The sequence below is a fragment of the Fluviispira multicolorata genome, from assembly GCF_009208585.1.
GTDB lineage: Bacteria > Bdellovibrionota_B > Oligoflexia > Silvanigrellales > Silvanigrellaceae > Silvanigrella > Silvanigrella multicolorata.
On record NZ_WFLN01000004.1, the window covers coordinates 752869 to 810539 of the forward strand.

Below are 57671 nucleotides of genomic sequence, written 5' to 3' on the forward strand. Positions count from 1 at the left end.
GTCTGTATGCTGGAATTCATTTACCTGCATCGTAACAGCCGAACTATTTAAAGCGACAGCCCAATAATCAAAACGAGTGGGAGACAATTGATGACTTATTATTGAAGGATTAGATGAAAAACTCTCAAACTTAATTGAAGATGTATTTCCTCCATAGCCAAAACTATTATTTGAAGAAGAACCTGTGTAACCAGCAATACCTCGGTCATTGCCATTTGACGTAGGGCTACGCGCAACTGCAACAATAGTTGAAGCACTGTTACTGAATAAATTTGCAATCGTCGTTAAACCTGAAGAATTAGAAATAACTCCTCCAGTTGTATCCCAAGTTAAACCCGCAGCGATTGTACCATTATGTAAATCACAATAAAGATCATATATTTTTGTACCGGTTCCTGCATTTTGATCTGCAATCAGTGGATAAAATACGTCGGGTATATTAATATTATTTACAATTAATTGATCTAAAAAGTTATTGATTTTAGTTTTACCAGCTGCCGATAAAGTATTTCCTGGCACCAAACTCACTCTGGTTGAAAAATCAGTCATTATTGCACTGGTATTAATTCCAACAGCATTACTTGGCGAACTATTAAATACTTTTTTTGAATTAATGGCATTAGTGCAAGTCACGCTAAAAGAAATAATTTTGCATATGTCAGAACTAGTTGTCAAATATGTTACGTTAGGGGTTGTGTTACTTATACTTCCAGTTGCTGTAGGAATTGCAACCATATTTGCATAAAACTGATATGTGCATGTATTTGAATCTGTCCAAGTTCCAAGGTTTCCAATAAGTGAAACTCCAGAGCCAGAAACAATTCCAGAACCAGAAGCGGGACCATTTGTTATTGTAGGTGCTAAAATATTTTGTGGTGCATCATATTTAATACTTATAGATGGACTCGATGCCGATGAATTACCTGAAGCATTACTTGCAACAATAACAAAATAATAAGTTGTTCCTACAACTAAACTTGTACTTTGTACTAAATTATTTGTACAAGATGTCTGAATTGCATTATTAGGCAACACAGTGCAAAATAAGTTTGCAGATGTTATTGTTACAGAAGAACTTGTAGATGCATAAACTAAATAAGTAATATTCACATTACCAGCACTATAAGCATTCCACTGTGCTTGAATATAACCTATGTTTGCTATTGATAAACTCAAACCAGATGGAATTGTAACCGGAAGAGTGGGCAATGAATGCGTATTTGAACTTATTGTCGAACTCCCACCAGTGGCACTGTTTGTTGCTTGCACTATAAATGAGTAATCAGTATTTTCAGTGAGTCCAGAAATGACACAACTGATTGGAGTTGAAGTTGCTGCCACATTATTTAAGGTACACCCCGAAATATTTCCAGCACTCACAGAACTCCCATTTTGTTGAATATTAAAATTCACCAAACTATTACCAATATTAAATGTCCAATTTAAAGAAATACTTGTTCCTGTTACAGATGATGAAGTAATAACCAATGTTGATGTTGGTGCAAAAAAAGTGGTTGCTATTGCATCGGGTGAAACAATTGTAGTCGATGGAGACGGAGCGTTATTAGAGGCAGTGACTGCAAAATAATAGTCTTTATTTTCAGACAATCCTGTTACGTTACAGGTATTCGTAGCTCCTGGGGCTGTTGGATTTAAAGCAGGAGAACAGACGATTGGTGCTCCTGTTGTCGCAGCATTTGCAGAATCTGATTGAGAGACAGCATAAGAAATATTTTCACTCCCAACACTTAAAGTCCAAGTGAGAGTCAGAGTTGTTGCAGTCACATTTGATACATTCACAACAAAAGAACTCGAAGAATTAAATTGAGTTGTTACATTTACTGAAGTTGAATCTGCAGATGTCATTGTAGCATTGCTTCCCACTGCATCTGTTATAGCAACAGCTTTAAAATAATATTTTGTATTTGCCACTATTCCAGTATTATCGAGGCAACTTAATAAAGTAGGAGTAATGGAATTTGCATAAACAAAACACCCAAAAACAGCTGTATTATCGCTTGTATTAAAACCACTTTGGGTAGAATGATAAATTTTATAAGTTGTACCCACATTTATATAACTGTTACTTAATTGAATTGTTGCACTATTATAACTTAGACTGCTAACACTTAAATTCGTAGGAGCTGTAGGAATTGTTACAGTAGAAACTTCTGCATTTGCAGCTACAGAACCATTTGAATTTTTTGCTTTGACAATAAAGAAATACTGTGTACCAGGGGTTAAAGAATTAATAACACTTGTCTGAGTTGCACCAGCACTCGGTGTTATTGATACTGTAGTTGTGTAAAGCAGCGTTGTCATTCCATAACTAATATCATAAGAATTTGCCCCTGCTGCAGAGTTCCAAGTCACTGTCGCAGAATTTACAGTGGGAATTATTGATATTATAGAGAATGAAGAAATGGGTGTTCCTGTCACTTCAGCACTTTGAAAGTCTCCTCCAACCGATCGTGTCACAAGTAAAGCTAAATAATAAACCTGACCATTTGTTAAACCAGAAACCACGCAAGAGTTTCCTAATAATCCATCACATCCTAAAGAACCAGAAAGAGCCTGACCTGAAGTCGTAGAATAAAAGATTTTATAATCTGTCGCATTTGCCACCGTATTATCCCAAGTTATAGTCAGTTGCGAAGTACCTGCAACCACACTTAATATAGGTGAATTTAGTGGAGTGGCACTTACTTCTGCAGATAAAGTCTGTGCAGTTGAATTAACTCCAGAATTATTTCCAACGATAGTATAATAAACTGTCTGATTTGCTGTGCCCACAAAAGTGCATGGAGAAACTGTACAAGAGGTTAATATTCCGGAGTTATTTGGAGATGACTGGTTTGCAGTTAAAGATTGATAAACTTTAAATCCTGTTGCGCCCGTTCCACCTGCCCACGATAAAGTAATTTGCGTTGGTGTAGTTGCTACGTTTAATGAGGTTATACTGCTAATTGGTATTACGGTTGTTGCGGAACTCGCTGAAAGCGCATTTCCACCCGAATTGCTTGCGCTGATTTTATAATAAAATGGAGCACCATCAGCAGAAATAACATCGTTACACGTTAATGGAGTTGAAATATTTGTACAACCAACTACAGGTGAATATCCACTTGCTATTGAGCGTGATCTATTAATAGTGTAGGTTATGCTTGAATTTCCTGTTGAATTTGTTGACCATGTTAGACTTATATTATTTCCTGTCGCAACAATAGTTGGAGCATTTGGAGTCATGGGTAATGTGACTAATTGTGTATCTGGAGTTGATGTCACCGTATTTTGAGAATTCGTCGCTGTCACAGCATAATAATAAATTTTGCTGTCTGTAACCGTAGTATCAACAAATTGATTGCTTGTTGGATTCGTTGCTAAAAGAGTTCCATTTGCAACAGCCCCCGGAATTGTTGAGCGATATAATTTATAAGTTACAGTGTTGCTACCAAGTACGTTTGTCCACATTAAATTCACTGAATTGTCAGTTTTTGAGACAATTGTTATTCCGGGAGGATTTAAAATATTTGTTACGATAGAATATTGTGTTGAATTTATTTCCATAGCACCAGATGCACCATTTATTGCTGAAACCATATAGTAATATGCTGTATTTTCTGACAACAATGAGTCATTGAAGCTCAATAAGTTACCAGTATAAATTGGAGTTCCCCAATTGCTTGGATTACTTGTTAAAGATCTATATAATTTATAAGTAACAGGGGCTGTACCAGCACTTAAAGACCAATTTATTTTTGCAGAATTGTCTGTAATATTTGTTACTGAATTAATCACAGGTGCAGTTTGCAATGCCGTTATTAAACTAATAGAACTTGAAATTTGTTCAACCGCATTTATTGCATTGTTTTTTGCAGACACTCTATAAAAATATTGAGTGTTTTCTGCTAGTCCTGGATCAGAGGTATAACGATCTATTCCTGTATAAATTGCACTCCCCCAAGATCCTGTGGCACCTGTTGCCGAACGATAAAGACTATAGGTAACAGGCGAATTCCCTACACTAAAACTCCAATTTAAAGTAACAGATGTAACATCTATATTTGATCCATAAAGGCTCGTTGGTGCCGTATTTAATGCCGTAATCCCTTGTAATGAAGGAACTGAAACAGTCGATTCCCCCGCAGAATTTAAGGCAGATATAGCATAATAATATAGTGTATTTTCATTTAATGATGTGGAGTCAGTACATGTGTTTATATTTAAAGTAGATGATACAGCACAAACAGCAGCACTCGGATTTGCAACAAAAGGAGTTAAATTAATATCGGATCGATAAATATTATAGGTTGTCGCTGGATTGCCAGAAAATATATTCCAACTTAAAGTTACAGAATTTTTTGTAACAGTAGTAATATTTAATCCAGTTGGTGTACCAACTTGCATAACCAATTGCATTTCACCCGAGGCATCAACTGCTCCCGAATTGTTTTTTGCCGTCACCATAAAATAATAAGTACTTCCAGCACTCAATCCAGAAATCAAATAAGGTAACGGAGTCGCAGAACTAACGGTAAAAGTTCCTGAAGTATAATTGCCACTGCTCGTACCATATTTAATATCATAATTTGTTGCTCCTACTGCAGTACCCCAAGAAATATTTGCAGATGTTGTGTTTGCTGCTACGAGAGAATTAATGCTAAATGCACCAATCGGTGTAGCGAGAAACTCTGAACTAATAAATGTACCACCAACAGATTTTGTAACTTGTATAACAAAATAGTATTGTGTTCCATCTATTAAACCAGAGACAACGCATGAAAGAGCCAGACCTGCATCACAGCCCAATGTTTTTCCAGTTATTCCAGCAGTTGATGTCGTAGAATAATAAATTTTATAATTCGTTGCATTTAATACACTGCTCCATCCAATTGTGACTTGCGAAGTTTGCGCTACAACTGAAGTTATGGGCGAGTCATTAACAGTGGCAGAAATTTCGCTAGACGTTCGAGTTGCAGTGGCACTAGTACCCACATTACTTCCTACAACAGTATAGTAAAAGACTTGACCAACTGTGGCGGCAATCACACACGGAGAACTTGTACATGCAGTTGGCGAACCCGCCGGGGGAGCAGACTCACCTGGCGTTGTTGAACTGTAAACCAAATAACTTGCTGCCCCTGTTCCTCCCCCCCAAGTCAATGTGATTTGTGCAGAAGGCGAGGAAGTTATTACAGTTGTTGCCATAAATCCTGTAATTTGAGTTATGGGAGTGACTATACTTGGGGAACTGTAGGCTTGAGAACTTCCTCCTGCTGTTATGGCTTTTACAATATAATAGTAAGGCAACCCATCTGCCGTGGACACGACATCTGTGCACGTTCTACCCGTATCATCTATATTTACACACCCAGAAACATCACTTGGAGTGTCTCCGACAAATCTATACTTTTGAACATTATAAGTAATTGCCGCATTGCCTGCCGATGGACTTTGTGGCCAAGTGATTGTGACTACATTATTATTAGCGACTGTTGTAGGGGTTGTAGGGGTGTTTGGTAAAGTAACAACCTGCAAAACCGGTGCAGAAGTTAAAGTATTTTGTCCATTTGTAACAGTCACAGCATAATAGTAAGTAGAACTCGCAGATATGCTTGAGTCCGTGTAAGTTGTTGCAGAAGAACTTGAAAATATTTCACTTCCAACTGTTGTATTTACAGTGCTTGTTGTTGAACGAAATAATCTATACGTTACGTTAGCATCGCCATTAGCCATTGACCATTGAAATGAAGCAGAAGAAACTAATACTGAACTTAAGTTTAATGTTATTGCAGTTCCTAATGCAGTTGTAACTAAAGTTTTTGCAGATTGAAGAGAAATTGCATTGGGACGATCATTTTTCGATATAATGGTATAATAATAATTTGTATTTTCAGATATTAATGTATTATCTCCTGAATTTGGGACTCCAGCAGGCAGCGATCCATTATAAATAATATTACCTAAATCTCCGGCAGTATTATTGAAAGATCTATAAATAGCATATAAAACCATTGCATTTCCAGGTGCCGCTGGCCAATTTAGTTTTAAGCTATTACTTGTAATATTTGAAGATGTTAACGTTGATGTTGTTAGCAATGCAGAAGTTATATTTTGCTGTTGTGATTTTCCTGAAGTCCCACTTACATTACTTGCAGTCAATGCATAGTAATAAATCGTGTTTTCGCTAAAAGGCCCGGTGTCATTATAAGATGTGATCTGGCTGCTTGGAGTAGAAATAAGACTGATTAGTTTATTCGCAATATTTGTCACATCTACCGGATTTACAGTTGATCGATACACATTATAAGTAACAGTTGCGCTTCCTGTAGAAGCCGACCAGCTTAATGTATTGCTCGTATTATTTGGCGCAGATAATTTAACACCTGTTGGTATAGCAGGGAAAGTAACAACATTTGCTTCACTTGAAAATGGAGAATCACCCCCTTCATTTGTTGCATAAACAATATAATAATATGACTCTCCAGAAAGCATTGATGAAGCGTTTTCTGTACAAGTCAAAGCATTAATATTGGTACAAGATGCAATTGCATTGTAAGGACCACCAGAATTTCCACTTTTTGCAAGTGTATAACGAATTGTTCCTGCACCAACTGCTGCATTCCAGTTTAAAGTAACTTGACTTGAACTTATAACTGGAGCTCCTGAAAAGGTAGGAGCTGCTGGAGGATTGATAATAAGAGAAGATCCCATCAGACTTGTGATAGTGCCAGATGAATTAGCTGCAGTAACTGTATAATAATAAGTATTGCCATCAATAAGACCCGTCAATAAATAAGAATTGCTTATTGAAGAAATGCTTTGATTTAAAGATGCTGGATTTATTCCGAATTGTAACGAATATGTTGTATTAGCTAGCCCTCCAGTAATATCAGACCATGAAATAATTGCAGCATTTGATGTTCCTTTAATATTTAATGAATATGGATTAGGGGTACCAACTGCTTGACTTGCAGATGCTGTCTTACCGAATCGATTGCGTGCAAAAACTTTTAAATATAGAGTTTGACCATTGGTTAAACTTGAAATTGTACAATTTGTTACCTTAATATTTGTGCAATTTGATACCTTCGTTGTATAATTTCCAGATGCAGTGCCATATGATACAGTATAATCATCTACCTTTTCAGATGCAGTCCATGCCATTTGTATTTTGCTATCTGAAACTAATACTCCACTAAAATCAAATGAACCTGGAGTATTTAAAAAAAGATTATTTCCCTCATCAAAATGGGAGTGAGATCCTCCCAAGGGATTATAATCACAACTGTTCATAAAAAGATGCAACATAATGTATGGGAGAAGTCGTTTTATGTAATATATAAAGTAACGCATCTCAGACAAACCTTATGCATTTATATTTATCTATAAAGTAAATAATTAATGACAAAGTTTGCATAGAAAAAAATGCTTTAAGTCATTGCAATGACAAAATTAATACATTTGCTTTTTTAAAGCATATTCGAGTTCATTCAACGAAGTGTGAATTAATTTCCTATTGATATAAATAGAGGAGGTGCCATGAAATTGAGGAGATGAAATGAAGTTATTGCGTGAATCCAGTACAAATTCATTTGTCTTATCTGATTTAAGACAATTTAAAAATTTGGGTGTCACTAAATTTAATGATTGAGCAATTTGTACAACAGATGAGTTATAATTCGCTTTTAATTTTTCAATCGACATTAAAATTATTCGGTTATGGTATTCAAAATATTCTTTATTGCCTATTTCTTGAGCACAGAAAGCTCCTTTTGCAAAGGCAGCTCCCATTCCGCTTACAGATTTTGCAATAGGAATATTCACGAATTTAATTTGATTTGAAAACTTCTTTGCTAGACTTTCAATACGCACATTCGATTCAGTACTTTTTGGATCTTCATAATCAAAAACATGTATGAGAGTGATATTAGATTTTAAATTTCCTCGAGTTGGGAACTTTGAAATATCGGATGAAATAACTTCTTGGACTGGGTTTTCAATTAATACTTTAATTCTTTTTTTATTTACATATTCAATTAACTTAGCTGTTGAAATATCAGATATTTTTTTATTTAGCATCTGCAGACTCAACTGATTTTTTAAAACTTCAAATGACTGCCCGGCAAAAACTACATCCCCATATTTTTGTAAAGTCTCATCATAATATTTTTTTACTTCTGCTTCTTCAGGATGGACTATTTTTATTAAATCAGATATATTTCTTACTTCATCATATGAATTTTGCTTACCAAGATCATTAGCAAGTGCCACTTTTAATGCCGCTTGTTCATATAATGATTTTCTTGCGCTGTAAATATTACTCTCTAAATTGTCAAAATCAATCTGGGAATTTAAAGGAAGTGACGTTGTAGTCCAAGTTTTCCCATCTACTTCAAAAATAGGCTTACCCAAATAATGCTCAATAATATAGTTTTTTTTATCATTCATTTTATCAATATAAGCATCAAAATATAAATGACCAAAGAATCCTAGAAAAATTCCAACCACCAAAAACAAGTTATTCATCCTAAAAATAATTTTTTTTAAGATCCTCATAAAATCTCCTGCATTAATTACTCATTATAGTTAGAAATACAAATTATATTTTAGTATAAAAAATAATTATCTTAGACAAATATTTGACATTTAAATTTTTTATCTTATAAAAAAAAGAGAATTTTTTTCCGAGTCAAAAGCCATTTTTTTCTTAAAAAAACAACATAAAAACACCAATATAACATTCCGATATAAATGAGTAAAAACAGTTTTTTAGAAGGAATTATTATTTTGAAAGACGCAAAGCAATATACTTTGCGAATTACAGCTCTAATAAAAGCAATTTTAATACTATTTATTTTAATAGTATCTGATACATCTTTTACAAAAGAAAACAAAAATACACAATACATTATTCAGAATGGTGATAGCATTAGCTTGATTTTAAAAATGCATAAACTACTCCCTGTCTATGGAAAAAATGGATATTTAAATGAATTATTAAAATTAAATCCTAATACAATTCAAGAAGATGGGAATCTAATTTATCCTGGTGATATAATCATCTTGCCAACTAAAAGATTAGATATAAGCATTGAAGATAGCATTAGTTATGGAGAATACTCATCATCTATTTCAAAGTTTAAAAGTAAATTCGATAACTTCAAAGGAAACAGTGAATATGTATATATGGTTTATACTGTTCAAAATGGAGACATTATAAGCATACTATTACAAAATTTAGGAGCAGTTCCAATTTATGGAATACATGGATCCTTAAATTTTACACTTGAATTAAATCCAAATAAAAGAAAAACAAGTGGGGATCTTATATTTCCTAAAGAAAAATTACTTTTATTTATACCCATAAAAGTTGCTTTAAAAATTCTTGAAGATAATAAAAATATTGCTTTTGTTTTAAAAGATAAGCCAAAAAAGTTAAATAGTAATTTGTTTAGAGATAAAAATAATTTTTATACATATGATGAGCTTAATAAAAAGCATCAAGAAATATTAATTAAAAAAGGTTATGAAGACAAATTAGAAATAGATTTAAAAGAAAAAGACAAGATGGATTTTGGAGAACTCAATAAACCGATAAATAGCGAAGAAAGTGATAAATTTAAAAGCGAAATCATTAAAGAAGAAAATCCTTACAATAATGAGAATATAGCAGATATTAAAATAAATCCTATTCTGTTAACAGGAAAAATAGTTGACGACAAAGTAAAGCTCAATTGGAATGAGATGAATAAAGATTATTCAAATATGTATGAAATAAAGCGTTCTCTAAAAAGTAAAAATTCATACTATTCAATAAAAAAATATAGCACTCGAAATGAATTCTATGATTTAAAAACCATACCTGGAAACCAATATTTTTATACGGTAATACTTCACTATGGTAAGGATAGAATTGAAAGATCAAATGAAATATCTATAATTACTCCACCCGAACCACCTAAACTATCAATTTCCCTTAAAAAAGGATATGTGCAACTTAAGTGGAAAACTAAAAATAATTTTAAAGCTTTCAAATATGAAATTTTAAAAGCAAATAATGCTATCAAAAACTTTACTAGCATTCAACAAAATTATACTCAAACGATATTTAATGATAAAGAAATCACACCAGGGAGTTCTTATTTTTATAAAATAAGAATATATTATGAAAATAAAATTATTGTTTACTCAAATATAGTAAAAACAGAAACTCCACAATTAAAACCAAAATTGTTCGGGAGTTTACTTAAAAATTCAATAAAATTATCTTGGACAAGTAGTCAAGGAAATAAATCACTTAAATATGAAATAAAACGCTCATTTGAAAAAGGTAATAACTATACACAAATTGCAAAAGATATCGTTGATAATTATTATTTTGATTCATCAATTCAAAAAGGATTTACTTATTACTACATTGTGTCTGTATATGATGAAGAAAATTCAATGATCCAAACAAATGAAGTAAAAGTTTCAGCCCTACCGGCTACACCAAATAATTTTATTGCAGAATTTGATTTAAATAATAATTTAAAATTATCATGGTCCATTGAAGAAGGAAATAATTCATTAAAATACATTTTAAGCAGATCCTTAAAAAGCAAACAAGAATATGAAATAATTCAAGATAATTTAAAAGAAAAGTCTGTAATAGATTATAGTGCTCAAAAAGGTCAAAAGTATTTTTATATTATTACGGCAATTGATAAAAATGGAAATCTTCAAGATTCCTCTGAAATTTCAATCATTACTCCACCTCAAACTCCTGCAAACTTTAAAGCTGAGTTGGTCGGCAATGTCATAAACTTACAATGGGATGAATATAAAAGTAATATTGAAAAACATTATATCATTAAGAGAACTTCAATTAAAGATGAAGATTATTTGATATTAGATGATAACATCAATGGAAATAGCTTTGTTGACAATTCAATTCTTCCTCAAGAAACTTATACATATATTTTAATTGCAGAAAATGAAAGTGGTCAGTCTTTAGAATCCAATAAAGTAACAGTTAACTCTCACTTCGGTGAGCACACAGCAAATTCACTGGGAGTAGAATTTGCTGTCTCTTACTTTACATTTAAGGAGAATAATAAATCTATTGGAAGTCATGATACTTTTTACTCATCTGCAAGCCCTTTACTGAATATTGAACACATACATAATTGGACAGATCATGCAATTTCATATTTTGATTTAGGTTTCATATTTTTGGATGTTTCAAAATCCCCTATCTACGAATTTCCACAAAGACAATTTTATTTATTTCATACAAGTGCTGGGGCACGTTTCGATTTAAATAATCAATGGTATTTGCACCCAGAGTATTCATTAAGTGAAAAAGTTCTTTTCCAAACAGATGGCTATAATCAATTGACAAATCTTATTAAGAATTTTCAAAGTATAAAACTATTAAATGGCTACACATTTTATAAATACGACTCGCTCAAAGCACAAGTTGAAATAGGTCCTACTCTCACGGTGCCTCTACAATTTTCAATTAATAATTTAGCTTTTGGCTATGAGGCATCATTGAAACTCACACAACAAAATAAAAACTTTGGGTTAGAAGGCAAGTTATTTTATAGATCCACTCAATTTATTACAAATGAAGTCAAGTCACAAGAAAGTGAAATTGGACTGAGTGGTGAATTCATATTTGATATTGGTTTTCAATAACTATTTATACTCTTAGAATTTACAATTTCCTGGGGTGCGTGGAAATGGAATAACATCACGAATATTACTCATTCCCGTAATCCACATAATAAGTCTTTCAAGTCCAACACCAAAGCCTGAATGCGGAACAGAACCAAAACGACGAATTGAAATGTACCAATCCATTGCATTGGTATCAATTCCTAATTTTTTCATTCGCGCTATTAAAATATCTTCTCTGTCTTCACGTTGGCTTCCGCCAATAACTTCACCAATACCAGGCATTAAAATATCCATAGCACGAACAGTTTTTCCATCATCATTTAAATACATGTAAAATGCTTTTAATTCTTCTGGATAATCAAATACAATTGTTGGAGATTTAAAATGCTCTTCGCAGAGATAACGCTCATGTTCACTTTTTAAATCACATCCCCAGAAGACAGGATTTTCAAAATCTGTTTTACACTTGCTCAATATATCAACAGCTTCGGTATAGCTCACACGGACAAAGGGGCGTTCAAGAGCCATTTTTAAATATTCACGTGTGTCATTTTGTGTTTTTTGAATACAAACATCTATATCATCAGAACAATGTTTAAGTACATCAGAAACAACAAAGCGAATCATGTCTTGAGCAAGTTGCATATTGTCATTGAGATCAGCAAAAGCAAATTCAGGCTCAACCATCCAAAACTCAGCTAAATGTCTAGAAGTATTTGAGTTTTCTGCTCTAAAGGTAGGTCCAAAAGTATAAACTCTGTTAAGCCCCATGGTCATTAGCTCACCTTCAAGCTGACCTGTTACACAGAGCATTGTTGGTTCTGCAAAAAAATCTTGAGAAAAATCTGTTTTACCCTCTTTTGTCTTAGGAAGTTTATCAAAATCAAAATTTGTTACCTTAAATGACTCTCCCGCTCCTTCTCCATCCGCTGTTGTAACAACGGGCGTATGCGCATAGAAAAAGCCTTGCTCTTCAAAAAAACGATGAATTGCCGTGCTCACTCGACTTCTTATGCGAAAAACACTTGAAAAAGTTGATGTTCTTGGACGAACATGCGCAACCTCTCGTAAATATTCAAATGTCATTTCTTTTTTTTGTAAAGGAAAAGTTTCAGGGTCAGCATAACCAAAAACATGTACATTTTTGGCCTGCATTTCATATTTCTGCCCTTTAGCTGGACTCAAAACAAGATTGCCTTCAATTTTAACTGAGCAGCCTGTGGTTAATTTTTCAACGTCAGCATAATTTGATAAAGATGCATCTACAATAACTTGCAAAGATTTTGCACAAGTTCCATCATTGATTTCAATAAAAGATAACTTTTTGGATCCACGCTTGGTTCTAACCCACCCTGCAATTGTAATATGAGAAGGGGGGATTTTATCCGCATGAATTTCAGAAAGCTGAGTCAATTGGGAAAGTAGAGTTGTCATTTCTGCACCTTAGTTAAGCTTAATATTTCTCAAAAGCAATGGGGAACATTTTGCATTAAAACAATTAATTCACCCATTCAAAGCGGAAAGTATGTCACAATTTAAGTAATTGCGCAATAATCCATTTCATAAGAAAATGCATTGAAACTATTCGAAAGCATAGCTCGTTTCATTCTTAAGAAAGGATATAATTTATAATTATGTCATTTAAAAACAAATGGATTTTCTTTATAAAAATAATTCTATTTATTATGACACTTTTATATATTAATAAAGGATATTGTCAAGGATATGGATCAAGCGGTGGAGGAGGGTCTTCAATTACTTTAAAACGTCAATCAGATCGAAATAACGAACGCTGGTCATTAAGCACCTTCATTTTTGAACGCAATAAATTAAAAGAATCTGATCTGCTAATACGATTTTATACCAGTGGCAAAGATTCCAAAAACACGCCTCGGTTAGAACCATTTGTAAATGGAATTTGGTACAACGGTTTTGAAACCAATGGAGACACTTGGGAAGGGGCTGGCTATGGAGGAAGTCTTTATTTCAACAATTTTATTTCTGGAACATTTAAAATTCCAACTCCCAACATTGTTCTTGGAATAATCGGAGAACATCGAGAAGAGGTTTCTCACGGTATATCGCACTTTGATACTTATGGTCCATCATTAAGATTTTTTGGTCGAAATCAACAGGATTCAGCAATATATCTCAACTTAAAAAACACTCAAAGACAACTGGAAAATCAGTATTATGAAGAATGGAATTGGGAAGCAGCAGCTGTCATATACCTTGCTCAGGGATTGCGCGTTGAAGGATCGTGGCTTTTTCCAAATAGCGATTGGATGGCTTTTCCTTCAAATTATGCTGCTCAAAAAGGTTTTAAAATTGGAGGAGGAATCGAAATTGGAATTTTAAGGATCAGCGGTTTTTATGAAAACACCAATTTCGAGATTAAAAACCCTGCTGCAAATGCAAGACAGTTTTTTAACGAAACCCGTAGAATTATTCAAATTGGTTTATCTATATAAAAAACAAACCGATAACTGACTATTAATATCATCCTTTTATAAATGAGATTAGTATGTCTACTCCCCAAAATGAAGATATAAGCACACCTATTACATTAATTGAACAATTTCCATTAAATGACATTATTTTAAAAACGATTGCAAATGCAATTGATGAACCTGGCATGATATTAGATTTTCAAGGCAATATTGAATTACTCTTTAATATTAATAACTATTATTTAAATGAGAATTTAAATAGAAAAAATATTTTTGAAATAAATGAAAATAATGAATTTTTAAAGAACATAAAAATTATTTATGATTATCTTATTTCCAATCAAAAAAGTATGCAAGTTGAATATACTTCTGAAAAAAACAATGAATATTTTCAAATTTGTGGAACTCTCATTGAAAATGAATTACTTAATAAGAAATTTATTATAATTAAGATTAAAGACATAACTTCTATAAAAAAATATGAAAAGCAACTACAGTCTGCTGTGCATTTCTATGAAAAACAAAGTTTTGCACTAAATGAAGCAGCAAGCATAAGTATAACTGACAGAAATGGTAATATTATTTTTGTAAATGATAAGTTTACTAAACTAACAGGCTACAATGTAATTGAATTAATAGGTAAAAATCATAAAATTTTAAATTCAAATACACATTCAAAAACATTTTTTGCGGATCTTTGGAAAACTCTTTTAAGAGGAGAAATTTGGAAAGGAGAAATACAAAATAAAAACAAAAATGGAAATCTTTATTGGATTGAAAGCACAATTGTACCGATCAAAAATGAAGACAATGAGATAATACAATTTGTATCTATTCGCTTTGATATTACCGAGAAAAAAAATAAAGAATCTTTAATCATTCATGCAACAAATATGTCCTACTTAGGTGAAATGGCAGGAAATTTAGCCCACGAAATAAATAATCCTCTGACAATTATTTCTGGAAAAATATTTCAACTGGAACGAGACCTCTCCTTAAATAACTTGATTCCAGAAAAATTAAATGAACAGTTTAATATAATAGATTTGTCACTTGCAAGAATTTCAAAAATAGTGAATGAATTTTTAAAATTCTCCAGGCACTCAGATTACGAACCTTTGCAAAGTATATGTGTTGATCACTTGATCAATAATGCTCTCGATTTTTGTAAAGAAAAATTTAGAACCCATGGAATTGAACTCTATTTAAGTGATTTTATCTCAACTCAAATTCGCTGCAAACCAACAAAAATTTTACAAGTTATTTTAAACTTATTAAATAACTCTTTTGACGCAATCTTAAATTTACCTGATAAATGGATAGAAATTTCTGTGTGTGAAAATGAAAATAATTTTGTCTCTATTATTATTACAGACAGTGGACTTGGAATTGCTGAAGAAATACAATCTAAAATCTTTATGCCTTTCTTTTCAAATAAAAGTAACACCCACGGTTTAGGATTGTGTATTTCAAAAAATATTATTGATGATCACAAAGGCATCATTCAATACGATGTTAACTCTAAAAACACCCGTTTTATTATTTCTTTAAATAAAAATTAGGCTCTCAACTTATCAAAATTTATTTTTGCAGATGCTAATATTGCAAACATATCTACCAGTATAACATTTTTTTCTTGTATTTTTCCAATTCCTGTAACAATCCCTAAATTTGAAACACTACATATTTCAGGTGTTAAATCAATTTGTTTGCAATTGAAATCCAAAACATCCTGAACTGCATCAACAATAATTCCAACCTTATTCGTACTGGTATCAACTATAATTATACAAGTTTGCTTTGAATACTGCGTTTCTATCAAATGTAATTTAAGACGAAGATCCATAATTGGGATTATATTTCCTCTTAAATTAATAACACCTTTTACATATGTTTCCGTATCAGGGAGAGCCGTGATTTTGTCCATACCAATAATTTCGGAAACACATTGAATTTCAACCGCAAAAATCTCGTGTCCAAGTTGAAAACTCAAATATCTTCCCTCAGAAGCAACTTTATTTGATTTTGCCGTCATTTCAAACATGCTCCCATTTTAAACATGCTCCCATTTTAAAACCCCTGAATTGTACCGATATTTGGCTTTGGCTCATCATCAAAACCTTCACTATCTGAATCAAAAGGGATTACTTGTTTTGCTGATTTTTTTATCGCCTGAGTCTCATGAATAGGTGCATTTGCTAGATTTTTTACTTGATTGAGTGAATGCGAAAATGAATGATCACCTGCAAATTTTTTATTTAAATGTGTTGATGCTTCTGTATTATTTTTATTCAATTTCTGCACAGCATGACTCTTATTAATTATTTTTGAGTTAAGTGAATTTGCTTTTGAATTTTTAAATTTTAAATTTTTACTTTCAGAATCAAACATATACCTTTTTCCGAGTTTTCCCTCTATCGTCAGTTGTAAATCATAAACAACCTTTGTAACTTCTTTTGAACAGGCAGTGACTTCTTGACTCATCTCTAATGATTGTTCAGCTATTCCAGCATTCACTTGTGTGACTTGATCAAGTTGATTCATTGCTTTGCTTATTTGCGAAATTCCTTGCGCCTGCTCATTGCTTGCATTAGCAATATCAGTGATTAAATTTGAAACTTTTTTTGCATTTACTACAATTTCTTTTAAAGCTTCAGCACTGTGAATAGCTATTAATACACCTTTATCACTTTTTTCCACACTGTCCTTAATTAGATTTGAAATGTCCTTCGCCGAAGAAGCACTTCTTTGTGCTAAATTACGAACAGCTTCGGCCACAACAGCAAAGCCTTTTCCATGCTCTCCTGCACGGGCAGCTTCGACAGCTGCATTTAAAGCAAGTAAATTTGTTTGAAATGCTATGGAATCAATTACAGTGATAATTTCATTTACTTTTTTGCTTGAGTCTGCAACTTCGTTCATAGCAGTACAAAGTCCAACTATTTCTTTTTCACCTTCTTCAGCTGACTTTTTTGCAATCTGAGCAAGACTGTTTACTTCTCTTGCATTATTGGCATTTTGCTTAACCATGCTCGATAATTGCTCAAGTGAACTCACAGTTTCTTCAAGCGAAGCTGCGCTTTCAGTTGCTCCCCGCGCAATGTTCTCACTTGCATCTTTCATCCTGTCACTTGCTCGCAAAGCCTCTTCACTTGAATTAAGTAACTGTTTAGTATTTTCAAGAAGTTTATTACTTAATTTACTGACCACATAAAATCCAAATCCAAGTAATAGAAAAGTGAATATAAATCCGCCAGATATAAGCAGAACTTGAAACATATTCATTTCTGCTTCACTCTTTTTTCCAAGCTCATTAGTAATTGAAACTCGAAAATCTTGCATTTTTTTTATTTGAGATTCTAGCTCAAGAGCTGTAGGATAAAGGCGTTCATGTAATAAAATTTTGGTCTCAAGACTCATATTATATTCATTTTTTCGCATAATACTGATAAATTCATTACCATATTTATTAAATTCATATAGTTTTGGTTCTACTACTTTATATATCTCTGCTATTTTTCCAGAGTGGGGCAATTGATCAAATTCACTTTTTAGTTTCTGTAAATACAAAAGACTTTCTTGAGTTTTTCTAAAGTTCTCTAATATTTCGTCTTGAGAACTTGAAATAAAAATTGCTTGCGCATAACGCAAAGTAGCATGTACTTGAGCCATCATTCTTTCTGTATTGATTGTTGAAGGTATTCTTACTAACGTCATATATGAAAGTGAACCAGAAGATTCAGAAAGTTTTTGAATTGAAAAAATACTAAAAGTTATTAAAATAATAACTGGTAGAAAAATGAGACTGAGCATCTTTCCTCGAATTCCATGTATCCATATTGAAAAAGACATTTTTTTACCCTTTAAAATCAAGAAAAATAAAGATTAATTTTTGTCTTAGGGAAGTTTTCGGAGAGATAAACTCTTAAATAAAGAATAATTTAATTTTCTATTATTTGATTCAAAAATTTGACATAGGTTCAAATCTTCATCTTTAAAAAATGACGCTTGCAATCAATAAATATCAAGAAATATAAGTGAAATACGAAATAAGCATATCAAATTTAGGAGAAACTAAAGTTAGGTAAAGAATTATGAAACTAAGTATTACAAGTAAAATTATTAGTGCAAAAGTATTTTCAACGCTAATTTTTAGCACAATTAATTTTTCATTTACCAATGAGGAATTATGGAATATATAAATAATGACACAATAAAAGGTAGATACCTCAGCTTTTTTCTAGGAAAAGAAATGTATGCTGCGCCCATAGAAAATATATGGGAAGTCAATGCAATGATCGACTACACCGAAGTTCCTCAAACAGCACCATTTGTAAAAGGAGTTTTAAATTTAAGAGGAAAGGTTATTCCTGTTATTGACCTCTGCTGTAAATTAAATTTAGCTCCAACGTCATTTAATCGCTACACATGTATTGTGGTAATGCAAGCTCATACAAGACAAATTGGCGTTATAATTGACTCGGTTGATTCGGTTATAGAACTAGCGAAGGACCATATAAAATCTAATAATTCACTGGGTGAAGAGAAAGAAATGAAATTTATTTCTGGTATGGGAAATATTGAAGGTAAAAGTTTAATTATACTTAATATTGAAAATATTCTTTCCGATGAAGAGCTACTCATTAAATAGGCACTGCAGCCAATAACTTCTTTTCCCGATAAAGACACTCGTCCATTATACATTTTGAAATCTTTTGTAAAGGTAACACTGTATGAGTTGCACCAATAGCAATAGCTTCTTTGGGCATTCCAAAAACAATACTTGTATTTTCATCTTGAGCAATATTAAAACTTCCTGCATTTTTCATTTCTAAAAGACCTTGTGCACCATCATAACCCATCCCAGTTAACACAACACCTATGGCATTTTTTCCCACTAATTGAGCCACTGAAGAAAAAAGTGGGTCTGCGGCAGGTCTCACACCATGCACAAGAGGACCATCTTTTAAGCGGACACAAAATTGTGATCCATGTTTTGCCAATATCATATGCAAATTTCCTGGGGCAAGAAGAACCCGCCCTGGATGAACAATATCATTAGATTCCGCTTCTTTTACTTCAAAAGGACAAATACTATTTAATGAATCAGCAAATCTCGCAGTAAATTCTTTTGGCATATGCTGAACAATCACTGTCCCAGGTATTTCTGCAGGAAGATTAGAAAGAAGATGTTTAAGAGCTTCTGTTCCCCCAGTAGATGCAGCAATGGCTAAAATCGTTTTTTGTGTCTTAGAAAAATTACCTGGAATTACTTTTTTTACATTTGTATTTAAAGGATGATTCATATTCATAGAACGAATATTTGAAACCTTAGCTCCTGCAGCCGCTTTTACCTTTCCAATCAGTTCAAGCCCAATGGATTCTAAAAGTGTATTTTTATCAAGAACAGGCTTTGCAAAGATATCCACAGCACCAATTGCCAATGCTCTCAATGCAGTTTCTGATTTCTCTTTTACATAACTGCTAATCACGATTGTTGGGACTGGAAAATGTTCCATAACTTTTTCAAGAAAAGTAAGACCATCCATTTTAGGCATTTGGATATCGAGCGTCATGACATCGGGTTTTAATTCAACCAGTTTTTCACGTGCAACATAAGGATCAGGAGCGAAACCAACAACCTCAATATCAGGATCAGAAGAAAGCATATGAGCAACAAGTTGGCGGATAATATTTGAATCGTCAACTATTAGAACTCTAATTTTTTTATCAGTTTGACTTATCAAAAGCTTCTCCTTTCCGTCTTTAATGAAACATTAACCAACAAATTCATGAAAAACTTCAAAAGTATGCGTAGTAAATTTAATTCTTCTGCTTAAACTCCCGCCTACATTATATTCTACCACAGGAATTTTTAATTTTTCCAATTCTAAAAATGCTAAATCAATATTCTGTTTTCCAACACAATCTGGAAATATTGTAGTTCCTAAAATATTTCCTCCTCCATATAACTTGGCTTGAATATGCTCAAATTTACCATTCAATAAGTCATGTAATTCACTATATAAAAAAGCAATTGCATTAGTTCCATACTTTAAACTTAAATTATTTTCTTCAATTGGATAAGGTAATAAAAAGTGATTTAATCCACCCATTTTTCTTTCAGGACAGTAAAGAGCGACAGCTATACATGATCCTAAGACTGTTGATATTTGTGTCGGTTCTTTTGTGACAAGAGCATGACCTGGGTAGAGAAAAACAGAATTCATTAGATTTTCTCCAAAGTTTTTCCTTTTTTATACACCGAAGGAGCGATTGATTTCAATGATTCAGGTCCATTTAAAATTGATTCTGAATGACCTAAAAATAAATACCCATCTTCATTTAAACAAGCTTCAAATTTTTTGATGGTTTTTTCAATTTGCTCTTTTTCAAAGTAAATAAGAACATTTCGACAAAAAATAATGTCAAATTTGTGCTGAAATGGATAATATTCCTCCACTAAATTAAATAAAGCAAAATTTATTTTATCACGGAGATCCTTAATCACTCGATGATAACCCAAATGCCGCCCCTTTCCTTTTTCAAAAAAGCGTAGATTATATGATTCGGGAACATTCGACATTTCTTTCTCACCATAAATACCAATGCTGGCTTTTGTCAGAACTGCTTTATCGATGTCAGTAGAAAGAAAATGAAGTTGCCAACCCTCATTTTTGGGTATATTTTCGTTAAGCACCATAGCAATTGTATAGGGCTCTTCACCCGTACTTGAAGCTGAACACCAAATACGTAGATCATATTGACATAAACTTCTTTTTCTAATTAATAATTTTTCAATTAAACTTGGCAGTAAATCAAAATGATTTGCTTCACGAAAAAAACTTGTCATATTCGTTGTCATTGCCAAAATAAATTCATCAATTAATTTTTTCTCACCTTCAATAAGTTTATTATAAAATTCTTTATGATTTTTTAATTGATATTGCTTTAAAACACGTGCCACTCGACTGGATAAAAGTGTTTGATTTTTATCGGAGTATGGTAGATTTATTCCAGTGTGATTTTTTAAAAAACAAGATAATTTATTAAATATATTTTCTTCAATTGTATAATCAAAATTTACATTATTAGTATGAGTATCTAGTATTAAATTTTCATGATCATTTTCATTCATTTTGAAATTCCTAAATTTATTTCAGAATGAGCCTGCGGAATAATATTATGTTCATTATGAATATTTTGCCCTTTATGGGCAGATGCTATCAAGCCTTCTAAGTCAAGAATAAGACCAACTTTTCCATCACCCAGAATTGCTCCTCCGCCAATTCCTTGTACATGCTTAAATACATCTCCAAGACCTTTAATTACAACTTGACTTTGTCCGAGAACTTCATCAACCAACAATGCAACTTGATTTCCTCTTTCTTCAACTACGACAACTGTTTGAGTCCCCTCAATAACTTCTAATTCTGTAGATAAAACTTCTCCTTTAACCCATTTTCTTAAACGTATAAGGGGAAGAAAATTACCTCTTACTTGAATAACTTCATTTTTGTTACTTAATCGGGTAATTGATTGAATATCAGGTTGCAAAAGTTCACAAATATTTTCCATTGGAAGAGCATACACATCATTGTGAACTCTCACTTTCATTGCATCTGCAATTGCTGTGGTTAAAGGAATCCACAAACGAAAACGAGTTCCTTCACCTGGTTTACTTTTGATTTCAATATTTCCTTTTACTTGCTCTATATGAGATTTAACAACATCAAGTCCAACTCCACGCCCCGATATTTCACTAACAATCTCTGCAGTGGAAAACCCAGGTGCAAATAATAAATCATAAACTTGTGCGTCACTCATTTGATTGTGACTATCATTATTTGGGATAAGACTTTTTTGCAAAGCTCTTTTAATAATTTTCTCTCTAATTATTCCTCCCCCATCATCTTCTATATCAATAAAGACTCTCCCAGACTGATATCCAGCAGCTAAATTTATTTTTCCAACTTCTATTTTTCCTTTAAGAACTCTTTCATTGGGAGACTCAATACCATGATCAAGCGCATTTCGACAGAGATGCATAAGAGGATCTCCAAGAGATTCAAAAACAGCTCTATCAATCTCAGTTTCTTCACCAGACATTGTAAATTCAACGGGTTTACTCAATTTAATAGAAAGGTCTCTTACAGCTCTATTCACTTTAAGAAATAATGGGCGAATTGATGTCATGCGCATTGATAATGCTTTTTCCTGTAACTCCCGTACTATTTTATCTAGTAAAACAAGAAGTGAACTTAAATGCTGATCTTGATTAATACATAAAATTTCATTACAAATTAATTGGCTTTTTACAACAACAAGCTCTCCAACTAAATCCAATACAGAATCTATTCTGTCCGCACTTAATTTTACAATTGCAGACTTATTTTGTGTCTGAGGGTTATCATTATTTACTTTAGCAATGATATTATTTTTTATTTCATAATTAAGATTTTGAGTTTGTGAATTTGTTTCTTCTGATTTTACTTTTGTTTCATAAGTGGAAAACTTCTCATCAAAATTCATTTCGCTTTGATCATCTTGCTTTTTCTGAACATCTTTTTTTGGTAAATTTTCATCAAAAAACCCAAACCCTAGGTTTGCTGATTCTGATTTATTTTGTACAGTAGAGTCTTCAGGCAGATGATTCACAAGCACAAAACTATTAATTTTTTCGACCAAATCAATGCAATTCGGCTCAGCATTTAAATCTTGTTTTAAAGCAAGTACATAATTTTTTAGTCTGTCATTTATTGCAAGCAAGAGAGAAATAATTTCTGTTGAACACAATTCTTCTTTAACCCTTAAAATACATAATAATTCTTCAGCAGCATGGGCAAAATGACTAAAATGCACAAATCCAATTGAACCAGAAGAGCCTTTCATTGAATGAACAAGTCTAAAAATTCGATTCAGCTCCTCTTGTTTACTTTCTACAGATTCAAGATTCATAAACGCTTCTTCACATTCCTCAAGCATAAACGTGCATTCAATAAGAAAAGATTTTTTTAATTCTGTTAAAAATTCTTCTTCTGTTTTAATTATATTCGCCATTATTATTTCCCTTAATCAAAAAAATTAATTTTATTTATTTATTTTTTTTACATTTGAATTAGAAAAAACAACTCGAATATTTTGCATTGCGAGCAATTTTTGTGCTGCAAGTTTCACTCTTGGAGATATATATTGTTCCATTTGGACAGTTTCGGTAAAGTTTTGAATATCTTTTTTTGCCTGTTTTATTGCTAATGAATAACTTAACGCATCTTGTACACGATTGACTAAAACATGTGGCGCAAATGGTTTATTTAAAAAATCAAACGCCCCTAATTTTAAAGCTGTAATCGTAGCATCCTGATCGCCATATGCTGTTAAAATAATAAAAGGAGTTTCTAAATCAAACTCGCGTAATTGTTTTAATAAATCGAGTCCACCCAGTATGGGCATACGCAAATCAGAAAGAATCACATTAAATGGATCTTTTTTATGTTTATCAATTGCTTCTTGTCCATTGTGAGCAGTTTCAACCCAATCAAATGATTCACTTAAAAGATCTTCAATAGCACTTGCCAATCCATCTTCATCATCAACAACTAAAATTCTTCCTGAAACTTCAATTTGAGTTGTGTCCATGGAAGCTCCCTCCACATTTAAAATAAAACTTTCTCTTTTTATTTTACCGCATAAAAAATAGGGGAGAATAATCAAATTTGTTAGAGTGCTAAGAGAATGACGTTGATTTTTTTATTAACATGGAACGAGGTGCTGTGCTTTTTTTTCAGACGCACAAATTATTTCTTCTTTATCATAATAAACATTCATTAAAGTAAGCGGCCATGCAGGAGCACACATCCCTGTTTGTGTTCTGTCTTTATGAATAAATGCTTCGGTTATGGTATTCATTGAGCGCTTTCCAGTCGCCATTTCTACTCCTGTGCCAACCATATTGCGAATCATATTTTTTAAAAATCCTTCTCCCCAAATATCAATTACAATCATTTCTGAATGGATTGGGTGTATCCAAGCATCCGCACTCATAACCTTGCGCACCGTTGTCTTTGCCGAACAATCCGAAGAACGAAATGCGGCAAAATCATGTTCACCCTCAAACTCTTTTAGAACCTCTATAATTTTTTCTGGGGAAAACTTACTTCGAACATGCCATGCTCTTTTTGTTAAAAAAGCATGTTCTGAAAACCCATACCATATAAGGTAACGATAGTGTTTACCAGTCGCGTGAAACCGTGCATGAAAGTCAGATGCAACAAATTCTGCCGAAGTAACACAAATATCAAGTGCTAAATGTGAATGCAATATACCATTCATTCCACGCACAATTCGTTCACAATCTGATGTTGTTTTTGTATGAAAATTTAATACATAATACTGGGCATGCACACCAGCATCCAGTCGACTGCAACCACATAACGTTACCTTTTCAGAACTAAACACATTCCAAGCATTGGTAATTGCTTCCTGCACAGTAAAAGCATGTGGCTGATACTGATATCCACTAAATTTTTCTCCATTCCAAGAAAGAATAAGTTTCAAATTTCGATATTCATTTATTTCCATTTTAATCACCTGAAAGCATAAATAACTGCTCTTTTAAAATATTTATTTTATCTCTTAACTCAGCCGCCAACTCAAATTCCATTTTTTGCGAAGCTTTTTGCATTTCTTTAACGAGCTTTTGTATATGTTTTTCAAGTTTTTTAGGATTATTTATAATATTAAGATCTTCTAAATGCGAAACCGCTTGGAGCAGTTTCTCTTGATAATCATCACCATAATCTAAATTATAAAGTTTTCGCAAATTTTCTGGTATTTTCTTTGAAATAGTTTGGGGTGTGATATCATTTTCTTTGTTATATTGTAGCTGTTTATTTCGTCTTCGTTCTGTTTCAGTTAAACAAAATTTAATACTTTCTGTTTCTTTATCTGCATATAAAATGACTCTTCCATGCGCATTTCTCGCTGCTCTACCAACAGTTTGAATGAGACTTGTTCTACTTCGTAAAAAACCTTCTTTATCAGCATCTAAAATAGCAACCAACTCAACTTCAGGAAGATCGAGTCCTTCTCTTAATAAATTAATTCCAACTAAAACATCAAAAATTCCAAGACGTAGATCTCTTAATATTTCAACTCGCTCCATGCTTTGAATTTCTGAATGTAAATATTTAACTTTAATTTTAAAATCCGAAAAATAACTTGTAATTTCTTCAGACATTTTTTTTGTTAAAGTTGTTACTAAAACACGACATTTTCTAGCAATTGTTTTTTGAATTTCAAACAATAGATCATCAATTTGCCCTTGGGCAGGTTTCACAACAATTATAGGATCAATTAAACCTGTGGGACGAATGACTTGTTCAATAATTTCATTGCCAGCTTTTTGCAATTCGTATTGCGATGGAGTTGCTGATACGTATATTGTTTGTCCCATTCTAGCCTGAAATTCTTCAAAATTGAGAGGACGATTATCAAGCGCAGAGGGTAAACGAAAACCAAAATGAACCAGTGTTTCTTTACGAGCTCTATCTCCTCTATACATTCCACCAATTTGCGGAACTGTCACATGACTTTCATCAATTACTAAAAGATAATCCTTTGGAAAATAATCTAATAAAGTGGATGGTGGTTCACCTTCAGTCCGACCATCAAGGTAACGAGAATAATTTTCGACTCCTTGACAATAACCAATTTCTCGAAACATTTCTATATCATGAAGAGTTCTTTGTTCAATTCTTTGCGCTTCTAAAAATTTTCCATTTTCTTTAAAAAGTTTTAATCTTTCAAGAAGATCTTTTGTAATTTCAACAATAATACCTTCAATTTTTTCTTCTTCAAGAACGTAATGAGTTGCGGGATAAATACTTACTTTTTTAATATTTTCTATAACAGTGCCACGCAATGCATCGATAATAGAAATTTTTTCAATTTCATCTGCCCAAAACTGAATGCGAATAGCCTTTTCTTTTTCATAAGTTGGGACAAGCTCAATAATATCTCCACGCACTCTAAACTTTCCACGTTCTAAAGAGATATCATTTCGAGAAAATTGAATAGAAATTAGATGTCGAATAAAATCATCTCGAGCAAGCTGCATTCCCTGTTCAAGTAAAACACGCGCATTTAAATAGGATTCGGGTTCTCCTAAGCCATATATACAACTTACAGAGCTAACAATAATCACATCACGTCTTTCAAATAAAGCACGCGTAGCGCTGTGGCGCATTTTATCAATATCATCATTTATTGTTGCCGTTTTATCAATAAATGTGTCGGTACTTGGTACATACGCCTCTGGTTGATAATAGTCATAATAACTTACAAAATATTCAACTGCGTTATTTGGAAAAAGTTCTTTAAATTCTTGAAAAAGCTGTGCTGCAAGAGTTTTATTATGTGCAATAACAAGAGTTGGTTTTTGAGTTTGCGCAATCACATTAGCAATCGTAAATGTCTTTCCTGACCCCGTAACACCTAACAAAACCTGATCTGTTAAGCCATTTCGCACTCCACTCACCAATTTTTCGATAGCTTGAGGTTGATCGCCCATAGGCTTGAGAGACCAAGTGGCTTGAAATTTCTCTTCGCTCATAGACTTTCCCTTTTATTATGCTTCTCGAATTATATCTGCAACTGTTTCAGACCACTTCGCATGGGAATTCAAGGAGGTGACAAGCACGAGATCTTCTCCTCCCAATGAAAGCCATTGCTCTTTTGCACGCATTTGAATTTCCTCAAGAGTTTCAAGACAATCAGCGACAAAAGCGGGGCACATAACAGCAATACGTTTTGCTCCCTTGCTCACTAAATCTGGCAATATGAGATCTGTATAAGGTTTAATCCAGGGATCTCTGCCAAGCCTCGATTGAAAAGAAGTCATATGATTGTCATCAGTCAATTGCAATAATTTAACCAACGATCGCGTTGTCTCATAGCATTGTGCTCGATAGCAATATTTATTTTCAACTTGTATAGATTCACAGCAGTTATTTTTTGTTAAACAATGATTTTGCAAGCTCGAAGTATCTGATTTTTTCACATGCCTTTCTGGCAACCCATGATAACTAAACAAAACAAAATCAGCACGAAAATGATTTATTTGTGGCTTAGCAATTTCATAAAAGCTTTCTAAAAATCTCTTATCATTATAAAAATATGTAATGTATTTTAATTTTGGTATATTCCATTTCGAATTACATATTTTACCAACTTTTTCAAACACACTCCCAGTTGCGGCAGATGAATACTGAGGAAAGAGTGGAAAAACAATAATTTCATCTATATTCTTTTGGATCAATTTTTGTATTGCAAATTCTATTGAAGGATTTTGATATCTCATACAGAATTCAACTTCGTATTGATCTCCTAAAATTTTTCCAACATTTTCAGCTAATATTTTCCCATGTATGAGTAAGGGAGATCCTTCTTTTTTCCAAATCATTTTATATGCATGTGATGATTTCTTAGTGCGAAATGGTAAAATTATAAAATTTAATAATAAAAAACGCCCTACGGCAGAGATATCTATGACTCTTGGATCGGAAAGGAACTCACGCAAATATTTTCTTACATCAGGAACTTCAGGGGAATCTGGCGTACCAACATTAACAAGCAAGACTCCAGTGCGTTTTTTTAAATTCATTGTTCAATCCATTTACCTTATAAGTTCTGTTTAAAAATGAAAATTTGAGGTATTATATTATCTTATAAGGTATAAGTTAATATAAGCCCCTTCAAATGGGACAGTTATCACTATTGTTTAAAGAAAACAAACTTCATTTTTACTACACCTGCAGTTCTAAGAGCATTCAACAATATAAAATCGCAAACAATATATCTCTGTCATGCAACAACCTTGACAGATAGGACAACATGTCACTTTTTGCATAAAAACAATACATTTATACTTAATATTGAATTCACTGACTCGGCAATAAATCCTAGACAACTGAATCTTTGATTTTTTATAAAATTACAAAAGACAAGGAGGTGGAGAGTGCATTCAATTCGAATACGCTTTCTTATCTCTATGTGTATTCTTGTCAGCATAACATCATTTATTTGCCTCTTTTTTGGTGGCTGGCTCTTTTTTGAACAACTCCGTAACTCTTCAATAAATAGATTAGGTACAGGGAGAGAAATACTAAATGCTGTCATAAATTATGAATTTATTAAATTAAAAAGTGATTCAAAAATACTATCAAATTTATCTGATTTTATTAAAAAAGTAGAAGCTCGGCAAAGCCAAGCCGTTTTAAAAGTAGCTAAAAAATTTCAAGAACAAATGCTCATAGATGATTTTTCGAGTTATGATAACGATGGAAATCCCATTGCTCTTGCAGATGAAACAAATAAAGAAAATATTCTTAATTTTTTTTCATTACCAAAAAACAAAGACATTGAATTGTCATTTAAAGAAGCCTTAAAAGGCAACTCAAGCATTCGCTTTCACGTTGAAAGTGAAAAGGTCAATTTTACTTCAATATCACCCGTTATTTCAGATAAAAAATCAATTTGCGGAATATTAACTACTTCCTTAAAACTCGATAACAAATTTACTGATAGAATAAAGGAACTTTCAAAATCAGATGTGAGTATTTTTGCTAATGATCGACTTATTGCAAGCTCAATAGTCAACACAGAAGAAAAAAAACGCTTACTCGACGAGTTTTTAAAAATTCCTAAGAATAAAAGAGAAAATAAAAATATTTGGAATATAGAGACAGAATATTATTTACTAACAAACTTTGATAGCAAATATGATGGAAATCACATTTATGCTCTATTTTCAGTTTCAAATAAAGAAAATATGTATATATTTGAATATATCAAGAAATTTATTATTTCATTCGGAATTCTAACCATCGCTGTTAGCATTATTTTAGCAAGCTTAATTGCATCAGGAATTACAAAGGGACTTAAAAAGTTAGAGAAAAATGCTCTTGCTCTTTCCTCTGGCAATTTAGACATTACAATTGATACAAAAGAAAAAGATGAAGTCGGAAAACTTGCAAGAAGTTTTGATAAGATGCGCAATTCAATAGCGACCCTTATCGCTGACTTAAAAGAAACAAATGAATCTTATCAAAGATTTGTTCCAAGTCAGTTTCTTGAAATTTTAAATAAACATGGAATTCTAAATGTTAACTTAGGCGACTGTCGTCAAATGAAAATGACAATTCTTTTTTCAGATATTCGAGATTTTACAACTCTTTCAGATAGCATGACTCCAAAAGAGAGTTTTGAATTTATCAATCAATATTTAAAATTAATTGCACCCATTATTAAAGAAAAAGGTGGGTTTATCGACAAATATATTGGTGATGCTGTAATGGCTTTATTTCCAAGCAAAGCTTCACAAGCTCTGGACACTGCAATTGAAATGTGTAATTGCCTAGAAAGAATAAATGAAGAAAGAGTAAGGCATAACAAGAATCCACTTCAAATAGGAATAGGTCTCAATACGGGTATGGTTATGATTGGAATTGTAGGTGAGGAGCAACGCCTTGATGCAACCGTTATTGGTGACTCTGTAAATGTTGCTTCAAGAATTGAAAGTATGACAAAACATGTTAAAAATAAAATATTAATTTCACATGAAACTTTTTTAGAATTAAATGAAGAGCAAAAAAAGTATATTAAATGCATTGGAAAACATCATATAAAAGGCAAAGAAGAAGAAATCTCTTTATATGAAGTACAACTAGATAAAATTAAAAATAGTTAATCAAAATAATTATGATTTATTTTCAAATAATTCATCTAAATAGGTGATAATAAACTTAGGTCGTAATTTTTCATCGGCAATAGAAATTAATTCTGGATTTTCAGGATAATAGCTAAGTAAAGGGATCAATGATGACTGTCCAATTATAGATCGATATGAATTATCGGCAGGTTTAAAGCCCCAAATATTATTATGCACCCAAGGCTCATTATTATAATTCCCAATATAGAGCATAATATGACCTTGAATATATACTAAGGTTACAAATTTACGGCCTAATTTTGAAAGCGAATTTAATCTTTCTTTAGTACTAAGAGCACTTAAATCAAGCGTTATTCCTTCTTGGTATTGTGCTGCAGAATTACGTGGAAGCCATACTCCAAATGCTGAGAATATTGCTTTTAGTTCTTGAGAACAGTCATTAAAATAATACAGTCCTCCCCATCCATAGGGCCTGCCAAGCAATGGATTTATTACTTTAACAAAATTTTTGGGAGTTGATTCTAAAGGAAAAATGGCAATTTTATCGGAATGAATTCTACCTAATTGAAGTTTTGCAAATCCATTTTTAAGTGCAATAGGATAAAATATTTTATTTTTTCTCTCAATATGTTGCCCAGGAAAAACGCTTCCTGTGTATCCAATTTGCACTATTTTACCTGAATTATTTATTATAGAGGTATCTGGTTGAATAATAACACGCAATCCATTTTCATTTACACTTTCTAAATATTGAGAAATAAACTGTTCTGAGGCAAGTGCAATTTTATTGCTTGGTACCCAAGTTACAAAACCAGAGTTTGTTAAAACAAGTGACCATTTTTTATCTTGTGATTTCCCTACAATATACAATGGAGTGCCAGTCCAAATCGAGGTCACTTGCAACATATCAAAGGGATAACCTTCTCCTGCTTGTCTATAGCTATAAAAAAGTGGAGAATTTGTTGGCAAAGTTCTTGCGCTTATATTATTTATTGCTATTGCTCTGTTATTAAAATCAAATTCTATATATTTATTATATTTAGTTAAATTCATATTTGACAAAATTTTATTGTCAAACCATGAGCATGTATAGGGTTTAAAATTAAGAGAAAAGCTCTTAGGATTTTTCGTATCACAGTTTTCTCTAAATTTCTGAAATAAAAAATTCTCAATGCTAAAAATATCATCTGGGGTTTTCTTATTTATTGAATTTATAACAAACTCTTTTGACCAAGGAGATTGATTGCCAAACAAACGCTCTTTATAAATATTTGCTTTTTCTAATTGCACCCATTTTTTAATAAGTGGAGTGTCATAGTCATTACTTTCTGAATTGATGTAAGTATTTAAATTTTGACTATAATTATTCAAAGGAAAAACTTGAACTCTATTTTTTTCATTTTGTGTTGAAGAACATGACTGCATTAGTAACATTATAATGAGCAAAGATATTTTTTTCATTTTTATCCAAATTATATATAAATATTAAGGTTTATATTTGAAAATCTCTGAAAAAGAGATATAAAATCGATTTCGAAGAAGTATTAATAATAAGAATCATATTTGTCAACCCTTATTTTTAATCTTAACTAATTAGATAAAATAACACTTTAATTAAGTTATTCTTAATATATTTTAATATCAATTGAAAATAAAAAAAATTTAATAAATACTTTCAAAAAAATATAATATAAGATTTCATAATAAATTTAAATTACTTAAATTATATTATACAATTTTAAGCAACAGAAATATTATCTTCTACCGAAATATTTCTTTCGTGAGTATTTTTACTCTCATCTAATTTTTGAGATAGATTTTCTTCATTTATAAAATACTCTTTTATCACATCTTCTAGAGTCGAGACAAACGAAACATTCACACGCCGCCGTATAGTTAAAGGTAATTCTGCAAATGAGCCTTTATTTTTTTCTGGTAGACATACTTTACGGATTCCTGCTCTAAGTGCCGCTAAAATTTTTTCTCGAACCCCCCCTATGGGCAAAATTCGACCATGTAATGTGATTTCACCAGTGACAGCTATATCTTGACTAATTGGTTTATTTTTAAAAGCAGAAATTAAAGCAATAGCAATGGCAACACCTGCGCTGGGCCCATCTTTTGGAATACCCCCCGCAGGAACATGTAAATGGACATCAAAGTTTGTAAATTGACTGCTCTCAATTTCAAGCTCTTTAGCAAAACTGCGCACACAACTTAATGCCGTTTGCGCAGATTCTTTCATTACCTCACCCAATTGGCCGGTTAGTGTTAATTTGCCTGTCCCATTTAAAAGTTTTACTTCAAGCTCAAGTATTTCTCCACCCGTTTGCGTGTAAGCAAGACCTACTCCAACCCCTATTTTTTTATTAAAAATATCATGATCATCACTAAAGTAACGCTCTTCGCCAAGCAGTTCTTTAGCAATTTTAGCAGTTACTTTAACAAGTTTACGCTCTTTTCCTTTTTCATCATTTTCAGCAATATATCGAGCTAATTTTCGAGTTATAGTTGCAATATGTTTTTCTAAGCTGCGCAAACCCGATTCTCTTGTATAAGCATTAATAACTAAATTAACTGCAGTATCTTGAAATTGCACAAGCTCAGAATTAAGTCCATTTTGGACAATCACTTTAGGAATAATATATTGTCTCGTAATTTCAGATTTTTCTTCTTCACTGTAACCAGAAACTTCTATTATTTCTAATCTATCTCTCAATGCGGCTGGTATTGTATCCAATCGATTTGCATTCGCTAAAAAAATGATTTGGCTTAAATCAAATGGGACAGAGATATAGTGATCAGAAAATGTATGATTTTGTTCAGGATCGAGTACTTCAAGAAGAGCGCTAGCGGGATCTCCTTTGTAATCTGCACCTAATTTATCAATTTCATCTAGCATGAGAATAGGATTTCTTGTTCCCACAGTTTTTAATGTTTGAATAATTCTACCAGGCATGGCACCTACGTAAGTTCTGCGATGACCTCTAATTTCCGCTTCATCACGCACACCACCAAGACTGATTCTTACAAATTTACGGCCCAAGGCTCTTGCAATACTTCTACCAAGACTTGTCTTTCCAACCCCAGGTGGGCCAACAAAACAAAGAATGGGTCCTTTTAATTCTGGGTTTAATTTTTTGACTGCAATATATTCAAGTATTCTATCTTTTATCTTTTCTAAGCCATAATGATCTTCATCTAAAATTCTTTTACAATGTGCCATTTCAATTTTACTGTCACTCATTTTTGCCCATGGAATATCAACCATCCATTCAAGATACGTTCTTGTTAATGTCGCTTCACTTGAATCTTGATTCATTCTTTCAAGACGCCTGAGTTGTTTTAAACATTCAGCTTGCCCTTCAACGCTCATACCTGCTTTTAATACTTTATCTCTCAGATCTTCAATTTCATCTTTTCCATCAAGCTCACCTAACTCATGCTTTAGAGCTTTCAACTGTTCCCTTAAATATTGTTCTCTTTGATTTTTAATTGCATCTTCTCGCCCTTGGGTAAAGCCTTTTGAATTTGCTGTGTACGATTCAAGTTCACGCAGGAGCAGAGTGTGCACTCTTCTAAGGCGTTCAAAGGGTTCAATAGTTGCTAATACTTTTTGAGCTTCTACAATTTTTAGACCCAAATTACTAGCAACTAAATCTGCTAGCTTACCTACTTCTGTAACATCTTCAAGAAGCATAAGAAGATCTGGAGAAATTGTTCTTCCAAATGTAACAATTTTTTCTAACTGCTCTTTAACGGCACGGCACAACGCTTCGCTCTCTTGAGTGCTTTCTTTATCAGGCAACAATCTAAGGTTAACAATAGGAAAAGGTTCAGTTTGTTTCAAATTTAGAATAAGTCCCTTTGAAACCCCTTGAATAAGAACCTTAGTTCGACCATCTGGAAGTTTTCGAGTTCGCATAACAGTAGCTATCGTTCCAACATCATACACATCAAATGGAGGCGGAGTTGACACTCTCAATTCAGAATACGAATCATGCTCACGATTTACTTCGGAACGAAAGGCAGATAAAAAAATAAACCTATCTTTTGCACATGCAGCCTCAACAGCTTTCATACAAATGTCCTCTGCTACAAAAACAGGTAAGATCATTTGAGGGAAAACCACTATATCTTTTAATGGCAAAAGGGGTAAACTTTCCGCAACTTTATCAATTCCTTGCAGCATGGAATGCATTCCTCTTAAGCAACTGTTTTTATTTTTTTCATATTCTCTTATTTATTTTTACAGATTATTTATAAACTCAGTGAGTCGCAAAAATGGCAGGAACAGACAAGATCTTCTCAGTCGATAAAATTACAATGCAAAAATGTCTGCAAAAAAATAACTTATTTCTTTGCAGATGTTTTTGCTTTAGCCGCAGTAGTGGAAGCTGTTTGAGTGACAGAAGTTTGAGCACGTGCGCGTTGTTCTTGTCTTTGCTGAATTTCTTCTTCAGTTAAGAGAACTCTATCTGGAGCTTTTCCATCACGAATACATTCAGGTGTTAAGGTAATTTGTTTAACATTTTTTTGTCCTGGAATATCAAACATGGTTTCAAGCATAACATCTTCGAGAATAGCTCTTAAACCGCGAGCACCCGTCTTTCTTTTAATAGCTTCTTGTGAAATAGCGACAAGTGCTTCTTGAGTGAATTCTAGAAGCACTCGTTCATAACTAAACAACTTCTGATATTGCTTAATAATAGAATTTTTGGGTTGAGTTAAAACCTGCACAAGTGCGGATTCATCTAACTCAGCTAAAGTAACAATTACAGGCAATCTTCCCATAAATTCAGGAATCATTCCAAATTTAAGGAGATCTTCAACTCTCACTTTTGCAAAAAGATCAGTAACAGTCATTTTAGATTTATTCTTTATGTCTGCGCCAAATCCCATTGCAGTTTGTTCCATACGATTGCGAATAATTTCTTCGAGTCCTGCGAATGCACCACCGCAAATAAAGAGGATATTTGTTGTATCAACCTGTAAAAATTCTTGTTGTGGGTGCTTGCGACCTCCACGAGGTGGAACATTTGCAACAGTCCCTTCAAGAAGTTTTAACAATGCCTGTTGTACACCTTCACCAGAAACATCGCGCGTGATTGAAGTATTTTCGCCTTTTCTTGCAATTTTATCGATTTCGTCTACGTATGCAATTCCTTTTTGCGCTTGTTCAACGTCAAATTCAGCTGCTTGAAGAAGATTTAAAATAATATTTTCAACATCTTCACCAACATAACCTGCTTCTGTTAAGTTAGTTGCATCGGCTATTGTAAAAGGGACTTGTAAAATACGTGCCATACTCTGCGCAAGCAATGTTTTACCTGAGCCTGTAGGTCCAATCAGTAAAATGTTACTTTTTGCAAGTTCAACGTCTTCTTTTCCTGCATTTGAACCATGTTCAATGCGCTTGTAGTGGTTATGAACAGCGACCGAAAGAACTTTTTTTGCTCTTTCTTGGCCAATAACATATTCATCAAGAACTTTTTTAATTTCACTTGGACTGGGAACGCCTTCTGCTATTTGAGCAGCATCGTCTTTTTCCATTTCCTCAGCGATAATTTCATTACAAAGCTCAATACATTCATCACAAATATAAACATTAGGTCCTGCAATGAGCTTTTTTACTTCTCTTTGGCTTTTTCCGCAAAAACTACAATGAAGTCCATGAGAGCTGTTTGAACCACCACGTCCTGATGAAAATTTTATTCCATTTTGTATCATAACAATTCACTACCTTTTATCAGAGACCCGTAAAAGCTACTCTATCAGATCTCGGCATTAAAATATCGTCAACCAAGCCATAATCCTTAGCTTCAGATGCAGACATGAAGAAATCCCTATCCGCATCAGCTTCAATTTCTGCAATTTTTTTGCCGGTATGAGCAGCTAAAATTTCATTTAAACGCTTTTTAAGGGAGATGATTTCTTTCGCTTGGATAGCAATGTCTGTTGCTTGTCCACCCGCACCTCCACTGGGTTGGTGAATCATAACACGGCTATTTGGCAATGCATATCGTTTTCCTTTAGCTCCAGCAGCTAAAAGTAACGCACCCATACTCGCGCATTGTCCTACACAAAAAGTACGAACTTGCGGACGAATGACTTGCATTGCATCATAAATTGCAAGTCCAGCAGTAACACTTCCCCCAGGACTATTTATATAGAAACTTATATCTTTTTCAGGATCTTGAGATTCGAGAAAGAGAAGTTGTGCAACAATAAGATTGGCAACTTCATCATAAACGGGTGTCCCAAGAAACACGATTCGATCTTTTAGAAGGCGAGACCACACATCGTAAGAACGCTCTCCTCGATTGGTTTGCTCAACAACTATAGGAACAAGTGGCATAGGTCTTCTCCAAACAATGTGCAGTGGCAAAAATTGCAAATCACTGATTACAAAATAAATATAACCTAGAGTGTCACTTCCTGCAAAGATGACACTGAAAAACTTCAGAGCTAAAGTCTTAAAACACTTGCTTCAAAATCTTCAAATGACCATACTCTGCGAAGCCGAATTCAGCAAACTATGAAAAAAGGCTTTTAAATGCAATAAAAAGGAGCGAATAAATGAACCGTTTTCAAGTTTTTCCTGCACTCAATATTGGCAATGCTCATATACGCCCACGTCGATTGAGAATTAATAAAAACATTCGTTCTCTTGTACAAGAAAATAAATTGCAAAAATCAGATCTTATTTTCCCACTTTTTATTTCAGAAAAAGGAACTAAACGCTATGAGATTCCAAGTCTTTCTGGAATTTTCCGCATACCTTACGATGAATTGCTAACTGAAGTTGAAGAAATTCAAAAACTTGGAATCAAAGCAATCATGTTATTTCCTGTAATTGAAGGCACAAAAAAAGATGATTATGGAACAGAAGCTTATAACCCAGAAGGACTTATGCAAAATTGCATAAGAAAGATTAAAGAAACATTTCCAAATATGATTTTGTTTGTTGATGTTGCTTTAGATCCTTACACATTGCACGGCCATGATGGAATCATCGATGAAAAAGGTTATGTTTTAAACGATGAAACCGTTGAAGCTCTTTGCAAACAATCCCTCTCATACGCAGCCTGTGGTGTTGATTTTGTATGTCCAAGTGACATGATGGACGGAAGAATTGCTGCTATTCGCACAATTTTAGATAAAGATGGTTATATTGGTACAAGTATTCTCGCCTACAGCGCAAAATTTGCCTCTGCTTTTTATGGACCGTTTCGGGAAGCCATTGCCTCGGGCGCAAGAGGGCTTGATAAAAAAACATATCAACTCAATCCTGCTAATTCACGTGAAGCAATTCGTGAAGCAATTCTTGACATCCAAGAAGGTGCAGATATGGTTATGGTTAAACCGGGATTACCTTATTTAGACATTTTGAGTAAAATCAAAAGTCAAAGTGAAGTTCCAGTTGTTATTTACCAAGTCAGTGGTGAGTATGCTATGCTAAAATGCGCTGCTCAAAACAATCTAATAGACGAAAAAGCAGCAGTTTATGAAAGCTTAATCTCTATGAAAAGAGCGGGAGCAGACTTAATTGTCACATACTATGCTAAATGGCTTTGTGAAAATTTATTATAATAATTTCATATGCTGGAGTTAAAGAAAATTCGATGGAAAATAAAATAAACAATACGCGTGTACGTTTTGAAAATGCTTTAGAATACATTATTTTTGCAAGCCGCTGGCTACAAGCTCCTATGTATTTTGGTCTCATAGTAGTGCAGGTTATTTACACTTATAAATTCATCGTCGAATTAATTCATATAGTGGCTTCAACAAATGTTAGCACAGAACTTCAAATATTACTTGGAATTTTAAGCCTAGTAGATGTTACAATGGTTGCAAATCTTGTCGCAATGGTCATTATTGGAGGTTATGCTACTTTTGTAAGTAAACTGAATTTAGACCATCACGACGACAAACCTGACTGGCTTGATCATATTGACCCTGGTGCTATTAAAGTTAAATTAGCAAGTTCTCTTATTGGTATTTCAAGTATTCATCTTCTCAGATCTTTTATTGATATCGACAAAATGGATATCGATAAAATAAAGTGGCAAATTATTATTCATATGACATTTATTGCTTCAACTGTCTTTTTAGCCTTAAGTGAATATATTATGTCTAAAAAGCAAGCCCATTCAAATAATAATCATTAAGATAATGCTATATTCAGAGAATCTAAAAATATCAAAAATAATTTCACTTTTAAAATTTTAAATTAAGCAGATAACTCTCTTTTTGATGGATTTGTTTTTAAAGAAGACTGTGGAATAATAAGCTGTATTTTAGAAGGAGAGATCTTTTGTTACAAACTGAAATCAAATATCTTAATGATGAACTTATAAATCAAATAAAAGCGGGAGAAGTTGTTGAGCGCCCATATAATGTTGTTAAAGAACTTGTAGAAAATGCTATTGATGCTGGTTCTAAACATATTTATATTGAGTTGCTCGATGGCGGTAAACAATTAATTCGTATTACGGACAATGGCTTTGGTATGTCTAAAAACAATCTTTCTCTTGCTCTAGAAAGACATGCAACGAGTAAAATTAGACTGTTTAAAGATTTAAATACTTTAACAAGCTTTGGTTTTCGAGGAGAAGCTCTACCAAGTATTGCTTCTGTTTCCCAGTTCTCAATTAAATCAAGAGCAACTGAACAAGAGTTAGGGAACGAAATTATTTTAAATTGTGGTAAAAAAATCTCTGAAAAAGAGGTTTCAACTCCATTTGGCACTACAGTTCAAGTGAAAGATCTTTTTTCAGGGGTACCGGTAAGACTTAAATTTTTAAAATCAACCGCAACAGAGTTTTCTCATATTCATGACTTTTTAACCGCTGTTTCGTTAGCATTTCATAATATTTCATTTCGACTTTCTCATAATGGAAGAGAAATTTTTTATTATAAAGAAAAAAAATCCTCTAAAGATCGATTTACCGAAATCTTTAACTTTAACAACAATGATTATACAGAAATAAATTTTACGAGAGGTTCCTTTAAATTAACAGGCTTTGTTGGCCTTCCCCATACGGCAAGATCAACTCCCAGCCATTTTATAACGTTTGTAAATGGCCGCTACGTTAAAGATAAAATTGTGCGCTCAGGTATTATTCAAGCCTACCAAGGTTTACTCTTAAAAGGTATGATAGCCCCTGCCATTGTATTTGTTGAGGTCGATCCATCCTGGGTAGATGTAAACGCACATCCATCAAAAGTTGAAGTCAGATTTTACGACAATGCAGTTATTCAAGATCTAATCTGTATGGGAATTCAGGATAGAGTAAAAGAAGTTATCCATAACAAAACCAATCACCTAATTACAAAAAACATCCCAAAAACAGAAATATTAGATGAGTTAAAAAGCACGGTATTTAAAGAAAATTTAAAGTCACCTGAAAAATCAATTGAACTAAAAAATGAATATATCAAACAAGAATCTTTAAAAATTTTTAATACATCCGAAAAAAATATTTATCCAAGACAAAGTCAATTCAACCTTAATAAAGAATTTTCTGCTTCTCAAAAAGGCAGCTATGTTGGAAAATTAAAAATGGATGATAATGCTTTTGAAAAAAAGACTTTCATCAATGAGATTTCCCAAGAAAAAAGTAAATTAACCAACGAAAATGTTTTTGAAAAAAGTAATCTTGTAAAAGAAATTTTTCAGGAGGAAACAAAATTTAAAGAAACACTTAATAATGCAAAATTATTTCAAGAAATTAAAACTTCAATATTTGATAAAGCAAATTATTTAGGTCAATTTGCAAACTGCTTTTTATTACTTGAAATTTGCAAAGAGCTTTGGATTATTGATCAACACGCATTCCATGAAAGAATTCTATTTGAAGAATTAATTCACTCGTACAAAAAAAATGTAACAGCAAAGCAACAACTTTTAGCTCCTCTTATTATACCTTCAACCCAAATTATCACTGATATTATCATTGAAGAAAAAGAGAAAGTTAAGAATTTAGGTTTTGATATTGAAGCATTAAAAAATGGACATATAGCCATACATTCTTACCCTAGTTTTATAAATCATCAGAAAATTCCTGAAATATTTGATGAAATTATTGCAAGGATTATTTCATTCAATGGTATTCCACAAACTGAAATTCACCCACTCATTGATAAAGCAAAAAAAGCGAATAGCGAATTAAATGAACTTAATTTACAAGCACAGACATTGGAAAGTGAAAAAGTTTATCATCTTTTATTTGCAACTATGGCATGTCATAGTGCCATTCGTGCAGGCGACCCTTTAAACGAAGAACTGGTTAAAAGACTTCTTGCACGTGCAAAAGATGTAGATTTTTATGCCCATTGCCCGCATGGACGACCTGTAATTAGAAAATTCTCTGAAAAGGATATTTCCTCGTGGTTTCAACGAACTTAAACTCCCAACATCATTTATTTGCATTTATTTTTATTGGTCCCACCGCAAGCGGAAAATCGGGATTAGCGCATTCATTAGTAGAACAATTTCAAAAAGAATCTATAACCTGTGAAATTGTAAACCTAGATGCATTTCAAATTTATAAAGAACTTTCTGCGGGCACTGCAAAACCAACGGAAAATGAGAAAAATAAATATAATTATCACTGCATTGATCTCATAAATATCCATGAAAATATGGATGCAAATACATTCGCAAAAAAAGTAACAGAGTGTTGTCAAGAAATTATTGCCAGAGGAAATATCCCATTTTGTGTAGGTGGAAGTGGTCTCTATTTAAGATCTTTTCTGCATGGCCTCGACAACTTCCCTGCTCGTGATGACGAATTTAGAAAACATTTAAGAAGTCTTGCAGAAGTAAATGGATGGCCATGGTGCCACAAATGGCTCAGCGATGTTGATCCCATTCGGGCGCAAGAACTCCATCCAAACGATAAAACTCGGATTGAACGGGCATTAGAAATTTACACATTATCAGGAACACCTATGAGTGTTCTTCGCTCCAAAACAGGTCAATTAAATGAGCAAGAAACTTTATTTCCTTGTTACGTAATTCATATGGAACCCAATGACGAAATTCTGAAAGAGAGAATTAAACAAAGGATTCCAATATTATTTAATCAAGGATGGCTTAAAGAAGTTCAACAACTTTACAAGAAATATTCGATTAAATTAAATACATTTCATGGGTTTCAAGCCATTGGCTATAAAGAAGTTTTAAATTATATAATCAATTCAGAAAATCAAACAGAATTAGCAAATAAAAATTTAAATATCAGCGAATTACAAGAGAGAATTTCTACTCTCACATGGCAATATGCAAAGAGACAAGGCACTTGGAATGCAAAAGAGAAAAAAGATTTCGTCATAACTTCTCTAAATGATTCAGAGTGCAATAGACTCTTTTCCGAGATTTTAGATAAAATTAAGAAATTTCGTTCCATTCAAATAAATTAAGTTACATTAGCTCCTTGATAGAACTGAAAAAAGAGATTACCATATCTTCGTATGGTAATCTCTTTTTTCTTAAATTCAAGAGGCTTTCAATGCTCGAGCTAACAAATGCACAACGTAAAGTAATAGAATTTATTTTAAATCATTTGGATGCGACAGGGACACCTCCAACTATTCGAGAAATAGCTAATTACTTTCAATGGAAATCTGTGGGCAGCGCTCAAGATGTCATTGCAGCTCTGCGTAAAAAAGGTTTGTTACTTTCTCCCATGCCCGGAAAATCTCGACAGCTCGTCCCTTCCGCAGCAGTGCTTGATGGATTATTTACTCAAAATTTGGCCGATAATATTTCAAGCAAAAAACCTAAAATCTCACATAGCAAAAGAAAATATTTTGATAAACTAAATAATTCAAGTGTTTTACCTGGATTTGAAGATCTTTTGAGAGTTCCCATGCTTGGAATTGTACAAGCAGGCGACCCACATGAAGCCATTGAAAATGCGGGAGAATTCATTACTTTTCCAAGTGTTGCTCGCAATTCATTGCGAGGCGGTAAAGTCTTTGCTTTAAATATTGAGGGTTACAGTATGCTCAATGTGGGTTTTCTACCTAAAGATATTATTTTAGTTGAAACAATCAATACAGCCCAAGATCGTGATATTGTAGTTGCTTCTCTAAATAACGGAGAAGTTACAGTCAAAAGATTCGCTCAAAAGGGTTCAGCACTCTATAAACTCGCTCTAAAAAATTTACAAAATAAAAACCCCCTCCCTCCAGCTCTTTTAGTACCAGAAAATCCAGATTTTGAGTCCATTCCCTTTGGCCTTGAAGAGTCTGATAAACTTATTGGAATTGTTCGATCTCTATACCGAAAATCAGTTTTCTGAGCCTTATTTTAAAAGTTTTAAATTCTTACTTGCCATTGTATTGAAAAATATATAAGCTTGTTGCTGTCATCGTACATGATAATGTTATGCTGGTCATAAACATTTCTCATATAAAATGAGTGACTCAAGCAATCGATACGGAGCAGAGCAATGCAAACGAAAATAAGATCTAAAGTAATTCAGCGAAATACTCAGCTTTCTTCACCTTTATCATCTTCTTGCACGACTTCTTATTTTACCTATCGATTTTATTTCTTCTTTTAAAAATTCCTTTTTCTAAAAATTAAATATATTTTTTAATTTACATATTTTTGTATTCAAACTACATTTTGTGGAGTTAACTTTCATGAGTAAAAAAATCCTTGCTCTTCTTTTAGGTTTGGTCGCTGTATTAGCAGCTGTTATTTTATTAAAAAGAAATAAACCGTCCACTGATCACATTACTATTGGAATTTTACAAACAGCATCTTTTCCTCCCCTTGATGAATCTAAACAAGGATTCATTTCTGAAATTAAAAAAGAATTAGGCGATAAAGTAATTATTATTGAACAAAATGCTCAAGGCTCAATGACTCAAGCCCAAGCAATTGCATCAAGTTTTAAAGCAAATAAAAGCATTTCTGGCTTCTATGCTATTGCCACTCCTGCTGTTCAGGCTCTTAAATCTGAAATTAAAACAAGACCTATCGCCTTTGCTGCCGTTACAGATCCCATTGGATTACATCTTAGAGAAGAGGGCTTAAATATCACGGGTGCCACTGACAAGGCAGATATTGAAAAACAAATTTCTATTTTAAAAATACTTTTACCCAACGTTAAAAAAGTTGCGCTTTTATATAACCCAGGAGAAACCAACTCTGTTATTCTAGTTAAACAAATGAAAATTGCTCTCGAAAAATATGGAATCACATACCAAGATAACGGTGCAAATAGCCAAGCAGATGTTGCTGCTGCCGCTCAACATGCTGTACAAAATGCACAGGCCGTTCTCATCCCTACTGACAATACGATTGCTTCTGCATTTCCAATCGTGAGACAAATTGCTGATAAAGCAAATATTCCTGTTATAACAACTTGGACGGGCGAAAGCGAAGGACCTCTCATGCAATTTGGAGTAAATTATGAAAACTCTGGCGTCCAAGCTGCACAGTTGATGAAAAAAATGCTCGTCGATGGAATTAAACCTATGGACCTTCCCATTGTTGCTCCCACAAGCAGCATTATTATCAGTAAAAAAGCTCTTGAAAAATATGGACTCGAAATTCCTGACTCTCTAAAAGACAGTGTTTCTTTAATGTGATTTTATTTGTTAAGTTAGGATAAATGTACATGCTTTCGTTTTTGCCTGTTGTCGTCGGAATTCTTGAACGTGGTTTTATTGGTGCTTTTATTGTCATGGCCATTTATCTTGCTTCACGTGTCATGAAGTTTGATGACTTTAGTATTGAAGGTACTTTCGGACTCGGCGGCGCTGTTGTCGCTTGGTCCCTTTTACACAATACAAACCCTTGGCTCGCTTTACTCCTCGGCTGTATTGCTGGAGGAATTTCTGGCTGCATCACAGGTCTCCTTCACACAAAACTTGGGTTAAATAAATTAATCGCTGGAATTGTTGTCACCACAATGCTTTTCTCCGTTAGCATTAATATCGGGGGTGCAAATGTCGCTCTCGGAAACGCTCCCACTGTCTTCTCCGCTTTGCACAATTCCTCTTTTGCTTCTCTCATTTTATTAGCCTCAATGGCTCTTGCTGTCGCATTTATCTTTATTTGGTACATGAAAACGGAAAGTGGATTTATTTTAAAATCAACAGGTATAAATGAACAATTTGTTACTTCTTTAGGAAAAAGTGTTCCTTTATACATCACTCTCTCTTTAATTATGGCAAATGCTCTCAGCGCTCTCGCAGGAGGTATTTTTGTTCAATACAGTGGATTCTTTTCTGCTTTTGGAAATGTCGGTATTTTAATTGCAGCTCTCGCAGGATGCATGATCGCTGAACTTATCGCAATCAATATGTTTATCATGGCTTTATTCGGCTCCATTATTTATCAATTGATCATTGCTATCACCATCGAACTACAAGTTGAACCCTCTTGGCAAAAACTAATAACAGGACTCCTTATTGTTGTTATTCTAGTTGTCAAAAAATTAGAAAATAAAAAAATTAAAGGATCTGTCGCAGCATGATTAATTTAGAAAATGTTAATGTCGAATTCGGTGAGTTTAAAGCTCTACATAATATCAATTGCTCTATCAATGCAAAAGACTTTATTCTTATTCTCGGACACAATGGTGCAGGAAAAAGCACTCTACTCGATGTTATCTCCGGAAGACTCACTCCCTCAAGCGGGAAAATACTTCGCAATAATGAAGATATTTCTCTACTCTCCGAAGCTAAAAGAGCTCGATTTATCAGTCGTGTTTTTCAAAACACGAATATGGGCTCAGTGGCTACAATGACTGTTGCTGAAAACTTAGCTATGGCTACATTAAAATGCAAAACTGCTGGATTTAACTTTGCTATTAAAAATTTCCCGCAACAAATTGTCGAAGAAACACTCAAACCTCTCGGTCTCAGACTCGAAGAATTATTAAACACCCCTATCGGTAAACTCTCAGGCGGACAAAGACAAATCATCACAATTATTATGGCTACCCTTTGTGAACCTGATATCCTTTTACTCGACGAACCCACTGCAGCTCTCGACCCCGTTTCTACTGAAAACCTTCTTCAATTCGTCCATAACTTTACTAAAAATAGAAATATGGCCACCATGATGATCACACACGCTGAACAACAAGCTAAATTCCTTGCAAATAGAACTTGGGTTCTACAAAAAGGTCTTTTGAACACAGGTTTATCATAATATGAGCCTAAATCTATTTCTTTTTTTTAAAAATTCCTTTAGGTTAGTGACTAAATTTTTTTGTATTTCGACTACATTTTATGGAGTTAGCTTTCATGAGTAAAAAAATCCTTGCTCTTCTTTTAGGCTTAATCGCCATTTTAGCCGCAATTGTTTTATTAAAAAGAAATAAACCATCTGCAGATCACATTACTATCGGAATTCTACAAACAGCATCTTTTCCTGCTTTAGATGATTCTATGCAAGGTTTTATTTCTGAAATTAAAAAAGAATTGGGCGATAAAGTAATTATTATTGAACAAAATGCTCAAGGCTCTATAATGCAAGCTCAAGCAATTGCATCAAGTTTTAAAGCAAATAAAAGCATCTCTGGCTTCTATGCTATTGCCACTCCTGCTGTTCAGGCTCTTAAATCTGAAATTAAAACAAGACCTATCACCTTTGCTGCCGTTACAGATCCCATTGGATTACATCTTAGAGAAGAGGGCTCAAATATCACGGGTGCCACTGACATGGCAGATATTGAAAAACAAATTTCTATTTTAAAAATACTTTTACCCAATGTTAAAAAAGTTGCGCTTTTATATAACCCAGGAGAAACCAACTCTGTTATTCTAGTTAAACAAATGAAAATTGCTCTCGAAAAATATGGAATCACATACCAAGATAACGGTGCAAATAGCCAAGCAGATGTTGCTGCTGCCGCTCAACATGCTGTACAAAATGCACAGGCCGTTCTCATCCCTACTGACAATACTATTGCTTCTGCATTTCCAATCGTGAGACAAATTGCTGATAAAGCAAATATTCCAATTATAGCAACAGGAACAGCAGAAAAAGAAGGACCTCTCATGCAATTTGGTGTGGATTATTTTCAATCTGGCGTCCAAGCTGCACAGTTGATGAAAAAAATGCTCGTCGATGGAATTAAACCTATGGACCTTCCCATTGTTGCTCCCACAAGCAGCATTATTATCAGTAAAAAAGCTCTTGAAAAATATGGACTCGAAATTCCTGACTCTCTAAAAGACAGTGTTTCTTTAATGTGATTTTATTTGTTAAGTTAGGATAAATGTACATGCTTTCGTTTTTGCCTGTTGTCGTCGGAATTCTTGAACGTGGTTTTATTGGTGCTTTTATTGTCATGGCCATTTATCTTGCTTCACGTGTCATGAAGTTTGATGACTTTAGTATTGAAGGAACTTTTGGTCTCGGCGGCGCTGTTGTCGCTTGGTCCCTTTTACACAATACAAACCCTTGGCTCGCTTTACTCCTCGGCTGTATTGCTGGAGGAATTTCTGGCTGCATCACAGGTCTCCTTCACACAAAACTTGGGTTAAATAAATTAATCGCTGGAATTGTTGTCACCACAATGCTTTTCTCCGTTAGCATTAATATCGGAGGTGCAAATGTCGCTCTCGGAAACGCTCCCACTGTCTTCTCCGCTTTGCACAATTCCTCTTTTGCTTCTCTCATTTTATTAGCCTCAATGGCTCTTGCTGTCGCATTTATCTTTATTTGGTACATGAAAACGGAAAGTGGATTTATTTTAAAATCAACAGGTATAAATGAACAATTTGTTACTTCTTTAGGAAAAAGTGTTCCTTTATACATCACTCTCTCTTTAATTATGGCAAATGCTCTCAGCGCTCTCGCAGGAGGTATTTTTGTTCAATACAGTGGATTCTTTTCTGCATTTGGAAATGTCGGTATTTTAATTGCAGCTCTCGCAGGATGCATGATCGCTGAACTTATCGCAATCAATATGTTTATCATGGCTTTATTCGGCTCCATTATTTATCAATTGATCATTGCTATCACCATCGAACTACAAGTTGAACCCTCTTGGCAAAAACTAATAACAGGACTCCTTATTGTTGTTATTCTAGTTGTCAAAAAATTAGAAAATAAAAAAATTAAAGGATCTGTCGCAGCATGATTAATTTAGAAAATGTTAATGTCGAATTCGGTGAGTTTAAAGCTCTACATAATATCAATTGCTCTATCAATGCAAAAGACTTTATTCTTATTCTCGGACACAATGGTGCAGGAAAAAGCACTCTACTCGATGTTATCTCCGGAAGACTCACTCCCTCAAGCGGGAAAATACTTCGCAATAATGTAGATATTTCTCTACTCTCCGAAGCTAAAAGAGCTCGATTTATCAGTCGTGTTTTTCAAAACACGAATATGGGCTCAGTGGCTACAATGACTGTTGCTGAAAACTTAGCTATGGCTACATTAAAATGTAAAACTGCTGGATTTAACTTTGCTATTAAAAATTTCCCGCAACAAATTGTCGAAGAAACACTCAAACCTCTCGGTCTCAGACTCGAAGAATTATTAAACACCCCTATCGGTAAACTCTCAGGCGGACAAAGACAAATCATCACAATTATTATGGCTACCCTTTGTGAACCTGATATCCTTTTACTCGACGAACCCACTGCAGCTCTCGACCCCGTTTCTACTGAAAACCTTCTTCAATTCGTCCATAACTTTACTAAAAATAGAAATATGGCCACCATGATGATCACACACGCTGAACAACAAGCTAAATTCCTTGCAAATAGAACTTGGGTTCTACAAAAAGGAAAATTGGAATCAAATTAAAAAAATTCTTTCTATGTATTAAAATATTGTTTGCCCATATTCAAACGCCACTCGTAATAATATTCTTGTTAAATTAACGACCGCTGTTTAAAAACATAATAGTATTTAATTTAAATATTATTTTTCATTTTCATGCAGCATAATTTTCTTTCTTATACTATAAAAAATTTTTTCTAAAGAATTTCATTTTTAAAAATATTTAATTTATTGATATCAAATAAACTTATTTAAAATATAATTTTGTTCCATAATCAGTCGATTGGCAATCCGAATTATTTGCTTTAATATCATATCTATCCATTTGTCCAGGACCATAAGGAGCAACGATAAATATGCAAGAAACTCTCCCTTTACTTAGCATCGGATTTGGTTGAGGATCATTCCTGACTCCCATAAAGGCATAAGTTGAATTAAAACCTTTTGCCATATTGACAACCATACCTAATTTTTTCAATTCATTTGCTTGTAAACTTAATTTTTGATTGATATCGATTGGCTGACAATTTGCATCCACAAATGAAATATTATTTTCATAAAGACGTGAGAGCTGAACAAACCACTCTGATTGTGAATCATTTTTAAGTGAATACCAGACATGGACTTTTGGCTGACAGCTTGGATTCTGCGCAAAAGCACTCATTGAAAATAATGCAGAACTCAATAACAATAAACTTTTTTTCATTATAGGCTCCTTACAAATTGAAATAATATTGAGAATGATTATTAATATCAATAAATAAATCTGTCAAGGAATTTAAAATAAAAAATTGCATAAGTCTTTAATATAATTGCTTATTATTTCATTAAACAAATTAATAAGCAATTATATTTTTTTATTAAATATTAAAATTTAAATATATATTTTAAATTGAAATTCTTTATAAATAAGGAAACTTTTCTTGGATATAACCTTTAGCGTGATTTATTCCTTGCATAGCTTCTGCAGTTCCAGTTCCAATTAATTTCATTTTACCTGGATAAGTAACTATATCTCCAGCAGCATAAATACCAGGAATAGAAGTTTGACGATTGTGATCAACAATTATTGAATTGCCCTCCATTGCAATTCCCCACTGTTGAACAACTTCTAAATTAAAAAGGAGTCCAACAGCAATTATAACTTCATCAATCTCGACTTTTGTTACTTCACCTGTTTTTGTATTTTTAATCATTGCACTAGTGAGATGATTTTCATTTCCTTCTATAGCAGCAAGCTCAGAAAACGTTCTAATTTCTGCATCAGATGCATACAATTTTTTAGTGGTTTCTTCGTGTGCATTAAAGCGATCTGAGCGATGCAATACATAAAGATCTTTACAATCATTTACAATTGTTAAAGCTAGATCGAGGGCACTGTCTCCCCCACCTACAACAGCCACTCTTTTATTTCTAAATGTTTCAAGAGAGTGCACGCCATAGTGAACCCCCTTTCCTTCAAATTCACGCAAATTTTGAATATCAAGTCGACGTGGAATATGAGCACCCATGCCTAAACACAAAATTGCAGTTTTTGAATGCATCACTGTTCCCTTACGGGTTTCAATACACAAAATATTATTTCTATTTTTACGAATAAGCACAACTTCTTCATTTAAACTGTTTGGAATATTATATGGAGCTGTTTGTTCCACTAAATTTTTATATAATTCTTTTCCACGAATTGCTGGAATACCAGTCATATCGTATACCCATTTTTCTGGATAAATAGCTGTTAACTGCCCGCCGAGTTCATGCCGTCTGTCAACAAGACGTACAGACATATCACGCAATCCAGCATAATAAGCACCAAATAATCCTACTGGGCCACCACCGATAATTATGGTGTCATAACAATCTAAAAGTCCGGCATTCACAACGATTCCTCCTCAAACACAATAACCATTTTCATCTCTCTAATTTCTCATTCTTGGTTTAAAACCAGCTTCTTCGAGCTTTTCAAGAAGAGAATATTGATGCTCCGAGTTACGAGTCTCTAATGAGAGTTCCACATCAACATCGCCCACACTCACTTCGCTATAAGTCCGATCGTGGATAAGATCGAGAACATTTCCTTCAAGCGCTGAAACACACTCTAAAAGTCTCTTCAATCCTCCAGGTCGATCGCTCACACACACACTCACCCGTAAAACTCGGCCTGTGATATTTAAACCTCGTGTTACGACTCGAGTCAGGAGTTGGGGATCTATATTTCCACCACTCACGCATGCAATAACTCGTTTCCCTTTATAAAAATCAGGACGCTTAAGAATGTCTGCCACAGCTGCGGCTCCAGCACCTTCGGAAAGAATTCGTTCTTGTTCACAGAGTCCAAGAATCGCCTTCACGATAGAGTCATCGGACACAGTGCTTAAATTCTCAACAAAGCGCGTCATATAATTATAATTTAAATTGCCTATCATCCCGACTGCAATCCCATCCGCAATTGTTGCATGGGGGGCTATTGAACTTGCAGTTTGACTTTTATATTTAAAACTTTTTATAGCAGAGTCATAATATTCTTGTTCTATTCCAACAATATTTGCACTTGTCAAAGCTTTTAGAACCAATGCAGCCCCAGCCGCTAAACCACCTCCACCTACGCTGCAGGTGAAGAAATCAAGTTCGCCAAAAGGTGTTTTAGATAAGTCAGATAATTGTAAAAGAGCCTCGTAAGCGCAGGTTGCTTGTCCAATAATAATATCGTAATTATTAAAAGCATGAATAAAGTGTGCATTTTCTTTTTCTGAAAATGCGAGGGCTGCCTCAAAAGCTTCCTCTAAATTATTACCAATAAGGTAAATTTTGGCACCCAATTTTTCAGTTGCATCTCTTTTTACGAGAGGAGCAAATTTTGGTAAAAAAATATGTGCTTCACATCCTAAATTTTTTGCCGCAAAGGCAACTCCTTGAGCATGATTTCCGGCAGAAGCAGCGCATACATTTATAATTTTTGAATTGTTACTTTGATTATTTTTTATAATGTTAGAAACCGCATTTAAAGCGCCCCGAACCTTAAAAGATCCATTTGGATTTAAAGATTCAAGTTTAAGCCAAACTTCACCACCCGTGATTTCGCTTAACCAATCTGATTTACGTAAAGGACTTGGTTGCATATACTTACAAATAATATTTTTATGAGCATCACGAATTTCTTCAATAACCTCACTTGGATTTTCAAACTTTTTGCCCTCAACAAAATTCAAACGCTTTAAAAGCTCAGGATTCATTGGCTTTCACCTTTCTTAGTCCTAACATGAAAAGACAAAATAGAAATCTATTTTGTAAAATTGCCCATTTCATAAATTCTCTGTTATCATAATATTTGTAGGAGAGATAATAAATTTGTCTTTAAGCCAAAGAAAAAAACAAAGACAAGAGGAAAAATGAATTTTGAAAATATTTGCAGCGTTTTTCCCAGTGAAGAGAAATATTGGCCCTGCCAACATCCTTCTCGCGCACTTCCTTTTTATATTAGAGCTCATTTACGTAATTTATTTGGCGGTGTTTTTTCAGCAAACGATCTCAATAAAAGAAATTTACCCTCTCGTTTAGGTATCACTATAAAGCCCTTTGAAAAAGGTGATCCTATTTCATCCATATCTAAAAATCATTTTATTAAAACACAAAATTTATTAACTCGTGTTGACTACGGTCATGGTAGACAGCGTGTTGTTGTTCTTTTTCATTGTTATGAAAACATGCTTTATCATTCAGAAAAAACAACAATAAATAAGGGACAATTGGCTATAGGCATTACTGCAATTCTTGAAGAAGCACATAGAAGTCTTGCGCATTCTTATGACATATTTGCGGTCAAAGAAAAAGATCTTTTTGCCGGAGCACTCTTACATAATAAAAGTTTACGTGTTGCAGATCATATTTATATCGTAACAGATCTTTTATATGATTCCACTGAACCATTTGCAGCTGCTGAAAATTCATTAAAACTCATAAATTATTTACATCTTAAACAGTGTGTTTTTTTTATCACTCGAGATCCTCTGGAGTACCCAATTATCAATAATGATAGTTCTCAAATTGAAGAACTTATTCCATGGGAAAACAAAGATATATCAAAAAATTCACACTATTTTAGTGGAAATACCTATCAAATTAATTCACAAAATCAAATTAAATACTTTCAAGACAAAGCATTAGAAAGTAAAAGTATTGTTAATGTTGTTAGTCCACACGATAATTTAAGCAATTTTATTCAGTTTATTATAAAAAATAATCTTAGGAATAAATAAGTATGTTTCTTATTTTATTATCATCTTGTGTTTCATTAATAACTCTTTTAATTCTTTTCTTTAGAGTAAAGAACTCAAAAAAAAGAACTATTCCATCTTGGTTTTTAGGAAAAAAAAATAAAATAATTATTAATAATAATATCATATTTAAAAAACCACCGTTTATCCCTTTTATTCTAATACTAATAGTAACCACATGTTTTGCCTATCTTTATCACCCAAAAGAGTCACCTAAAAGTTCCGATCTACAAAGCAGCTCAAGTTTAATTTGGCTTGATCCATCTTTTTCTTCAAAAATTTCGAGATCAGCAGACAATTTTGATGCTAATGAAGAAGCAGAAAAAATACTATCGTTTGGTTTTAACAATTTCGGACTTGAAACTAATTTCATAATTAAAAATGGTATACCAGAAGTTAATTACAAAATTATTTCCTTAAAATCTAAAACAGACATTAAAGATTTTTTAGAAAAAGAAAACAACAAACCAACCTCACCTTTTCATCAATCCATTCACACTGAAAAAATCAATAAGCTTTTAAAAGAAAGTCCATTCTTTTCTGAACACAAAAGCAGAATTATTATTCTTTCAGACGGAAAATTTGAAAGTTTACAAGGAGTGTTATCATTAAAAAAATTCTTTAATTTTGGCTCTCTTAAAAAATCGTCACCTTTCCAAATGAGCAAAGAAAATGAAATTGAAATCATCCCTAAAGAATTGTCTTTATTATGGAATGAACAGAGTGAGAGCAGTGGACAATTTATAGAATTCAACTCCAAGTTATCAAATATTCCTGAAGAAGCTCGCCCACATTTTTTTATAAATACAATTCATTCAGGTGATAACGCATATAAATTTTTGACCTCTAAAAAAACAAAAAATGAACTCCCATTATTTATTGTTTGTACCGATCGCTTTCCTGGCACTATTGAACTTGACCCGTTTTCTAGTTTAAGAAGTCTCGTAAATTTCTTTAACAATGAATTTATTGAAAAAAGCTGTATTGATAATCAACTCGAAAATATTGAGACAAGCAATGCTTGGAAATTTCGCAATCCAGCATTATGGGTTGTTCCTTTAACAGAGCAAATTATTTCATTGATGAATAATGATTTTAAATTTTGGACGCCAATAGGATTTGATTCGAATTATGACACACTTATTTATGTAGGAAGTGCAAATTTAAATAATGAGACTTTTGAGATTAAGAAATCCCCTGTTCAACTCGACACTGGCACCTATCCCATTCCCATTTATTTATTGCCCCCTCCTCCTTCAGCAGAAATAGGTCATAAAATTTATGGAGAAAATTTAGAGTATAAAGGAAAATTCAAAACCTTTTTTAATGCGCCTGATGGCACGCCCTTAGCTTGGAAAACCTCTTCTCTTCCATTTTTTTATCTACGGACAACCACTGCGACCCCCAATGGAGAACTTGGTCGATCACGTAGGTGGACAGATTTTTGGTTTGAAGTTGCCCGTACTGTTAAAAAATCAAATTTAGCATTTACGAAAATGACGCTCGATGATGTAAATAAATTACAGGATAGTTTTGAGGAAGCAGGTATAAGTAACATAAATAAATTTTCAGAAATACTCGATCTTAAAACGCTAAATTTTAAGATTTCTGATAACTTTACATCAGGTCTTTATAAAATAGAAAATGGAAAGAATTGGATTTTAGTAAATACAGTAGAAAACGAATCTAATCAAATTTATATGACTCCTGAAGAATTCTCTCAAAAATTTTCAGGAGTTACATCTATAGTTAAAGATAAGAAAGAGCAGAAAAACACATCGCAATTATTAAATATGAGTATTGCCATTCTTTGCACAATCCTTTTATTTTGGCTATGGAAAAAACCTATAAAATCATCACTTTTTTTCATAATATTCTTCATTAGTTTTTCTACAATGAATAAAATATGGGCTGAAAATTTTGAGGAAAGAGAGCAAAATAGTTTTTCTATGCCAATGTTTTATAATGGAAAAATGCCAGTCCATAATGTAGATCCAGAAAATATTCCATTTAAAATCGCATGGTGCGCAAAAGATATTCCAAAAAATGTTGAAGAAAATTATGCAAAATTTAGAAATGTTCTTATCCGGAGAGGAACAATAAATCTGCCTAAAAATCTAAAAGCAGACAGTTGTAAATCAGGAGAAGCAGAAATATGGTGGACCGATAATCTATCAATTCTTTCCAGAAAAAGCTTGATAGAACATATATCTAACGGAGGAATTTTTATTATTGAAGGAGCAAAAAGTTTTCCACCTATGCTCTCTGAACTGACTGATTTAGGAACTGGAATAGATTGGGAATCACCACCAAAACGTGGAATGTTTTATAGAAGTTTTTACCTATTACAAACATTAAATGGATGTCTCAATGATTCAACGAAAGTTCTTATGCTCAAAAAAAAGATTAATGCGCAGGCTCCATTTGCCCTCATAACAGATGCTCGTTTTTTTTCCTCGGGGGAAGATTGTTTTAAGAATAACTCTGATTATAAGATCAGAAGTTTTATTAATATTATGTATTCATTTTTGACTACAGATTATAAAGAAGATCAACTTCAGCTACCTGAAATTCTAAATAGAATTCGTAATCTTGGGTTAGAACCATGAAAAAAAAAGCAATATATGTAATTCGCCTTATCATTATTCTCTTTCTATTTTTACCAGTTCTATTACCATTTATAAATCAAAAAGAAAATAATTTATCTCAATTACAATTACAGATATTAATTCCTGCTGACATCAATTTAAAATACGAACAAAAGAACAATTTAAAAAAATTGATGACAGATTATTTTTCACCTGATATTGATATTCACTACAATTCATATGGAAAAAAAAATAATACTCCTATTCAAGATTACGAAGATTTATTACAACTCATCGATAAGTCTCGAGGACAAATTATTATTATATCAGATGCTATTCTTTTTGGAGAAAATTCTTTACGCTTTAATAAAAAATTGAAAGAATCATCCGCTTTTAAAGAAAAAAGAATCTTTTTCTTACCTCTTGAAAAAGTGGTTCAACGAGAAAAAAGAGATGAAGAGTATATTGTAATATCTGATATTTTTATACCAAAAATTAGTTTCTTAGGAGAAGAAAGCATTGCCACAGTTTCATTAATTGGAAAGGCAAAATCCAATAGCAAATTTAAAATTGAAGTCACTTTGCACACTGGTAATTCTTTTTTAAATTCAAAAACTGTAGAGTTGATCGTTCCTGAAAATTCACTCATAAGACAATCAGTGGATATACCAATTAATTTTGCAAAAACGGGCACCCAAGTTATTACAGCGGATATAAATTCAACATTCGCACATGCTCCGCTAAATTCAGCAAGCACTTCAGTACAAGTTGTATATTCAAAAACAACTGTTTTACATATTAGTGTAGGTCCTGACTGGAGTTTAAGAAGCATCCGACAAAAATTAAAATTTTGGCCAAATCTTGATTTGCTGAGCTACTATATATTAAGAGAAATTAATAGCGATCAAAGTATTCCAAGCTCTCAACTCTCACTAATCGAATTTCCTGCAGAAAAATTATTTGGCAATGAACTACAAAATTTTCATGGAATAGTCGCACAAAATTTTTTATTTGATACTTATTTAGGAGAAAAAGAATCAGAAAACCTAGTAAATTATGTTTATAATGGGGGTCGTTTACTTATTCAAGCTGGTCCCTTAACTTTTTTAAGTGAAAATCAATCCATAAAATCTTTGTTTCCTTGTGAAAATGAACCAAAATGGGATATGGTAAATACTTATCACTGGACAACAAATGAAACAGATTTTATAAGCAATTCCAGTTTTTCAAAGGGTCTTGAACATATTGTCACTCATGCCACAGCATTACAATGTAAACCTAAAAAAGAAGCGGTTGTTTTAGCAAAAACAGCAGAAGGAAACCATCCTATCTTACTTGCTATGCCAGCACAAAAAGGAATTGTTTTAAGCTTTCTTGCAGGTGATTGGCTAAATGGATATACACAGGAAAGTTTAAATAAAAGCAATGAAAATACTTTAAGAATGCGCAATGCAGATAGCAGCGAAGCTATTTTTAATTGGATGATTGAATTCTTGCAGAGACGACAAGACAGTGGAATCCGCGCACCAGATATTTTAGGGCCTAGACTTTATGCTCAAGAAAAATTTATTGATATTCGCAATCGAGGAGGAATTCAGCTGGGTAAACCTGTTTCTTTATCAACAAGTAATAATAAATCAATCAAAGGTATTCCTTTTAATTTAAAAAAACTAGAAAAAGAAATGATCGAATTCTCCTCACCTTTAAGTTCAATTATAAGTTTACAAAATTCAAATAAAGGGTCGAGCACAATTATAGAACTTGCGCTGGGCCAAATAAATGCAGACAAAAGTATATTAAAATTTGGTAATTGGCCTGTTTTTCCACAAACTGCAAAAGAAATGGAAAAAAATGAAAATCCATTTCTATTTGAAAATATACCTTTACTTACAAAAGCAGAAGAAGCCACTAAAGAGAACACAACAATTGTCGAAAAAACCCCGCTTTTAAATGCTTTTCCTTGGCTTTTAGCATTGGCACTTGCTTTGTTATGTTTTGAACAATTTTTGACACGCATCCTTTGGAAAGAAGAGATATAAATTTATATATGTTATTAGTAAAATTCTTGAAAATTTAAGCAAAGGTGAAAACGATGGCTGAAGACACTCCAAAGCGCAAAGAACCTCGATATGGCACAGCTATTGTTGTCGATGTGCAAATGACAAAATGGAATCCCTTAAAAAAGGTAAAAGCCATATTGCTTGATTTATCTTGGCATGGATTTAAAATTGAATTTGTAAAAAAAGTGCAATTAAAAAATGGCAATCCCCTTCACCTTAAAATTCCTATAGAACAATTTCAAATTGACAGCGCAAAGTTTTTAAATCTAAAAGTGATCGTAAAATGGTTTGATGAAGAATTACAAAGAACCGGAGGAGTGTATATCCATCCTAAAGGCGAAAATGGTATGACTCTCGAAAAACTCATTCAAAAGCTTGCAAAATTGAAACAAACAGAAGATGAATTAAATCAAGGAAGCGAAACAAACCTTTCTCATGACAAAGAAAAAGCTTCCTAATTGGGAGACTTTTGAATGTCATTTTTTAGTTCTTGTAAGAATTTTATTATCGAAATCAACTATCAATTCAGCAAACCTTCTGTGGATGCATCCGTCTTTCAAGTCTATGATTTCTCACAGTGGAAGCTGCAATCAGACTCCGTAACAACAAAAAATTTATTAGAAGCAAATATTGATTGGCTTAAAAAAGCGCGAGCTGAAAGCATCCATCCTTTTGGAGTGATCGTAAGTTCTCCGAAAGAAATCGAATTGGCAGCAAAATATGCTCATTTTATATATATTCCTGGAGAATTATGTAGACAGAGCGATATCCTAGAAGCAGCATCTCAGACAAAATTACCGCTTATTGTAGAACGTGGATGTTTTTTAGCGCCTATTGATGTTATACGAGTCCTTGAAAAGTTAAAAGATGCTGATGTTGCCCTGGTCGATTGTGGCACAGCAAATGGCTATTCTGACACTCTTTTAGACCCTCGTGTGCTCTTTCTTATCAAAAAAACGGGTAAAAAATTCGGGCTCCATTTAAGTGATCTCCTTGCTCCAGAAGGAATATCCTATACCCATAGACCCAACTGGTTGTCAGACTCTTCTTTTATAGAAGCTTTTGTTGCGACAGGACAAGCTTTGGGAGCTTCATTTTATGTTATAAAATCTTATGGTAAAGCTGCAATTTC

Annotated in this window: 41 protein-coding genes (2 of these 41 only partly in view); 21 read left to right on the plus strand and 20 right to left on the minus strand. The window is 33.1% G+C overall.

The features are described 5' to 3' along the window. Together GCL57_RS03220 and GCL57_RS03225 are read right to left on the minus strand one after the other, a co-directional pair. A protein-coding gene (locus GCL57_RS03220; RefSeq protein WP_152211818.1) for a fibronectin type III domain-containing protein crosses the window boundary here: on the minus strand, positions 1 to 7356 show its 5' portion. Its footprint begins 1044 nt before the window's first position; 7356 of the gene's 8400 nt are visible here — the first part of the coding sequence; the start codon lies at positions 7354 to 7356; the stop codon falls past the left edge of the window. 99 nt (positions 7357 to 7455) lie between these two features. Continuing rightward, a complete protein-coding gene (locus GCL57_RS03225; protein WP_152211819.1) occupies positions 7456 to 8559 on the minus strand; it encodes a thioredoxin domain-containing protein in 1104 nt (367 codons plus the stop codon). Positions 8560 to 8790: 231 nt separating this feature from the next. On the opposite strand from GCL57_RS03225, the gene GCL57_RS03230 reads away from it, so the two are divergent. Next, complete coding sequence (locus GCL57_RS03230) at positions 8791 to 11685, plus strand: fibronectin type III domain-containing protein (RefSeq protein WP_152211820.1); 2895 nt, start codon at positions 8791 to 8793, stop codon at positions 11683 to 11685. 12 nt (positions 11686 to 11697) lie between these two features. Here the strand turns inward: GCL57_RS03230 and asnS are convergent, their stop codons facing one another. Beyond that, positions 11698 to 13101, minus strand: a complete 1404-nt coding sequence (gene asnS / locus GCL57_RS03235) for an asparagine--tRNA ligase (protein WP_152211821.1) — start codon at positions 13099 to 13101, stop codon at positions 11698 to 11700. Positions 13102 to 13301: 200 nt separating this feature from the next. On the opposite strand from asnS, the gene GCL57_RS03240 reads away from it, so the two are divergent. Both GCL57_RS03240 and GCL57_RS03245 read left to right on the plus strand, forming a co-directional pair. Continuing rightward, positions 13302 to 14138, plus strand: coding sequence for a hypothetical protein (locus GCL57_RS03240; RefSeq protein WP_152211822.1), 837 nt, complete (start codon positions 13302 to 13304; stop codon positions 14136 to 14138). 53 nt (positions 14139 to 14191) lie between these two features. Continuing rightward, a complete protein-coding gene (locus GCL57_RS03245; protein ID WP_152211823.1) occupies positions 14192 to 15679 on the plus strand; it encodes a two-component system sensor histidine kinase NtrB in 1488 nt (495 codons plus the stop codon). Here GCL57_RS03245 and GCL57_RS03250 read toward each other — a convergent pair. Both GCL57_RS03250 and GCL57_RS03255 read right to left on the minus strand, forming a co-directional pair. Continuing rightward, positions 15676 to 16152: a chemotaxis protein CheW gene (locus tag GCL57_RS03250; protein WP_161597573.1), complete on the minus strand. Its 477-nt coding sequence runs from the start codon at positions 16150 to 16152 to the stop codon at positions 15676 to 15678. The genes GCL57_RS03245 and GCL57_RS03250 overlap by 4 nt on opposite strands. 35 nt (positions 16153 to 16187) lie before the next feature. Continuing rightward, a complete protein-coding gene (locus GCL57_RS03255; protein WP_246164803.1) occupies positions 16188 to 17969 on the minus strand; it encodes a methyl-accepting chemotaxis protein in 1782 nt (593 codons plus the stop codon). Positions 17970 to 18306: 337 nt separating this feature from the next. On the opposite strand from GCL57_RS03255, the gene GCL57_RS03260 reads away from it, so the two are divergent. Then, positions 18307 to 18768, plus strand: a complete 462-nt coding sequence (locus GCL57_RS03260) for a chemotaxis protein CheW (protein WP_152211825.1) — start codon at positions 18307 to 18309, stop codon at positions 18766 to 18768. Here the strand turns inward: GCL57_RS03260 and GCL57_RS03265 are convergent. The 8 genes from GCL57_RS03265 to hemH all read right to left on the minus strand — a co-directional run bounded on the left by GCL57_RS03265 (position 18761) and on the right by hemH (position 27780). Next, entirely contained in the window at positions 18761 to 19861 is a 1101-nt protein-coding gene (locus GCL57_RS03265) for a protein-glutamate methylesterase/protein-glutamine glutaminase (RefSeq protein ID WP_152211908.1), read from the minus strand. The two genes, GCL57_RS03260 and GCL57_RS03265, sit on opposite strands and share 8 nt — an antisense overlap. Positions 19862 to 19894: 33 nt before the next feature. After that, positions 19895 to 20347, minus strand: coding sequence for a chemotaxis protein CheD (locus GCL57_RS03270; RefSeq protein ID WP_152211826.1), 453 nt, complete (start codon positions 20345 to 20347; stop codon positions 19895 to 19897). Beyond that, positions 20347 to 21255 carry a CheR family methyltransferase gene (locus GCL57_RS03275; protein ID WP_152211827.1) on the minus strand — a complete coding sequence of 303 codons (909 nt, stop codon included), beginning with the start codon at positions 21253 to 21255 and terminating at the stop codon, positions 20347 to 20349. The genes GCL57_RS03270 and GCL57_RS03275 overlap by 1 nt, the downstream gene beginning before the upstream one ends. After that, positions 21252 to 23177, minus strand: a complete 1926-nt coding sequence (locus GCL57_RS03280; protein ID WP_152211828.1) for a chemotaxis protein CheA — start codon at positions 23175 to 23177, stop codon at positions 21252 to 21254. The genes GCL57_RS03275 and GCL57_RS03280 overlap by 4 nt, the downstream gene beginning before the upstream one ends. A gap of 30 nt (positions 23178 to 23207) precedes the next feature. After that, positions 23208 to 23756 carry a response regulator gene (locus tag GCL57_RS03285; protein ID WP_152211829.1) on the minus strand — a complete coding sequence of 183 codons (549 nt, stop codon included), beginning with the start codon at positions 23754 to 23756 and terminating at the stop codon, positions 23208 to 23210. A 114-nt stretch (positions 23757 to 23870) separates the two neighbouring features. After that, positions 23871 to 24698: a tRNA pseudouridine(38-40) synthase TruA gene (gene truA / locus GCL57_RS03290; RefSeq protein WP_152211830.1), complete on the minus strand. Its 828-nt coding sequence runs from the start codon at positions 24696 to 24698 to the stop codon at positions 23871 to 23873. Position 24699: 1 nt separating this feature from the next. Then, positions 24700 to 26730: an excinuclease ABC subunit UvrB gene (gene uvrB / locus GCL57_RS03295; protein WP_152211831.1), complete on the minus strand. Its 2031-nt coding sequence runs from the start codon at positions 26728 to 26730 to the stop codon at positions 24700 to 24702. 15 nt (positions 26731 to 26745) lie between these two features. Beyond that, positions 26746 to 27780: a ferrochelatase gene (gene hemH, locus GCL57_RS03300; protein WP_152211832.1), complete on the minus strand. Its 1035-nt coding sequence runs from the start codon at positions 27778 to 27780 to the stop codon at positions 26746 to 26748. A 354-nt stretch (positions 27781 to 28134) separates the two neighbouring features. Here hemH and GCL57_RS03305 point away from each other — a divergent pair, with 354 nt between their 5' ends. Next, positions 28135 to 29865 carry an adenylate/guanylate cyclase domain-containing protein gene (locus tag GCL57_RS03305; RefSeq protein WP_152211833.1) on the plus strand — a complete coding sequence of 577 codons (1731 nt, stop codon included), beginning with the start codon at positions 28135 to 28137 and terminating at the stop codon, positions 29863 to 29865. 9 nt (positions 29866 to 29874) lie between these two features. Here the strand turns inward: GCL57_RS03305 and GCL57_RS03310 are convergent, their stop codons facing one another. From GCL57_RS03310 to clpP, 4 genes are all read right to left on the minus strand, one after another. Beyond that, positions 29875 to 31308: an SH3 domain-containing protein gene (locus tag GCL57_RS03310; RefSeq protein ID WP_152211834.1), complete on the minus strand. Its 1434-nt coding sequence runs from the start codon at positions 31306 to 31308 to the stop codon at positions 29875 to 29877. A gap of 277 nt (positions 31309 to 31585) precedes the next feature. Then, positions 31586 to 34039 (minus strand): endopeptidase La, encoded by a 2454-nt coding sequence (gene lon, locus GCL57_RS03315; RefSeq protein ID WP_161597574.1) that lies wholly within the window; start codon positions 34037 to 34039, stop codon positions 31586 to 31588. 161 nt (positions 34040 to 34200) lie between these two features. Then, on the minus strand, positions 34201 to 35577 hold the full coding sequence (clpX, locus tag GCL57_RS03320; protein ID WP_152211836.1) for an ATP-dependent Clp protease ATP-binding subunit ClpX: 1377 nt from the start codon (positions 35575 to 35577) through the stop codon (positions 34201 to 34203). Positions 35578 to 35596: 19 nt separating this feature from the next. After that, entirely contained in the window at positions 35597 to 36205 is a 609-nt protein-coding gene (gene clpP, locus GCL57_RS03325; RefSeq protein ID WP_152211837.1) for an ATP-dependent Clp endopeptidase proteolytic subunit ClpP, read from the minus strand. Between the two features lie 221 nt (positions 36206 to 36426). Here clpP and hemB point away from each other — a divergent pair, with 221 nt between their 5' ends. The 11 genes from hemB to GCL57_RS03380 all read left to right on the plus strand — a co-directional run bounded on the left by hemB (position 36427) and on the right by GCL57_RS03380 (position 47644). Then, positions 36427 to 37440: a porphobilinogen synthase gene (hemB, locus tag GCL57_RS03330; RefSeq protein WP_152211838.1), complete on the plus strand. Its 1014-nt coding sequence runs from the start codon at positions 36427 to 36429 to the stop codon at positions 37438 to 37440. Between the two features lie 32 nt (positions 37441 to 37472). Continuing rightward, on the plus strand, positions 37473 to 38021 hold the full coding sequence (locus GCL57_RS03335) for a TIGR00645 family protein (RefSeq protein ID WP_152211839.1): 549 nt from the start codon (positions 37473 to 37475) through the stop codon (positions 38019 to 38021). 146 nt (positions 38022 to 38167) lie between these two features. Beyond that, on the plus strand, positions 38168 to 40261 hold the full coding sequence (mutL, locus tag GCL57_RS03340; protein WP_152211840.1) for a DNA mismatch repair endonuclease MutL: 2094 nt from the start codon (positions 38168 to 38170) through the stop codon (positions 40259 to 40261). Then, positions 40243 to 41277, plus strand: coding sequence for a tRNA (adenosine(37)-N6)-dimethylallyltransferase MiaA (miaA, locus tag GCL57_RS03345; protein ID WP_152211841.1), 1035 nt, complete (start codon positions 40243 to 40245; stop codon positions 41275 to 41277). Before mutL ends, miaA begins: the two co-directional genes overlap by 19 nt. A gap of 89 nt (positions 41278 to 41366) precedes the next feature. Beyond that, on the plus strand, positions 41367 to 42161 hold the full coding sequence (lexA, locus tag GCL57_RS03350; protein ID WP_152211842.1) for a transcriptional repressor LexA: 795 nt from the start codon (positions 41367 to 41369) through the stop codon (positions 42159 to 42161). A 346-nt stretch (positions 42162 to 42507) separates the two neighbouring features. Next, the gene (locus tag GCL57_RS03355) at positions 42508 to 43461 is read left to right on the plus strand and encodes an ABC transporter substrate-binding protein (protein ID WP_152211843.1); all 954 of its coding nucleotides are present in this window, start codon (positions 42508 to 42510) and stop codon (positions 43459 to 43461) included. Between the two features lie 29 nt (positions 43462 to 43490). Then, on the plus strand, positions 43491 to 44351 hold the full coding sequence (locus GCL57_RS03360) for an ABC transporter permease (protein WP_161597575.1): 861 nt from the start codon (positions 43491 to 43493) through the stop codon (positions 44349 to 44351). After that, positions 44348 to 45031 (plus strand): ATP-binding cassette domain-containing protein, encoded by a 684-nt coding sequence (locus GCL57_RS03365; protein ID WP_152211845.1) that lies wholly within the window; start codon positions 44348 to 44350, stop codon positions 45029 to 45031. Before GCL57_RS03360 ends, GCL57_RS03365 begins: the two co-directional genes overlap by 4 nt. Positions 45032 to 45126: 95 nt before the next feature. Further along, positions 45127 to 46080: an ABC transporter substrate-binding protein gene (locus tag GCL57_RS03370; RefSeq protein WP_161597576.1), complete on the plus strand. Its 954-nt coding sequence runs from the start codon at positions 45127 to 45129 to the stop codon at positions 46078 to 46080. Between the two features lie 29 nt (positions 46081 to 46109). Continuing rightward, positions 46110 to 46970, plus strand: a complete 861-nt coding sequence (locus tag GCL57_RS03375; RefSeq protein WP_161597575.1) for an ABC transporter permease — start codon at positions 46110 to 46112, stop codon at positions 46968 to 46970. Further along, entirely contained in the window at positions 46967 to 47644 is a 678-nt protein-coding gene (locus GCL57_RS03380; RefSeq protein ID WP_152211847.1) for an ATP-binding cassette domain-containing protein, read from the plus strand. The genes GCL57_RS03375 and GCL57_RS03380 overlap by 4 nt, the downstream gene beginning before the upstream one ends. Positions 47645 to 47867: 223 nt before the next feature. On the opposite strand, the gene GCL57_RS03385 is transcribed toward GCL57_RS03380, so the two are convergent. The 3 genes from GCL57_RS03385 to GCL57_RS03395 all read right to left on the minus strand — a co-directional run bounded on the left by GCL57_RS03385 (position 47868) and on the right by GCL57_RS03395 (position 50850). After that, the gene (locus tag GCL57_RS03385) at positions 47868 to 48326 is read right to left on the minus strand and encodes a hypothetical protein (protein WP_152211848.1); all 459 of its coding nucleotides are present in this window, start codon (positions 48324 to 48326) and stop codon (positions 47868 to 47870) included. 196 nt (positions 48327 to 48522) lie between these two features. Next, entirely contained in the window at positions 48523 to 49497 is a 975-nt protein-coding gene (locus GCL57_RS03390; protein WP_161597577.1) for an NAD(P)/FAD-dependent oxidoreductase, read from the minus strand. A 39-nt stretch (positions 49498 to 49536) separates the two neighbouring features. Next, positions 49537 to 50850, minus strand: a complete 1314-nt coding sequence (locus tag GCL57_RS03395) for a pyridoxal-phosphate dependent enzyme (protein ID WP_152211850.1) — start codon at positions 50848 to 50850, stop codon at positions 49537 to 49539. Between the two features lie 156 nt (positions 50851 to 51006). Between GCL57_RS03395 and GCL57_RS03400 the strand changes: the two genes are divergently transcribed. The 5 genes in view from GCL57_RS03400 to GCL57_RS03420 are tightly spaced (at most 53 nt apart) and all read left to right on the plus strand, a layout consistent with a single transcriptional unit that may run on beyond the window. Further along, the gene (locus tag GCL57_RS03400; protein WP_152211851.1) at positions 51007 to 51873 is read left to right on the plus strand and encodes a hypothetical protein; all 867 of its coding nucleotides are present in this window, start codon (positions 51007 to 51009) and stop codon (positions 51871 to 51873) included. A 2-nt stretch (positions 51874 to 51875) separates the two neighbouring features. Beyond that, a complete protein-coding gene (locus tag GCL57_RS03405; RefSeq protein ID WP_152211852.1) occupies positions 51876 to 54500 on the plus strand; it encodes a hypothetical protein in 2625 nt (874 codons plus the stop codon). Beyond that, on the plus strand, positions 54497 to 56518 hold the full coding sequence (locus GCL57_RS03410; protein ID WP_152211853.1) for a hypothetical protein: 2022 nt from the start codon (positions 54497 to 54499) through the stop codon (positions 56516 to 56518). The genes GCL57_RS03405 and GCL57_RS03410 overlap by 4 nt, the downstream gene beginning before the upstream one ends. 53 nt (positions 56519 to 56571) lie before the next feature. Then, complete coding sequence (locus GCL57_RS03415) at positions 56572 to 56997, plus strand: PilZ domain-containing protein (protein WP_152211854.1); 426 nt, start codon at positions 56572 to 56574, stop codon at positions 56995 to 56997. Positions 56998 to 57012: 15 nt separating this feature from the next. Continuing rightward, positions 57013 to 57671, plus strand: the 5' portion of a protein-coding gene (locus GCL57_RS03420) for a DAHP synthetase I family protein (RefSeq protein WP_152211855.1). It continues 40 nt past the right edge of the window; 659 of the gene's 699 nt are visible here — the first part of the coding sequence; the start codon lies at positions 57013 to 57015; its stop codon lies off the right edge, out of view.

Coding starts and splice junctions, on each gene's coding strand:
- GCL57_RS03410 (WP_152211853.1), top strand. CDS start 54,497: ATGAAAAAAAAAGCAATATATGTAATTCGCCTTATCATTATTCTCTTT.
- GCL57_RS03240 (WP_152211822.1), top strand. CDS start 13,302: ATGTCATTTAAAAACAAATGGATTTTCTTTATAAAAATAATTCTATTT.
- clpX (WP_152211836.1), bottom strand. CDS start 35,577: ATGATACAAAATGGAATAAAATTTTCATCAGGACGTGGTGGTTCAAAC.
- lexA (WP_152211842.1), top strand. CDS start 41,367: ATGCTCGAGCTAACAAATGCACAACGTAAAGTAATAGAATTTATTTTA.
- GCL57_RS03275 (WP_152211827.1), bottom strand. CDS start 21,255: ATGAATGAAAATGATCATGAAAATTTAATACTAGATACTCATACTAAT.
- GCL57_RS03225 (WP_152211819.1), bottom strand. CDS start 8,559: ATGAGGATCTTAAAAAAAATTATTTTTAGGATGAATAACTTGTTTTTG.
- GCL57_RS03255 (WP_246164803.1), bottom strand. CDS start 17,969: ATGTCTTTTTCAATATGGATACATGGAATTCGAGGAAAGATGCTCAGT.
- GCL57_RS03270 (WP_152211826.1), bottom strand. CDS start 20,347: ATGAATTCTGTTTTTCTCTACCCAGGTCATGCTCTTGTCACAAAAGAA.
- GCL57_RS03285 (WP_152211829.1), bottom strand. CDS start 23,756: ATGGACACAACTCAAATTGAAGTTTCAGGAAGAATTTTAGTTGTTGAT.
- GCL57_RS03415 (WP_152211854.1), top strand. CDS start 56,572: ATGGCTGAAGACACTCCAAAGCGCAAAGAACCTCGATATGGCACAGCT.
- GCL57_RS03405 (WP_152211852.1), top strand. CDS start 51,876: ATGTTTCTTATTTTATTATCATCTTGTGTTTCATTAATAACTCTTTTA.
- GCL57_RS03380 (WP_152211847.1), top strand. CDS start 46,967: ATGATTAATTTAGAAAATGTTAATGTCGAATTCGGTGAGTTTAAAGCT.
- hemB (WP_152211838.1), top strand. CDS start 36,427: ATGAACCGTTTTCAAGTTTTTCCTGCACTCAATATTGGCAATGCTCAT.
- GCL57_RS03355 (WP_152211843.1), top strand. CDS start 42,508: ATGAGTAAAAAAATCCTTGCTCTTCTTTTAGGTTTGGTCGCTGTATTA.
- GCL57_RS03365 (WP_152211845.1), top strand. CDS start 44,348: ATGATTAATTTAGAAAATGTTAATGTCGAATTCGGTGAGTTTAAAGCT.
- GCL57_RS03375 (WP_161597575.1), top strand. CDS start 46,110: ATGCTTTCGTTTTTGCCTGTTGTCGTCGGAATTCTTGAACGTGGTTTT.
- GCL57_RS03245 (WP_152211823.1), top strand. CDS start 14,192: ATGTCTACTCCCCAAAATGAAGATATAAGCACACCTATTACATTAATT.
- GCL57_RS03400 (WP_152211851.1), top strand. CDS start 51,007: ATGAATTTTGAAAATATTTGCAGCGTTTTTCCCAGTGAAGAGAAATAT.
- lon (WP_161597574.1), bottom strand. CDS start 34,039: ATGCTGCAAGGAATTGATAAAGTTGCGGAAAGTTTACCCCTTTTGCCA.
- GCL57_RS03260 (WP_152211825.1), top strand. CDS start 18,307: ATGGAATATATAAATAATGACACAATAAAAGGTAGATACCTCAGCTTT.
- GCL57_RS03250 (WP_161597573.1), bottom strand. CDS start 16,152: ATGACGGCAAAATCAAATAAAGTTGCTTCTGAGGGAAGATATTTGAGT.
- asnS (WP_152211821.1), bottom strand. CDS start 13,101: ATGACAACTCTACTTTCCCAATTGACTCAGCTTTCTGAAATTCATGCG.
- truA (WP_152211830.1), bottom strand. CDS start 24,698: ATGGAAATAAATGAATATCGAAATTTGAAACTTATTCTTTCTTGGAAT.
- GCL57_RS03395 (WP_152211850.1), bottom strand. CDS start 50,850: ATGAATCCTGAGCTTTTAAAGCGTTTGAATTTTGTTGAGGGCAAAAAG.
- GCL57_RS03280 (WP_152211828.1), bottom strand. CDS start 23,177: ATGGCGAATATAATTAAAACAGAAGAAGAATTTTTAACAGAATTAAAA.
- hemH (WP_152211832.1), bottom strand. CDS start 27,780: ATGAATTTAAAAAAACGCACTGGAGTCTTGCTTGTTAATGTTGGTACG.
- GCL57_RS03385 (WP_152211848.1), bottom strand. CDS start 48,326: ATGAAAAAAAGTTTATTGTTATTGAGTTCTGCATTATTTTCAATGAGT.
- GCL57_RS03310 (WP_152211834.1), bottom strand. CDS start 31,308: ATGAAAAAAATATCTTTGCTCATTATAATGTTACTAATGCAGTCATGT.
- clpP (WP_152211837.1), bottom strand. CDS start 36,205: ATGCCACTTGTTCCTATAGTTGTTGAGCAAACCAATCGAGGAGAGCGT.
- GCL57_RS03360 (WP_161597575.1), top strand. CDS start 43,491: ATGCTTTCGTTTTTGCCTGTTGTCGTCGGAATTCTTGAACGTGGTTTT.
- uvrB (WP_152211831.1), bottom strand. CDS start 26,730: ATGAGCGAAGAGAAATTTCAAGCCACTTGGTCTCTCAAGCCTATGGGC.
- GCL57_RS03335 (WP_152211839.1), top strand. CDS start 37,473: ATGGAAAATAAAATAAACAATACGCGTGTACGTTTTGAAAATGCTTTA.
- GCL57_RS03370 (WP_161597576.1), top strand. CDS start 45,127: ATGAGTAAAAAAATCCTTGCTCTTCTTTTAGGCTTAATCGCCATTTTA.